The organism is Streptomyces sp. NPDC051576 (assembly GCF_040681835.1).
GTDB lineage: Bacteria > Actinomycetota > Actinomycetes > Streptomycetales > Streptomycetaceae > Streptomyces.
Window position 1 is genome coordinate 296728 of record NZ_JBFAZO010000013.1, and the last position, 57671, is coordinate 354398.

The window sequence follows — 57671 nt, forward strand, 5'->3', positions numbered from 1 at the left end:
ACAAGCTGGGCCTCGGCTTCGACAGTTGAGCCGCGCTTCCTCCTCGGTGTGACCTGGTTCACTCCTTCGGGGTGCCGGAACCCGCGTAATGCCGGCGGCCGACCTCCCTCTCTCCTGTGACGCGACCAGCGTCGACATGAGAAAGGGAGGTCTCCTCATGACTGGGGCGAAGACGGCCGTCGAGTGGCTGGCATCGGTAGCTCCGGATCCGGAGGCCTGTCGCTGGGAATGGGAGCGCAACCCCCTCGGGATCGCGCTGCTGCCCGCCGGCAAGGCCTGGGACGTACTCATCCTGCCGGGTGAGCTCGGCTATCCCACGCTCGATGTGCTCACCCGGGTCATCGATCAACTGGGCCCGGTACTCGTCGACTTCGGCGACGCACGGATGGGCTTCCTGGTACCGCCAGGCACCGCCGCCCGCTGGCTAGGCACCGGCATCCGCACGGCCGGACCCGGCACCTGGATCGTCGTGCCGTACCCCGGCCGGTCGACCGGCCAAGTCCGCTGGCTGGTACCGCCGGACGGCTCCGGCACCCTCACCGATCCCGCCCTCCTCGAACTGGCCATGCACGAGGCGGCGGCGGGGCTGGCCACGGAAACGGAGAGGGAGATGTAGAGAGAGGTGTAGCCGACAGATGTCTTGACAACGGCATTGGTCTGGACCAAATTGGGCGCGCTCCACCCCTCCAATTCCCCCATGCCCGGAGGCACTTGTGGACCGCACCAGACCCGTCCTCACCATGCTCACGGTCGCGGCCCTGGCCGTGTCCGGCGTCACCGCGCTCTCGTCGGCCGCCCGTGCGGCCGACGCGGACCTGGCGAAGAACGGAGGCTTCGAGTCCGGCCTGGATGGCTGGTCCTGTACCGCGAGCAGCGGTACGACGGTCAAGTCGCCCGTGCACGGCGGCAGTTCGGCGTTGCAGGCGACCCCGGCCGGCAACGACTACGCCCAGTGCGCGCAGACGGTGACCGTGAAACCGGACTCCGCCTACACCCTCGCCGGTTATGTCCGCGGCAGCTACGTCTACCTCGGCGCGAGCGGCACCGGCACCACGGATGTCTCCACCTGGACCCAAGCGGCCCCCGACTGGCAGCAGTTGACGACGAGTTTCCGCACCGGCCCGTCCACCACCAAGATCACGATCTACACCCACGGCTGGTACGGCACCGGCGCCTACTACGTCGACGACCTCTCCCTCACCGGCCCGGCAGCGGACGTAGGACAACCGCCCGCGACCCCGACCGGCCTCGCGGTGGGCACCGTTACGTCCTCCTCCGTCGCCCTGTCCTGGTCCGCCGTCACCGGCGCGACGAGCTACGCGGTCTACCGTGACGGGGTGAAAGTCCAGACGGCGAGCGGCACTTCGGCCACCGTGAGCGGGCTGTCGGCCGCGACGGCGTACAGCTTCCAGGTCACCGCGGCGAACGACGCGGGCGAGTCCGCGAAGTCGACGGCGGTCACCGCGACCACGTCCACCGGCTCGGGAAGCGGGAACACGGACCTCCCGACCCACGCGCTGGTCGGCTACCTCCACGCGAGTTTCGCCAACGGCTCCGGCTACACGCGCCTGGCCGACGTCCCCGACAGTTGGGACGTCATCGACCTGGCCTTCGGCGAACCCACCTCCGCCACCTCGGGCGACATCCGCTTCAACCGCTGCCCGGTGAGCGAATGCGCGAACGTCGAGAGCGATGCCGACTTCAAGGCGGCGATCAAGGCCAAACAGGCGGCGGGCAAGAAGGTGTTGATCTCCATCGGCGGCGCCAACGGCCAGGTCCAACTGACCACGACAACGGCCAGGGACACCTTCGTGTCGTCCGTCTCGAACATCATCGACACCTACGGCCTCGACGGCCTCGACATCGACTTCGAGGGCCACTCGCTGTCGCTGGACGCGAGCGACACGAACTTCAAGAGCCCCACAACTCCCGTGGTGGTCAACCTCATCTCGGCCCTGAAGACCCTGAAGGCGAAGTACGGCGCGAAGTTCGTGCTGAGCATGGCGCCCGAGACCTTCTTCGTGCAGATGGGCTACCAGTTCTACGGCACCGGCAAGTTCGGCGGCCAGGACCCGAGGTGCGGTGCCTATCTCCCCGTCATCTACGCCCTGCGCGACGACCTGACCCTGCTCCATGTCCAGGACTACAACTCGGGCCCGATCATGGGCCTCGACGGCCAGTACCACACCATGGGCGGCGCCGACTTCCACATCGCGATGACCGACATGCTGCTCACCGGATTCCCGGTCGCGGGCGACACGAACAACGTGTTTCCGGCCCTGCGCCCCGACCAGATCGCCATCGGCATGCCGGCGTCGGTCAACGCGGGCAACGGCTATGTCGCCCCGGCCGAGGTCACCAAGACCCTGGACTGCCTGACGAAGAAGGCGAGTTGCGGCTCGTACACGACCCACGGCACCTGGCCGGCCCTGCGCGGCCTGATGACCTGGTCGATCAACTGGGACCGTTACTCGAACTGGGAGTTCCAGAAGACGTTCGACGGCTACTTCGGCTGAGGAACAGCCACAGCGACCTCAGTAGCACCGTACCGAGGCACCAACTGGCCACCACGTCCAGTGGCCAGTGCCAGCCCCGTCTGACCAGGCCGAAGCTGACGGCGGCGACGAGGAGGACGCAGACGGCCACGGCCGAGCGCCGGGCGCGTGCCGTGCGGAGCCAGGGGAGGAGAAGCAGCGTCGAGGCGCCGTACGCGATCATCGCGGTGGCCGTGTGGCCGGAGGGGTAGTAGCCGGTGCCGGGCGGGACCACGGGGGTGCCGCCGCGGGCGATCAGTTCCTTGAGGGGGACGACCAGCGCCGGGACCAGGGCCATCAGCACGGCCGCCGCGAGGGGCGGCAGCCACCAGCGGTCCGTACCAGTGGCACGGCCGCGCCGGGCGACGTGGACGAGGGCGACGACCAGGGCGGGAACCGCGACCTCGACGTTGCCCAGGTCGGAGAGGAGTGCGGAGAAACGGTCCGGGCGGACGAGCGCATGGCTGACGCGGGAGTCCAGGCTCAGGAGCGGGCCGTTGGCGGCCACCTGCCAGGTGATGAACGCGAAAAGCAGCGCGGGAAGGGCCAGAAGCAGCCAGAAAAAGGAGGTCGGCCGGCCCGGAACAGGGGGGGTAGTTCCGAGCCGGCCGTCCGGATCGGCGGGTCGCGCGCCCCGGGGGGTTTGGGGCGGGCGACTGTCCGATCGGTGAGGAGATTCGGAGCCAGAGGCTCCTGTTGTGTGCGCGAGGGCACGACCAGGTCGAAGCTGGGGAGGCCCCGGCCTGAAGTCGCCCACAGTCCCCTGTGGGCGGGGTGTATCTCTCATCTGGGTAGAACCTACGGCAGGGGCTCCGGGTACGACAGGCGATATCGCGTCCCGTCATGCACCCCGCACACCTTCTTCACATGGCCTGACGCCTGTGGCTGATGGGCATCTGTGGGAGTGGCTCAGATACGCGCGAACGCCTGCTCGATGATGTCCAGCCCCTCGCTCAGCAGGTCGTCCCCGATGACTAGCGGGGGCAGGAAGCGGAGGACGTTGCCGTAGGTGCCACAGGTCAGGACCAGCAGCCCCTCCTGGTGGCACGCCTTGGCGAGCGCGGCGGTCGCCTCCGGGTTCGGCTCCTTGGTCGTACGGTCCTTGACCAGCTCGATGGCGATCATGGCGCCACGGCCACGGATGTCACCGATGATGTCGAACTTCTCCGCCATGGCGGAAAGCCGGGCCTTCATCACGGCCTCGATGTTCTTCGCCCTCGCGTTGAGGTCCAGCTCCTTCATGGTCTCGATGGCGCCGAGCGCACCGGCGCAGGCGACCGGGTTGCCGCCGTAGGTACCGCCCAGGCCACCGGCGTGCGCGGCGTCCATGATCTCGGCGCGACCGGTGACGGCGGCGAGCGGCAGACCGCCGGCGATGCCCTTCGCGGTGGTGATCAGGTCCGGGACGACGCCCTCGTCCTCGCATGCGAACCACTGACCCGTACGGCAGAACCCCGACTGGATCTCGTCGGCGACGAACACGATCCCGTTGTCCGCGGCGAACTTGCTCAGCGCCGGCAGGAAGCCCTTCGCCGGCTCGATGAAACCGCCCTCGCCGAGGACCGGCTCGATGATGATCGCGGCGACGTTGTCGGCACCGACCTGCTTGTTGATCATGTCGATGGCCTGTGCGGAGGCCTCGGCACCGGCGTTGTCGGGACCGGTCGGCCAGCGGTAGCCGTAGGCCACCGGCACGCGGTACACCTCGGGCGCGAACGGCCCGAAACCGTTCTTGTACGGCATGTTCTTCGCCGTCAGCGCCATCGTCAGGTTGGTCCGCCCGTGGTACCCGTGGTCGAACACGACCACGGCCTGCCGCTTGGTGTACGCCCGCGCGATCTTCACGGCGTTCTCGACGGCCTCGGCGCCGGAGTTGAACAGCGCCGACTTCTTGGCGTGGTCGCCCGGGGTCAGCTCGGCGAGCGCCTCCGCGACCTCCACGTACCCCTCGTACGGCGTGACCATGAAACAGGTGTGGGTGAAGTCGGCCAGCTGCGCGGAGGCCCGCCGGACGACGGCCTCGGCGGACGCGCCGACGCTGGTCACCGCGATACCGGAGCCGAAGTCGATGAACCGGTTCCCGTCGACGTCCTCCAGGATCCCGCCGCCCGCCCGCGCGGCGAACACGGGCAGCACGGAACCCACACCGGCCGCGACCGCGGCGGTACGGCGGGCCTGCAGCTCCTGGGACTTGGGGCCGGGGACGGCGGTGAGGATGCGGCGCTCCTGCGGAAGTGCGGTCATGAGGGGCTCCTGGGGGTGGTGCGGACGCTTTCGCGCATTCCTTTTCTTCTTTTCTCGCAGGCTAGGGCGGGGGGCGGGGGGTGGGCATGCTCCATGTGGGCGGTGTCGGCGGGGCGGGTTGTCCGTGGTGGACAGTGCCGGGTCCGTGGAGCTTGTCGCAGGCCCGGCCGTGTAAACGGTGAACTCCCTTGCGGGGCGCGTTAGATTGACTCGCTGACGGTGTACGGAACGGCTGGTCAGGGGGCAAGGGCGATGGACAGCGACGGGACGCAGGACGCGCGACACACACAGGCCAATCCTGTGCCGCGTCCGGCGCGGCCGCCGGAGGTACCGGCCATGCCGCCGCGGCCTGCGCGGACACCGGACATGACCCCCGCGCCCGAACAGCCTGCGCGGTTCGGCCCGTCCGTCGCGGACTGGCTGAACGAGCCCCGCCCGCACGCCGGACCCGGCATCTGGCGCTACGGATACCGGCCGCCCAAGGCCGATCGGGCCCCGGCGCGCCTCACCCCGGTCGCGGTCCTCGGTCTGCTGATCCCGCTGGTGGTGGCGCTGATCCTGTGGTCCTTCTGGCGCCACGGCGCCGTTCCGTACCAATGGGTCGTGCTCAAGCTGTTCACCCCGAGCGACTGGTGGTGGGCCGGCACCACCTCACCCAAGAACTTCAGGGGCGCCGAGGCCATCAGTGTCTACGACGGTGTCTTCTTCGCCCTGCTCGTCTACGCCGTCGTCAGGCTGGGCGGCTGGCTCGACGTCGCCCGCCATGTCGTCGGCGGTCGTCCGCAGCCCGCTCGCGCCCTGCTGGCGGCCGTCGGCGGCCTGATCGCGCTGAGCTTCGTCTTCCCCGACGCGTTCGGCGTCGGCTGGAGCGCCCTGCCGGTCCAGGACCCGCTGTTCTCCCTCCTCGCCCTGATCACCGGTGGCTACGACATCTTCCGGTCGGTGTTTCTCACCGACACGCTGTACGGCCTCATCACCGCGCTGGTCCTGTGGCCGTTCGCCCGCCTCGGAGGCTGGTGGGCGCTGGCGAAGGAACGGCTCGCGGCGCGCGGCGACCGCGCGGAGGCGGACGGTGCCCAGCCGGCGCCCGCCGCTCTGCCGCCCGCCCAGTGGCCCGAGCTGCGGGCGGCGGGCCAGCACGAAGCGGCGGAGCTGCTCACCGCCGAGGTGCTCTCGGGCCGTATGAGCGACGTGGACTGCGCGCGGATCGAGTACGCGTGGGAGACCGCCCGCCGGGAGGCACGGCCGGCCGTCTTCACCGACACGGTGCTGCGCAAGGGGGCGGCGGCCTGGAGTCACCCGTCCGGAGCGCGGGACCTGCCCGGCCGCGCCGCACGGCACGACGTGCTCGAAGGGCAGGTGCGCGTCGGCCAGTGGTCGGCCGGGGAGCGTACGCCCCTGGCCTACCGCGGCGCGGGCACGGCCCTCGGCCCCGACGCGCTCGGCACCTCGCTCCTCGTCGTGGGACCGTCCGGCTCCGGCAAGACCAGGCATGTGGTCGCCCCGGTCGTCGAGTCCCTCGCCCTGCGGGCGCTCACCGGACAGTGCGCGGTCGTGGCGGTCTGCGCGGCAGGTACCCCGCTCGGCCCGGACTCGGCGTACGACGTCGTGGTGCGGATCGGGGACCCCGCCTCCGTCTACGACCTGGATCCCTACGCCGACACCACCGACCCCGACGCGGCCGCCGCGTTCCTCGCCGAGGCACTGGTCGGCGACCTCGACACCGTCGGCTCCCAGCGGGCCGCGACCGCGCTCGCCCAACTGCTCGGACCGTACCGGGCGGTGCACGGCGCCTTCCCGTCCCTGCCCGTGCTGCGGGAGCTCCTGGAGGGCGACCCGTCGGCGCTCGCCGACCTGCGCCAGGCACTGTCGGCGCCGGAGCAGGCCGGCCTGCTCCGCGATCTCGACGCCCGGCTCCGCCAGACCGGTGGCGCCGCCGACCCGGGCCCGGTGCTCGCCGACCGGCTCGCGCTGCTGGACCGGCCCGTGTTCGCCGAGTTCTTCGCCACCGGCGACGCGGCGGCCCGGCCGTTCTCGCTGCGTGCCGTCGCCCACCACCCCCTGCGCGTCCGCATCGACGTGCCGGCCCACGGGCACGAGGAGGCCTCCCGGCTGATCACCCGGCTGGTCCTGGCCCAGTTCGACCACGTCGTGCACGACAGCGGGCGCCGCCACTTCGCGTGTCTCGTCCTCGACGACGCCACCGGCACGGTGACCACCGAGTCGGTCCGGCACATGCAGCGTCTGCGCTCCCAGAACGCGGGCGTGCTCCTCGCCCTGCGCACGCTCGGCGATGTACCCGAGGCCCTGCACGGTCCCCTGCACGGGGCGGTCGGCTGCCGGATGGCCTTCTCCGGCGTCACCACCTGGGACGGCAGCCGCTTCGCGCACGCCTGGGGTACCGAGTGGGTGGAGACCACGGACGTCGCCAAGCACACCGTCTTCGCCGACCAGCCCATGACCCGCGCCATCCACGCCCTCCGCAAGCTGGTCACCGGCAAGGCCGTGACCACGGAGGCCGTGACCGTTCGTCAGGTCGAGCGGGAGCGCTGGTCCGCGTCCGAACTGGCGCACGGCGTTCCGGCCGGCCACGCGGTGCTGTCCCTGACCAGTGTGAAGGGGGAGCACGCGCCCCCGCTGCTGGTGGATCTGCGGGGGTAGGGGATCTGACACCGCACATACGGGTACATGGCGACCGGACAGTGAGGCACAATCACCCCAAGCCGTTCATACGCAACGGCCAAAAGATCACCGGGATCACTCGACCTCCCCGGAACCGCCCGCAGATCTGAAGGCACCATGCCCCCCACCCTCGCCTCCCTCGTCCACCACTCCGCGCTCAAGCTCACCGTGCGCGCAGGCGAGGACCACCTGGACGTGCCCGTCCGCTGGGCTCATGTGAGTGAGTTGGCCGACCCCGTGCCGTACATGGAGGGCGGGGAACTGCTGCTGATCACCGCGCTCAAGCTGGACGCGGACGATCCGAAGGCGATGCGGCGGTATGTGAAGCGGCTGGTGGGGGCGGGGGTCGTCGGGCTCGGGTTCGCGGTCGGGGTCAACTACGACGAGATTCCGAAGGCGCTGGTGGACACGGCCGCCGAGGAGGGGCTGCCGCTGCTCGAAGTGCCCCGGCGCACACCGTTCCTCGCGATCAGCAAGGCCGTCTCCGCCGCGATCGCCGCCGACCAGTACCGGGCCGTGACCGCGGGGTTCGCCGCGCAGCGGGAGCTGACCCGGCAGGCCCTCACCGACGGCCCGGAGGGACTGCTCGCCGCGCTCGCCGCGCAGGTCGACGGATGGGCCGCGCTCTACGACGCGTCCGGCGCCGTCGTCGCCACCGCCCCGGAGTGGGCGGGCCGCCGTGCCGCCCGGCTGACGGCGGACGTGGAACGGCTGCGGGACCGGCCCGCGCCCGCCTCGTCGGTGGTGGGCGGACCCGACAACGAGGACCGGGTCGAACTGCACACCCTGGGCACCGGCCGCCGCCCGCGCGCCGCGCTCGCGGTGGGCACGGCCGCCGCCCTGGGGACGGCCGAGCGGTACGCCGTGCACTCCGCGATCGCCCTCCTGACCCTCACCACGGAACGCTCGCGTTCGCTCCAGGCCGCCGAGCAGCGGATCGGGGCGGCGGTGCTGCGGATGCTGCTCGCCGGTCAGCCGGATCACGCGCGGGCGGTCGCCGGGGAGTTGTTCGGCGGCCTGCTCGACGCGCCGTTCCGGGTGATCGTCGCCGAGGCGGACAGTGACGGTGACTCCCTGGGCGGGCTCGCCGAGGTCGTGGAGTCGGCGGCCGCGCGGTCCGGGGAGGCCGTGCTCGTCGTACCGGAAGGGCCGCGACGGCTGGTCGCGCTGGCCGTGGACGGCGGCGCGGCGGTCGAGGCCTGCCGGGAGTACACGGCGGCGCTGGAAGGCGAGCGCGCCTCCGCCGACGTAGGGGAGCAGGGCGAGGACGACCAACCGGTCGTGGGGCTCTCGGCGCCGGCCGGCCCCATCGCCGCGGCGGCCGCCTACAAGCAGGCCGAGCAGGCGTTGTCCGTGGCCCGCAGGCGCGGGCGGGTGTTCGTCGAGCATGAGCAGTTGGCCGCCGGGTCCGTCCTGCCGCTGCTCGCCGACGACGCGGTACGGGCGTTCGCGGACGGTCTGCTACGACCGCTCTCCGAGCACGACGCGACCGGGCGGGGGGACCTGGTGGCCTCCTTGCGTGCCTGGTTGTCCCGGCACGGGCAGTGGGACGCGGCGGCCGCCGATCTCGGGGTGCACCGGCACACGCTCCGGTACCGGATGCGGCGGGTCGAGGAGATCCTCGGACGGTCGCTGGACGATCCGGACGTACGGATGGAGCTGTGGCTGGCGCTGAAGGCGACGGCCGCGGCCGAGTGACGGCATCTGCCGAACTGGAGCGTTCCCGTCGGATACCACTACGACTCGGCTAAGCGCACCGCGGTGCTCGCGCCCCTACGGTTGACGAGAAGACCCAAGAACATCCCCAACGCGGAAGGGCCGGGACATGACTTCCACCCACGCCTTCTGGCTGGCCGGCCGTCAGGCCACCGGCGAGGACACCTTCGACGTCACCTCCCCGTGGGACGGACGCCTCGTCGGCAAGGTCAGTGTGCCGACCGATGCCCAGGTCGAGGAGGCGGTGGCCGCCGCGTACGCCGTACGGGACGAGTTCGCCGCCACCCCCGCCCACGTCCGCGCCGCCGCCCTCGACCACGTCAGCCGGCGTCTGGTCGAGCGCACCGAGGAGATAGCACGGCTCATCTCCGCCGAGAACGGCAAGCCGATCAAGTGGGCGCGAGGAGAAGTCGGCCGCGCCGTCTCCGTCTTCCGGTTCGCGGCCGAGGAGGCCCGCCGGTTCAACGGCGGTGAGGCCCAGCGCCTCGACACCGACCTCGGCGGCCAGGGCCGCCTCGCGCTGACCCGGCGCTTCCCGAAGGGCGTCGTCCTCGGCATCGCGCCCTTCAACTTCCCGCTGAACCTGTGCGCCCACAAGATCGCCCCCGCCATCGCGGCCGGCACCCCGATCATCCTCAAGCCGGCCCCGGCCACCCCGCTCTCCGGGCTGATCATCGGCGACCTGCTCGCCGAGACCGAACTGCCGGCCGGCGCCTGGAGCGTTCTGCCGGTCGCCAACGACCACATGCCCGCCCTGGTCCAGGACGAGCGGCTGCCGGTGATCTCCTTCACCGGTTCGGAGAAGGTCGGCTACGCGATCATGGACTCGGTGCCGCGCAAGCACTGCACCCTGGAGCTGGGCGGCAACGGCGCGGCCGTCGTTCTCGCGGACTACGCCTCCGACGCCGACCTCGACTGGGCCGCGACCCGCATCGCCACCTTCTCCAACTACCAGGGCGGCCAGTCCTGCATCTCCGTGCAGCGGGTCATCGCGGACGCCTCCGTCTACGACCGGCTGCTGCCGCGCATCGTCGCCGCCGTCGAGGCCCAGGTCACCGGCGACCCGAGTGACGACAGGACGGACGTCGGCCCGCTGGTCAGCGAGGCCGCCGCGCAGCGCGTCGAGTCGTGGGTCCAGGAGGCCGTCGACGCCGGCGCCACCCTCCGCACCGGCGGCAAGCGCGACGGCGCCTCGTACGCGCCGACCGTGCTGACGGACGTACCGGCCGATGTGACGATCTCCTGCGAGGAGGTCTTCGGACCGGTGCTGACCGTGACGAAGGTGGACGGCGAGGCCGCCGCCTTCGCCGCCGCCAACGACTCCAAGTACGGCCTCCAGGCAGGGGTGTTCACCCACGACGTGCAGGCCGCCTTCCGCGCGCACCGCGCCCTGGAGGTCGGCGGTGTCGTGATCGGCGACGTCCCCTCCTACCGTGCCGACCAGATGCCCTACGGCGGCGCCAAGCAGTCCGGTGTCGGCCGCGAGGGCGTCAAGTTCGCGATGGACGACTACACCTACGAGCGGGTGCTGGTCCTCACGGGGCTTGCCCTCTGACCGTCTCCCCGAAGGGGCCCGGCACCGATGCCTTCCGGTGCCGGGCCCCTTCTTTGTCGCCGGTCCCCCCCGGACCGGCGTCGGCCTCCCCGGACCCTCAGCCGGAGAAGCCGACGTGCGCGAGCCGCAGCGGGCCGCGCAGCCCGATGTGCACGTCGTGCACGCCCTCGGCGACGATCCCGGCGCCGAGCGTGGTGTAGTCGTACGGCCCCGATGTGGGCGTGCCGAGGGCGAGTTCGGCGAGTGCCGGGCCGCCGTCCAGGGACAGTTCCACGATCCCCTGGCCCGCCACCTGCACGGTCACCTCCGTGACACCGGCGCCGAAGTCGCAGTGCCGGTACACCAGTTGGGCCGTGTCGCCGCGCGCCGGAGTCACCGCGTCGCCCGCCGCCTTCGTGCGGTCGACGATCTCGCCGCCCGAGTGTTCGTCGAAGTCGGCTGCGTCCAGGCCGTGTTGGAGGACGGCGCGCGGTGCGGCCGGCTCACCGGTGAGTGTCACCGTCGTCCGCAGCCGGATGTCCTCGCTGGAGGCGCCGACGAGGAGGTCGTACGGGCCCGGTTCGAGGCGGTGGCCGCCCCGGGCCACGTCCCAGAACTCGAAGGCGGACAGCGGGAGTTCGAAGGAGAGGTCCGCGGTCTCGCCCGGGGCGAGGGTCACGCGCCGGTGTGCGGCCAGCTCGCGGCGCGGGCGCGGCACCGACGGGTCGGCGGCGCGCGTGTACACCTGCGCGACCTCGTCGGCCGTCACGTCACCGGTGTTGGTGACCCTGAACGACACGTGCACCGCGCCGAGTTCGACCCGTGCCGCCAGGTCGCCATACGCGAAGGGCGCGTAGGACAGGCCGTGGCCGAACGGGAACAGCGGGGTGCCCTCGAAGTAGAGGTAGGTCTGGCGGCTGCCGATCACGTCGTAGTCGAGGAGATCGGGAAGGTCCGTGTCGGCCGCGTACCAGGTCTGGGGGAGACGGCCCGCCGGGGAGACGTCGCCGGCCAGGACACGGGCCAGGGCGGTGCCCGCCGCCTGACCGCCGTGGGCCGTCCACAGGATCGCGGGGAGGTCGGCGGGGTCGACCGCGTACGGGTAGGCGGAGACCAGCGCCAGGACCGTGTTCGGGTTCGCGGCGCGGGCCGTGCGCAGCAGGCGCTCCTGGTGGGCGGGGAGGCGCAGGGTCGTACGGTCCTCGGTCTCGCGGCCGTTGATGTGCGGGTCGTTGCCCGCGACCACGAGCACCACGTCCGCCGCCTCCGCGACCCGGGCCACCGCGTCCTCGCCGCGTTCGGCGACGATCAGCTCGAAGATCTCCGCGCCCGTTTCGGCAACCTTCACGCCGTCGGCGGCGACAGAGACGTGGCGACCCGTACCGATGTGCAGCAGGAGGTGACCGTTCTGATGGGGTTCCAGGCGGAATGTCTCCTGGACGACCCAGCCGCCGGGCTGGTCGGCGGAGGCGCGCAGATAGCCGTCCTCGGCGACCGAGAGGTAACGGCCGTCGGGGGCGCGGAGGGTGAGGACGTCCTCGCCCCAGTCGACGAGGGCGAGTTCGGTGCCGGTGGCGTCGGTGGTGAGGGGCGGGAGGTCGGTGCGGCCCGCGAGGAGCGCGGGGTCCAACGCGCCTTCCGCGCCGCGTACTTCGTCGGGCACGTCCGCCAACGGCACGTGCAGAAAGGCGCCTTGGGCCGTCTTCAGCCGGACCCGGTCGACACCCTCCGCGAACTCGACGCGCTCGGCGCCGAACCGCTCGTACAGGCCCTCCAGTGGGGTGGACCGGTGGATCAACGTGCCGCTGTACCAGTCGAGTTTGCACTCGTCGGCGAGGAGTCCGACGACGGCGAGGCGGGTGTCGTGGGCGAGCGGCAGCAGGTCGTCGTTCTTGAGGAGGACCACCGCCTGTTCGGCGGCCTCCTGGGCGAGGGCCTGGTGGGCCGGTGTGTCGAAGTCCTCGATGCCCGCGTGCGGGTCGTGCGCCGGGTCGAACTCGCCGAGCCGGAACCGGACCGAGAGCTGACGGCGGACCGCCGTGTCGATGTCCGCCTCGGTCAACAGACCCTGCTCCAGGGCGCCTTGGACCCGCGCCACGATCGTCGAGCCGTCCGTGCCGTGATCCGTGAAGCTGTCCACACCGGCGAGCAGCGAGGCCGCGGTGGCCTCCTCGTGGGTGTCGAAGTAGTGCTCGGAGTCGACCAGGTTGGAGGGCGCGCCCGCGTCCGAGCAGACGAGGAGATCCTCGTCGGTCCAGGTGCGCAGGTGCTCGCGCAGATACGGCGAGACGTGGTTGGGGCGGCCGTTGACCAGGTTGTACGCGGGCATCACCCCGGCCACCGCGCCCGCCTCGACCGTCTCGCGGAACGCGCGCAGGTCGTACTCGTGCAGCACCCGAGGCCGCACCGAGGACGAACCGACGTCCCGTCCCGTCTCGTTGTTGTGCGCCAGCCAGTGCTTGAGGACGGGCGCGGTGCGCCAGTACGTCGGGTGGTCGCCGCGCAGGCCGCGCGTGTACGCGGTGGCGATCGCCGAGGTCAGCTTCGGGTCCTCCGAGTAGCCCTCCTCGTTGCGGCCCCACAGTGGATGGCGCAGCAGGTTCACGGTGGGGGACCACACGTTGAGGCCGACGCGGTCGTCGCGGGCGTGCATCGCGCGGGCCTCCTTGGACACCGCGTCGCCGACCCGTCGTACGAGATCCTCGTTCCAGGTCGCGCCCAGGCCCACCGCCTGCGGGAAGACCGTCGCCGGGCCCATCCACGCCACGCCGTGCAGGGCCTCCTGGCCGGTGCGGAAGGCGGCGATGCCGAGGCGGTCCACGGCGGGCGCGTACTGGTGCAGGAATCCGGTCTTCTCGTCCGGGGTGAGCCGCGCCAGCAGATCGTCGATGCGCTTCGCGAACGGCAGTCGCGGATCGCGGAAAGGCGGGGTGGTCGGCGGCATTGCGGTCACGTGGGGTTCCCCTTGCGATGGAGCGGCGCGGCTCTTTCGAAGCGCTTCGATGCTCATTCGACGCAGGGGTGGGTGTCAAGAGACCTTCACCGTTATTTCAAGCAGCACATACGGACAGGTCATCCCCTACACCTCGGAGGAATCTTGGAAGCGACCCTTGTGCACCCTTGGGTGTTCACTTAACCTCGCAGCAACATCGAAGCGCTTCGACGAAGTTCGACCAAGTGCTCTGTTCCACATCGCAGCTCCACTCAAGACACCGCAGCCGACGGCTCCTCCGCCGGGTGTCCTGGTGCGCCATGAAGGGTTGACGCAATGACGCCGAACGCCTCCGCCGCCTCCGCTCCCAGCCGGAGAAGCTTCCTCGCCTCCACGGCGGTCGTCGCCGCAGCGGTGGCGGGAGGGGTACCGCTGCTCTCCGCCTGCGGCGCCTCGGACAGCGGTTCGGGCGGGGGCAGTTCGGAGGGCAAGGGGATCAAGAAGCTGCTGCCGGCCTACGTCGCCAGCAACGTGGTGGCCCCCGACATCCCCTCGAAGAACGGCTCCTCGATCGGTTTCACCAGCAAGCTCGACCTCGCGACCCTGAAGACCTCGGTGCCCAAGAAGCTCGGCAAGGGCGGCAAGGTCTCCGTCATGTCGCCGTTCTGGGGCTCCCCGCCCAAGAGCGACAACGCCTACTACAAGGCGATGAACGCCCTGATCGGCGTCGACGTGGCCTGGCAGAACCAGGACGGCAACACCTACGACCAGAAGCTCGGCGCGGTCCTAGCCTCCAGCGACATCCCGGACATGGTGGTCGTCCCGAGCTGGAACATGGGCGGCAAGATACCCAGCGCCATCATCGGCAAGTTCGCCGACCTCGGCCCCTACCTCTCCGGCGACAAGGTCAAGGACTACCCGAACCTCGCAGCCATCCCCACCGACGCCTGGCAGCGCTGCGTCTTCGGCGGCAAGCTGCGCGGCCTGCCCATGCCGTCCTCGTACGTCCCCAACATCGTGCCGCTCTACCGCAAGGACATCTTCGACAAGGAGGGGTACGAAGTCCCCACCTCCGCCGACGAGTTCATCGCGCTGTGCAAGGAGATCACCAACGCCAAGGCCAAGCGCTGGGCCTGCATGGACATGAAGTGGACCGCCTTCCAGTCCTTCGGCGTGCTCTCGGGCAGTGAGAAGGCGCTCGGCTGGAACCTGGTCGACGGCAAGCTGGTCAACCGCATCGAGACCCCCGAGTACCTCGAAGCGCTGGAGTGGACCCGCAAGCTGTTCGCCGCCGGATACGTGCACCCGGACGCCAAGTTGGGCAAGAGCGCGGCCGCCGACCCGGGCCCCAAGTTCGCCGCCGGCGAGTTCCTCATCTACGCCCAGGACATCTCGCAGTGGTGGAGCCGCACCGCCGAACAGGCCACCCAGAACCCGGAGTACAAGATCTGGGGCATGGACATCTTCGGCCACGACGGCGGAGACCCGGTCCTCTGGGCCGGCGAACCGGCCGGCATCTTCGCCTTCATCAGCAAGAAGGCCTCCGAGTCGGTCATCCATGACGCGCTGGCCGTCGCCAACGTCACCGCCGCACCGTACGGCACCAAGGAGTACATGCTCACCAACTACGGCGTCGAAGGCACCCATTACACCGTCAAGAACGGTGTCCCCACCAAGACCGACCAGGGCAACAACGAGGTCATCAACGCCTACGTCATGGTCGCGAGCCCCGCCTCCACCATCGCGCACCCCGACTTCCCCGAGGTCGCCAAGGCACAGGTCGAGTGGCAGCAGCGGATGGGCGCCTTCACAAAGAAGTCGAGCTTCTACGGCCAGCAGATCACCGAGCCGAGCCGCTACACCAACCTCTCCAACGACTTCGAGCAGTTGGAGGACGACATCACCCGCGGCCACAAGAAGATCAGCGACATGCAGCAGGCCGTCTCCGACTGGAAGAGCAAGGGCGGCGACCAACTCCGCGCCTGGTACCAGAAGTTGCTCGACGACAACGGCACCGCGGCGAGCTGACCGGTACCGAGGCAAGGAGAACGGCCGTGTCCCACAGCACGGTGCCTCGGAGCAGGACCGAGGCCGACACGACGGGAAAGACCCCGGTGGCGTCCGGCGGCGCCACCGGCACCCGGCCCAGACGCCGTAGCGGGAAGGTGAGTCTGCGGCTCAGGTTCAGACGCGACCGCGTCCTGCTCCTGATGACGCTGCCCGCCGTCCTGCTCATCCTGGTCTTCAACTACCTGCCGATCCTCGGCAACATCGTCGCCTTCGAGGACTACGACCCCTACGTCAGCGACAACGGCATCGTCTCGATGCTGCACAGCCCCTGGGTCGGCCTGGAGAACTTCCACCAGATCTTCCAGGACTCGGCGTTCTGGAGCGCCGTACAGAACACGCTCGTCCTCTTCTCCCTCCAACTGGTCCTGTTCTTCCCGATCCCGATCCTGCTCGCGCTGCTCATCAACAGCGTGGTCAGGCCCCGGGTCCGGGCGCTCTCCCAGGCCATCCTCTACCTCCCGCACTTCTTCTCCTGGGTGCTGGTCATCGCCGTCTTCCAGCAACTCCTGGGCGGGGCCGGCCTGTTCTCGCAGCTCCTGCGGCAACACGGCTTCGACGGCCTCGACGTCATGACCGACCCCAACACGTTCAAGTTCCTGATCACCGCGCAGAGCGTGTGGAAGGACGCCGGCTGGGGGATCATCGTCTTCCTCGCCGCGCTGTCCTCGGTCAGCCCCGACCTGTACGAGGCCGCCGCGATGGACGGCGCCGGCCGCTGGCGCCGCATGTGGCACGTCACGCTGCCCGCGCTGCGACCGGTGATCGCGCTGCTGCTCGTCCTGCGCGTCGGTGACGCCCTCACCGTCGGCTTCGAACAGATCCTGCTCCAACGCGACGCCGTGGGACCGGGAGCGGCGGAGGTCCTGGACACCTTCGTCTGGTGGAACGGCGTTCGCAACCAGGACTTCGGCTACGCGGCCGCCGCCGGACTCGTCAAGGGCGTGATCAGCCTCGGCCTGGTCCTCGCAGCCAACAAGGTGGCCCATCTCATGGGCGAGCAGGGGGTGTACAAGAAATGACCGCCGTCATCGACAAGCCCGTACGGCAACCCGGCAGGTGGGCCGCGCCGCCCCGCCCGACCTGGGAGGAGGAACCCAGCAAGGCCGGCCTCGCCGGCAAGGGGCTCGTCCTCACCCTCGCCTGCCTCGGCATCCTCTTCCCGCTGTGGATCGTCCTCGTCACCAGTCTCTCCTCGCGCAAGACCATCGACGAGGCCGGCGGCCTGGTCATGGTGCCCAAGGGCATCACCTTCATCGCCTACCGCGAACTCCTCAGCGGCGGCCAGGTCACCCGCGCCGCCGTCATCAGCGTCCTCATCACCGTCGTCGGCACGCTCTTCTCGATGACGGTGTCCGTCCTGTGCGCCTACGGCCTCTCGCGCATCGGATCGGTCGGGCACCGGTGGATCCTGATGCTGCTGCTCGCCACCATGTTCTTCAGCGCCGGGCTCATCCCGACGTATCTGCTGGTGCAGTCCCTCGGCCTCACCGACAGCTATCTCGCGCTGATCCTGCCCAGCGCGCTCAGTGTCTTCAACATCCTTGTGCTGCGCGGGTTCTTCATGGGCATCTCGCAGGAACTCATCGACAGCGCGCGGATCGACGGCGCCGGTGACTTCCGCATCCTGTGGCAGATCGTGATGCCGCTGTCCCGCGCGGTGCTGGCGGTCATCACGCTGTTCTACGCCGTCGGTTACTGGAGCGCCTGGTTCAACGCCTCGCTCTACCTCAACGACCAGGACATGATGCCGCTGCAGAACGTCATGATCCAGCTCGTGCAGAAGCAGGAGGCTCCGGTGGGGCTCGGTCAGGCGATCAAGACCGGGGAACTGTCGGGGCTGGCCGTGCAGATGGCGGTCATGGTGATGGCGTTGCTCCCGGTGGCCGTCCTTTCACCGTTCGTACAGCGGCATTTCAAGAAGGGCATGCTGACCGGCGCGGTCAAGGGCTGAGCCTTGGCCGCGGGTTCGTCGTGGCCGGCCACGCCCGCAGACAGGTGTCCCCGGTAGGTATCCCCACCCCCATCTCGTAGAGCGAGGTATGTGTCATGCGTGCGTCCAGACCGAGTCGGCGCGCTGTTCTTGCCGCGTCCGCAGCCGCCGCCGCGCTCACCACCGTGCCCGCCCTCACGACCAGGGCACAGGCAGCCGAGACCACCCCCGCCTACCGCTGGCGCAACGCGGTGATCGGCGGCACCGGATTCATCACCGGTGTCCTCTTCCACCCTTCCGTCCGAGGCCTCGCCTACGCCCGCACCGACATCGGCGGCGCCTACCGCTGGGACGACCGCGCCGCGCGCTGGATCCCCCTCACCGACCAACTCGGCTGGGACGACTGGAACCTCCTCGGCGTGGAGGCCCTCGCCGTCGACCCCGCACACCCGGACCGGCTCTACCTCGCCCTCGGCACCTACGCCCAGTCCTGGGCCGGCAACGGCGCGGTCCTGCGCTCCGAGGACCGCGGCGCCACCTGGACCCGCACCGACCTCGCCGTGAAGCTCGGCGGCAACGAGGACGGGCGCGGGGCGGGTGAGCGGCTGCTCGTCGATCCACGGGACAGCGACACCCTGTGGCTCGGCACCCGGCACGACGGCCTGCTCAAGTCGACCGACCGGGGCGCCACCTGGGCAGCCGCGACCGCCTTCCCGGCGACCGCGAGCGCCACCGGCCAGGGCGTCACCTTCCTCGTCGCCGTCGGGCGGGCCGTCTACGCCGGCTGGGGCGACGGCGACGGCACCTCGGCCGCCGTCAGCCTCTACCGCACCACGGACGGCACCACCTGGACGGCCGTCCCCGCACAGCCCACCGGCACCTCCGCCAAGGTCCCGGTCCGCGCCGCCTACGACCGGCACGCCCGCGAGCTGTATGTGACCTACGCCGACGCTCCCGGCCCCAACGGCCAGTCCACCGGCAGCGTCCACAAGTACGCCCCCGGCACCGGCCGTTGGACGGACGTCACCCCCGTCCTGCCCGGCCCCGGAGACACCTTCGGCTACGGCGGGGTCGCCGTCGACGCCCGTCGCGCCGGCACCGTCGTCGTCTCCACCAACAACCGCTGGACGGCCGGCGACACCCTTTACCGGACCACCGACGGCGGCCGCACCTGGACGTCCCTCAAAGAGACCGCTGTCCTCGACGTGTCCGAGACTCCTTTCCTCAAGTGGGGTGCGGACCAGCCGAAGTTCGGCTGGTGGATCCAGGCGCTCGCCGTGGACCCGTACGACTCGAAGCACGTGGTCTACGGCACCGGCGCCACCCTCTACGGCACCCGTGACCTCACCCACTGGGCACCGAGGATCCGCGGCCTGGAGGAGACGTCCGTGATCCAGCTGATCTCGCCCCCGGTCGGGGAGGCGCACCTGATCAGCGCCTCGCGGGACATCGGCGTGATGTACCACGAGCGGCTCACGGCGTCTCCGTCGCGCGGCATGGCGGCGAACCCCGTGTTCGGGTCGGCGACGGGGATCGCGCAGGCCGCGGACAGGCCGTCGTACGTCGTCCGCACGGGCTGGGGCGACAACGGCAACGGTGCGTACTCGGGGGACGGCGGCCGGACCTGGGCGCCCTTCGCTGCCCAGCCCTCCCTCGCCCACGACGCACCGGGGCCGATCGCCACCAACGCCGACGGCAGTACGCTGCTGTGGTCCTTCGTGCACTGGGACGGCACGAAGTACGCAGCCCACCGCTCGGCGGACAACGGCGCGACCTGGTCCGAGATCTCCTCCTTCCCGAAGGGCGCCACGCCGGTCGCCGACCCGGCCGACCCGACGCTCTTCTACGCATACGACACCGACACAGGAACGCTATACGCCAGCACTGACAGTGGCCTCTCGTTCACCGCGCGTGCGGATGGACTGCCCGCAGGAGACAGCCAGTTCCAGTTGGCCGCGGCGCCCGGCAGATCGGGTGACCTGTGGCTGAGCGTCAAGTGGAACGGCTTGTACCGGTCCGTCGACGGCGGCGCGAGCTTCTCGAAGGTCGACAGCTGCTGGGCGTCGTACACCCTCGGCTTCGGCAGGGCGGCCGACGGAGCCGCGTACCCCGCCGTCTATCAGGTCGGCTCGACCGAGACCATCACCGCCGTCTACCGCTCCGACGACGAGGCGAAGACCTGGGTGCGGATCAACGACGATCAGCACCAGTGGGGTTGGACGGGGCAGGCCATCACCGGTGACCCGCGCGTGTACGGCCGCGTGTACCTCGCGACCAACGGACGCGGCATCCAGTACGGGGATCAGGTCTGATGCCCCCGTCCCGCCCCCTGCCCCCACCCCGGCTCAGTGACGCCACCCGTGGCCGCGTCCTCTTCGGCGGCGACTACAACCCCGAGCAGTGGCCCGAGGAGATCTGGCACGAGGACGTCCGGCTGATGAGGGACGCCGGTGTCAACTCCGTCACGCTCGGCGTCTTCTCCTGGGCGAAACTCGAACCCGAGCCGGGGGCAAGGGAGTTCGGCTGGCTCGACCGGCTGATGGACCTGATGCACGACAACGGCATCGGCGTCGTCCTCGCCACCCCCACCTCCTCCCCACCCCCCTGGCTGGGCCGCCTCCACCCGGAGACACTGCCCCGCGACGCGGACGGCCGGGTCGAATGGTGGGGCGGACGCCAGCACTTCTCGCACTCCAGCGCCGTCTACCGACGCCACGCCGCCGCCATCACCGAGGACCTGGCCGCCCGTTACGGCGGCCACCCCGCCCTCACGATGTGGCACATCAACAACGAGTACTGCACCTTCGACTACGGCGACGAGGCCGCCGTCGCCTTCCGCCGCTGGCTGCGTACGCGCTACGGCACCCTCGACGCCCTCAACTCGGCCTGGGGAACGGCCTTCTGGAGCCAGGGCTACGACACCTGGGACGGCGTCCTGCCCCCGCGTCACGCCCACTACCTCAACAACCCCACCCAGGTACTGGACTTCCGGCGCTTCACATCCGACATGCTCCTGGAGTGCTGCATCGCGGAGCGCGACATCGTCCGCCGGCACACCCCGCACCTCCCGGTCACCTCCAACTTCATGCCGTTGTGGGTGGGGCAGGACACCTGGCGCTGGGCCGAGGAGGAGGACGTCGTCTCGGTCGACCTCTATCCCGACCCGCGCGATCCGCTCGGCGCCCAAAGTGCGGCCCTCGTGCAGGATTTGACCCGTTCGCAGGCGCGCGGCCCGTGGATACTCATGGAGCAGGCGGCCGGATCGGTCAACTGGCGCGGAGTGAATCACCCGAAGCCCCGCGGCCTCAACCGCCTCTGGTCCCTCCAGGCCGTGGCCCGCGGAGCCGACGCCGTCTGCTACTTCCAGTGGCGCCAATCCCGGCAGGGCGCGGAGAAGTTCCACTCCGGGATGCTCAGCCACGCGGGGGAGCGGGGCCGCACGTTCCAGGAGGTCAAGGAACTCGGCGCCGAACTGGCCCGTATCGGCGGCGAGGTGACGGGCACTCACCTCACCTCCGACATCGCGATCCTGCACGACTGGCACGCGTGGTGGGCTGGCGCCCAGGACGGCCGTCCCTCCACCGAGGTCGACTACCCCGACGTCCTCCGCGCCTGGCACCGCGCCCTCTGGGAATCCCACCTCACCACCGACTTCGCCCACCCCGAACACGACCTGTCCGCCTACAAGTTGGTGGTCGTCCCGCAGCTCTACCTGCTCACGGACACCGCGATCGACAACCTTCTCGCGTACGTCCGCGACGGCGGCACCCTCGTCTGCGGCTTCCTCACCGGCATCGCCGACGAGGACGACCGGGTCCGCCCCGGCGGCATGGACCCCCGCCTCCGCGACCTCTTCGGCATCCGCACCCTGCACGAGTGGTGGCCGCTGGACGCGGGGGAGACCGTCGAGTGCGAGGGCTTCCGCGGGACGCTCTGGTCCGAGGAGATCGAGCCTGAGGACGGCGCAGTCGACGAGGTAATCCCGTACAAGGGCGGCGAGTTGGACGCCTACCCGGCCATCCTCCGCAAGGGCCGCGCCTGGTACGTCTCCACCCTCCCCGAGCCCCAGGCCCTCAGCGCCCTGCTCACCCGCATCGCCGCCGACACGGGCGCCCGTCCGGTGGTCGACGGGCTCCCCGGGTGCGTCGAGGCCGTGCGACGCGGAGCCCTCCTGTTCCTGCTCAATCACGGACGCGAGCCGGTCACCGTCGAAGTCCCGGGCACCTACGGTGACTTGCTCACCGGCACGACAGTCGAGGGCCACATCACCCTCGGCCGCTACGGCGTGGCGGTGCTGCGGCCATGACCGAGGGTCCCGTCCACGCCACCTGGGAGTCCCACCCCGCGAGCCGCTGGGAGGACGCCTTCCTCAGCGGCAACGGCCGGCACGGTGCTCTCGTGTTCGGTGACCCGAGCGACGACCGAGTCATCGTCACCCACCACACCCTCGTCCGCCCGAACGGCGGCGAGCACGCCCGGTCCCCGGAACTCGCCGCCGAACTCCCCGCGCTCCAGGACAGGTTGCTGGCCGGTGACCTCACTGCCGCCGAGAGCTTCACGGACGGTCGTCCGCTCCAGTGGGTGCAGCCCTTCCATCCGGCCTTCCAGATACGGCTGCGTGGGCAACCGGGCGCCGGAGCGGAAGGTGACTGTCGCAGGTCCGTCGACTTCAGCACCGGTGAGGCAACCGCTCACCGCGCGGACTGGCGCAGCCGTGTCTTCGTGTCCCGGGCCGACGACGTGATCGTCCAGCACGTCACCGCCCCCGACCTCACCCTCGACCTCGCCCAGGAACACGAACTCCCCGGAGCCCCGGCGGGGTTGAGCGTCGGCCACGGCAAGCTTCTCACTCCCGACGGTGCCCTGCTCAGCCTCCGTGTCCGCTATCCCGACAGCGGCCGCGCGTACACCGGGGTGACCTTGGCCGTGGTCACCGGGGGCACAACTCGACTCGCCCCGCACGGGGTTCGCGTCACCGGGGCCACCGAGGTCCTCCTCCTCACCCGCGTCCGGCGCCACCGCGGCGAACTGGACGTCGTGGCGGAGACGGACGCCCTGCGAGACCTGATCGACCGGACGCAGCCCTACGGGGCCCTTCTCGACCGGCACCTCGCTCTCCACCGCACCGCCTACGGCCGCGTCACCCTCGATCTCCATGCCGACCCCGCCGAACGCGCCCTCCCCGGCACCGAGTTGCTCAAGCGCCCCCGCAGCCCCGCTCTCCTGGAGCGCCTCTTCGCCGCCGGCCGCTACCACCTCCTCTCCTCCAGCGGCCTGCTCCCACCCCGCCTCACCGGCCTGTGGACCGGCGACTGGAACACGGCCTGGTCCGGGGCGTTCACCAACGACGCCAACCTCAACCTCCAGACCGCCTCCGCCACGAGCGCCGCCCTCCCCGAAGTCACGGACGCCCTGGCCTCCCTGATCCACCGTCAGCTCAACGACTGGCGCGAGAACGCCCGTGCCGTCTTCGGCGCCCGAGGCGTCGTCGCCCCCGCGCACACCGACGGCGAGTCAGGGCTGTCGTATCACTTCAGCCGCGAATACCCGCTGCACCTGTGGACCGCCGGCGCGGACTGGCTCCTCAAACCACTCGTCGACCACGACGAGACACGCGGCACACACGACCCACGCACCGCCGCCGCACTCGCCGAAGTCGCCCTGTTCTACGAGGACTTCCTCACCACCACCGACTCGGAGGGCCACCTGGTCCTCGTCCCCTCCTACTCGCCCGAGAACCGCCCCGCCAACGCCAGTTGGGGCGCGATCAACGCGGCCATGGATCTCTCCGCCGCCCGCCACGCCCTCCGCACCGCCGCCGCCTACCACCCGGACACCCCGCAGGCCCTCCGCTGGCGCGCCCTCGCCGACCGGCTCCCACCGCACCGCGTCAACGCCGACGGCGCCCTCGCCGAATGGGCCTGGCCAGGTCTGGACGACAGCTACGACCACCGCCACCTCAGCCACCTCTACGGCGTCTGGCCCCTCGACGAGATCAACCCCTACGACACCCCGCGGCTCGCGTCCGCCGCGCACCGCGCCCTCCAACTCCGGGGCGCCGAGAACGACTCCGCGCACGGACACCTCCACCACGCGCTCGTCGCCGCCCGCCTCCGGGACGGTGAACGCGTGGCGCACGCCCTGGGGCAGGTGCTCGACGGCGACTTCTTCCACGCCTCGCTGATGAGCGCGCACTATCCGAACCGCGACGTCTACAACGCGGACGCGGCGCACACCCTGCCCGGCGTGCTCGTCGAGACGCTGGTGCAGTCGACCCCGGACCGGCTGGTCCTGCTGCCCGCGCTCCCGGCGGCGTATCCGCACGGTCAACTCGCCGGCGTACGCACGAGGTTCGGGGCGGAGGTCGACCTGAGCTGGGACCCCCACGGTGCCACCGCCGTCGTCCGCCCGTCCCGTACCCACCGCGTCGAACTCCGGACTTCCGCCGGCGCGCAGCCGCTCGAACTCGTCGCCGGAGAAGACCGCGTCCTCACCCTGGGGGCGCGGTAGCCACTCGCAATCTCCCCCCACCCATGGAAGGGACACCATGGCAACACGCAAGCTGGGCCGTGTCATCACGGCCGTTCTCGCTCCCGCCCTCGCGCTCGGCGCCACCATCGGCCTCGCCTCGGCCCCCGCCTCCGCCGCCGTCTGGAGCTCCTGCGACCAGTGGGGCAGCACGACCCTGAACGGCTACACGCTCTACAACGACATCTGGGGCTCGGGCGCCGGCACCCAGTGCATCTGGGCCAACTCCGGTACCAACTGGGGCGTCACCGCCAACCACCCCAACACCGGCGGCATCAAGGCCTACCCCAACGCCAAGAAGGTGATCGGCAAGTCGATCACCTCGCTGGGCTCGCTCACGAGCAGTTACAACGTCACGGTGCCGTCGTCCGGCGCGTACAACACCTCGTACGACATCTGGGACACCAACTACGCCTACGAGATCATGCTCTGGGTCAACAAGACCGGTGCGGTCGGTCCGCTCGGTACGTCGCAGGGCACGCTGACGCTGGGCAGCAACACCTGGACCGTCTACAAGGGCAACAACGGGAGCAACGACGTCTTCTCGTTCGTCCGCAGCTCCAACTCCTCGTCGGGCACGATCGACATCCTGCCGATCCTCAAGTGGATCAAGGACACCAAGGGCTGGTTCGGCAACGTGACCATCGGGGACCTGCAGTTCGGCTTCGAGATCACGTCCTCGTCCGGCGGCCTCGCCTTCACCACCAACAGCGAGAGCGTCACCAGTAGTTGAGCAAGTCCGGTGGACGGCCGGGCCGGCACCCGCGCGGGGCCGGCCCGTGCCGTCAGGCCGATTCGACCTCGGCGCGCAGGGCGTCGTAGTCCGCGAAGGCCGACGCGACATCGGCGCGGGTGAGGCCGTAGCGAGCCAGGTCGTACTGGTGAGGACGGGTGCCCTTGGGGCGGGCGGCGACCTGGGGGAGCCGGGCCGCGTCGGCGTCGGTCCAGCGGGCGCCGACGGCCGCGTAGAGCTTCGGGGCACCCGCGGCCGGGTCGGAGCCGAGCCAGGAGTAGGGCACGTCCACCAGGGCGTCCCGGGGGACGGCGGCGCGGGCCGCGAGGCCGCGGGACGCGGAGCGGCTGAGCAGTTCCAGCCAGGTGGCGCCGATGCCGTGCAGGTCGAGGGGGTGGGTGCTCACGGTCATGCCGTGCTCGACCAGGCTGCAGAACGAGGCCACGACGGTGGCCGGGTCGCGGTGCGTCCACACGATCGTGGCGTCGGGGAAGACCGTGTGCAGGGCCCCCAGGTTCTCCAGGTGCAGCGGCGACTTGAGGACCCAGCGGCGGCGGGGGCGGCCGTACTGGAGCACCTGGTAGACCTGCTTGAGATGGCGGTAGTCGGGTTCGAAGTCCCGCGCGTCGTGCCAGGGCAGGTACTCGGGTATGCGGGCCTGGGACAGGGGCATCACGGTGTGCGGGAGGGCGAACGTGCACTCCTCCGGGCCCTCGGGCCGCAGGCCGTGGATGTCGCGGAAGCGTGGGGTGAGCAGATCGATGCCGCCGACCAGTCGACGTGCGGCCGTGATCGCCGACTCCCGCTGTTCCGGGCCGAGTTCGAGGTCCGGTGTGAGCAACTCCCACAGCAGCGGGCAGCGGTGCTCCTCGGAGAGGGACAGCACACCGTGGGTGAGCGTGGTGGCGGTGCGCGGCAGGCCCACCACGAACACCGGTCTGTCGACGGGCTCTTCGGCTATCTCCGGGTGCTCGGCGATCAGCCGCCGGATCCGGGCCCGGTTGGTGAGATGCCGGCCGACGTGTCCGCGCGCCGACAGCCAGCCGACCGGAGTGAGGTTCTCGGCGCCGGCCCAACATCGCAGTAAGAACCGGAACTCGTCGACGAACGGCTCATCGCCCTTCGTCTGCCCGGCGTCGGCGAGCAGACGGTCGAAGACCACGTCGGGCGTACGGCGGGACCGAAAGCCCGGCCGGAGCAGCAGATTGGCCACGGTGCGGGCCGGGGGACCGGAGAACACGACAGCGGTTCCTCTCGCAGGGGACGGAGAAAGGGCTTACGTACCCTCGTCGACCGCGTTGTCATGCTCATGTGGTGAGAGATTTACCGGTAAGTAACGCCCGTCAGCCGAGCCGGGGACCAGGCGGTTCCGCCACGACGAGCGCGGCGACCCGGCAGCCGAGCGCGGCCAGCGCGAGGCCGCCCACCGCCGGATTGACGTAGCCGGGAACCGTGTCGGCGACATAGCTCCCGCCGTCCGCCGTCTCGCAGACGAACCGGAGCGGGACGTAGTCCACCGAATAGTCCGTGACGCTCAGGACCTTCTTGTCGTACTGCCGGCCGGCCGTGCGGCAAGGGCGCAGCGGCGCCGAGTCGGTGCCGCCGTCCTCCGCCTCCAGCAGCGCGCCCACGAGGTGGAGCAGGCCCCAGAGGTAGAGGGCGAACGCGGCCAGGCCCGCTGCGCCGGCGAGCTTGCGGAGCACCATCGCACGACTCCAGCAGAACAAGATCGGGGCGGCTATGACGGAGCCCACAGTTCCGCGCAACGGAAGCGTCAAGGCTCGGGCCAACGGCCGTATTCCGCAGGGTAGTTACTCCGCCACCGGCAGCTTCGCCCCGTCCCGCAGGAACAGCGGGATGCGGTCCAGCGGCGCGTCGACCGTCACCGCCGTACCGCCCTCGTACGTCTCGCCCGTCCACGCGTCCGTCCACCAGGCACCCGCCGGGAGATACGCCGTACGGGCCGTGGCACCCGCCGTCAGCACCGGGGCGACCAGCAGGTCCGGGCCGAAGAGATACGCGTCGTCGACCGACCAGGACGCCTGGTCCCCGGGGAACTCCAGGAACAGCGGCCGCATCACCGGCAGCCCCTCCTCGTGCGCGGCGCGCATCACCTCCAGGACGTACGGCCGCAGGCGCTCGCGCAGCCGCAGGTACTTCTCCAGGATCGGCAGGGCCTGATCGCCGTACGACCAGACCTCGTTGGGGCCGCCGGTCATCTCGGGGCCCAGCGGCATGCCCGGGTCGCGGAAGCCGTGCAGGCGCATCAGCGGCGACAGCGCCCCGAACTGGAACCAGCGGACCATGACTTCGCGGTACGCCGGGTCGTCCGGGTCGCCGCCGTGGAAGCCGCCGATGTCCGTGTTCCACCAAGGGATGCCCGACAGCGCGGTGTTGAGGCCGGCCGCGATCTGGCGGCGCAGGGTCGGGAAGTCGGTGCCGATATCACCCGACCACAGGGCGGCGCCGTGGCGCTGACTGCCCGCCCACGCCGAGCGGTTGAGGGTGATGACCTCCGACTCCCCCTCGGCCAGCAGCCCTTCGTGGAAGGTGCGGGAGTTCTCGGACGGGTAGAGGTTGCCGACCTCAAGACCCGGGCCCGCCCAGTAGCGCAGGTTCTCCTGGAAGCCCGGCTTCAGCTCGGGCTCGCAGGCGTCCAGCCAGAAGGCCGTGATGCCGTACGGCACAAGGTAGTTGTCCCGGATCTTCGACCACACGAACTCGCGGGCCCCGGGGTTGGTCGCGTCGTAGAAGGCGACCTGGACCGTCGACGCGACCCCCTTGTCCGGCCAGTCGGCGTGGGCCATCGGGCCGTACTGGGTGCCGATCAGATGGCCGCGCTGCTCCAGCACCGAGTGGTTCTCGCTGAGGGGCGACACCGACGGCCAGACGCTTACCACCAACTTCACGCCCAGCTCGTCCAGTTCGCGGACCATGGCCGCCGGGTCGGGCCACTCGGCCGGGTCGAACTTCCAGTCGCCCAGGTGCGTCCAGTGGAAGAAGTCGCAGACGATCGCCGAGAGGGGCAGGCCCCGGCGCTTGTACTCCCTTGCCACCGCGAGGAGTTCGTCCTGGGTGCGGTAGCGCAGCTTGCACTGCCAGAAGCCGGCCGCCCACTTGGGGAGCATCGGCGTACGGCCCGTCACCGCGCTGTAGCGGCGCTGGCCCTCGGCCGGGTCGCCCGCGGTGATCCAGTAGTCGAGCTGCCGGGCCGAATCGGCCACCCAGCGGGTGCCGTTGCCGGCCAGCTCCACGCGGCCGATCGCCGGGTTGTTCCACAGCAGGGTGTAGCCGCGGCTGGAGACGAGCACCGGGATGCCCACCTCGGCGTTGCGCTGGACCAGGTCGACGACCAGGCCCTTCTGGTCCAACTTCCCGTGCTGGTGCTGCCCGAGGCCGTACAGCTTCTCGTCCTCGTACGCGGCGAAGCGCTGCTCCAGCCGGTGGTGGCCGTTGCCGACCGCCGTGTAGAGCCGCGAGCCCGGCCACCAGAAGTGGGCGCGCTCCTCGGCGAGCAGTTCGGCCGAGTCGGCGGTGCGCAGGAAGCGGATCAGGCCCTCGGCGTCGACGTGGACGGTCAACGCGCCCACGGTCAGGGTCCCTTGGCCCTCCTCGATCTTGACGCTCGCCTCGGTGGGCGGCGCCTCCTCCAGCAGCGCGCCCGGCAGCCCGTCGAGCAGCGGACCGCCGAGCCGGGCCCGCACCCGGACCGCGTCCGGACCCCAGGGTTCGACCCGGAGGGTCTCCTGACGGCCGGTCCACTCCAGCGCGCCGTCCCGCTCACGGAAGGTGCCGACGGTGGGTGAGGACTGCGCGAGGCTGACCGCGCCCCGGCTGATCTGGTTCTCGGCAGGCTGATTCACGAAGGGTGCTCCCCAAAGGACATGAGGTGCCCGCAGGGCACGGATGCATACGGAGGGAGAAGCGGGGTCAGGAAGTGCCGGCGGGCACCGGTCCGGTGCTCGCCCGTACCGTCAACTCGGGTGCGATCAGCACGACTTCGTCGCTGCCGCGCCCGTCCAGCTTGGCCACCAGATGCTCGACGGCGTAACGCCCCATCTCCTGCGCGGGGATGGCGACGGACGTCAGCCGCACCGAGGCCTGGGTGGCGACCTGGTCGGGGCAGACCGCGACCACCGACACGTCCTCCGGCACGGCCCGGCCCTGCTGGCGCAGCAGCGCGAGCAGCGGTTCGACCGCCGACTCGTTCTGCACGACGAAGCCCGTGGTGCCGGGGCGCTCGTCGAAGATCCGGGCCAGTGTCACCGACATCGCGTCGTACCCGCCCTCGCACGGCCGATGCAGCACCCGCAGGCCCAACTCCCGTGCCCGGGACCGGAGTCCGTCGAGGGTGCGCTCGGCGAAGCCGGTGTGCCGCTCGTAGACCGCGGGTGCCTCGCCGATGACAGCGATGTCGTGGTGACCGAGCTTCGCGAGATGCTCGACGCAGAGCGCGCCGGTCGCCCCGAAGTCGAGGTCCACACAGGTCAGTCCGGTGGTGTCGGCCGGGAGCCCGATCAGCACGGACGGCTGGTCGGTGCCGCGCAGCAACGGCAGCCGCTCGTCGTCGAGTTCGACGTCCATCAGGATCATCGCGTCGGCGAGCCCGCTGCCGGTGACCCGGCGCACCGCGTCGGGACCCTCCTCGCCGGTGAGCAGCAGAACGTCGTAGCCGTGCAGGCGGGCGGTGGTCGCCACGGCGATGGCGATCTCCATCATCACCGGCACATACATGTCCGTCCGCAGCGGCACCATCAGCGCGATGATGTTCGACCGGCTGCTGGCCAGGGCGCGGGCGCCCGCGTTCGGGTGGTAGCCCAGCTCGCGGATGCTCTGCTCGACCCGCTGCCGGGTGGCTCCGGAGATGGACCGCTTGCCGCTGAGGACATAGCTCACCGTGCTCGCCGAGACTCCGGCGTGCTGGGCGACCTCGGCGAGGGTGACCATCCAGCTCTCCAAGCTTTGTGAAGCGCTTCGACAGTGCGCATTGCTGACAAGGGCGACTGAGGGTGGTTCGACATTAGCTTCAGGCGGTGTGGGGTGTCCATAGGTTGTCGAAGCGCTTCGACACTTTCTCTCGAAGCCTTGATCGGCGATTTCCGAGGCAACCTCCGGGCGGGTCGGCGGCCACTGAGAGGTCGTAGACGAACCGTCCCCCGGAAGGACCCCCGATGCAACACCGCAGACCCCGCCTCTCGAAGAAGGCGAAGGTGCTGGCCGCCGCCGCGGTCGCCCTCACGGCTGTCGCCGGCGTCACCGTCGCCCAGGCGGGCGAGTCGAGCAAGAAGTGCGGGGCCTACGACACCGTCACGCTCGGCAAGTACTACGTGAACAACAACCTCTGGGGCCAGGACAAGGCCACCGGCAGCCAGTGCGTCTGGGACAACTCCCAGTCGGGGTCCACCATTTCGTGGGGCACGTCGTTCAGCTGGGCCAACAACGCCAAGGGCACGGATGCCGACGTGAAGTCGTACGCCAGTACCGTCCTCGGCTGGCACTGGGGCTGGAAGGTCGACAAGGCGACCACCGGGCTGCCGATCCGGGTCGGCGACCGCAAGCCGGTGAGAACGAGCTGGGACTTCTCGCTCAGCAGCAACCCCGGCACGCTCGATGTCGCGTACGACCTGTGGCTGCACTCCAAGAACACCGCGGACTGGCAGGACCAGCCCACCGACGAGATCATGATCTGGCTCAACCGGCAGGGCGGTGCGGGCCCCCTCGGCACCAAGTACGGCAGCGTCAGCCTCGACGGCGCCATGTGGGACATCTACCAGGGCGACATCGGCTGGAACGTGTACTCCTTCGTCCGCCGGGCCAACACCACCAAGGCGACCCTGAACATCGACGACTTCACCCAGGCCCTGGTCCGCCGCAAGCTGCTGAGCAATGACAAGTACCTCTCCGGCATCGAGTCCGGCACCGAGGTCTTCAAGGGCTCGGGCCGTCTTGACACGAAGGCGTACTCCGTCGACATCGGCTGAACGGACGCGCGAAGGGTGGCCGCTTCGCGGCGGATCGGGTAGATACGAACGGGTAGCACCCATCGGTAACCGCCGAGGGGCCAGGGCCCGATTCGCGGCGAGGTGAGCCTCATGTCCGCTCCATCCAGCAAACCCACCGTCACCGAGCGAGAAGCCCGGCAGGTGGCGGAGGCCGCCCGGGAACAGGACTGGCGCAAGCCCAGCTTCGCCAAGGAACTGTTCCTCGGCCGCTTCCGGCTCGACCTCATCCACCCGCACCCGATGCCGCCGGACGAGGACGCGCGTCGCGGCGAGGAGTTCCTCGCCAAGCTGCGCGTCTTCTGCGAGACGGAGATCGACGCCGCCCGCATCGAACGCGAGGCACGCATCCCCGACGAGGTCATCCGCGGCCTCAAAGAGATCGGCGCCCTCGGCATGAAGATCGACACCAAGTACGGCGGCCTCGGCCTCACCCAGGTGTACTACAACAAGGCGCTGGCCCTCGCGGGCTCGGCCTCCCCGGCGGTCGGTGTGCTGCTCTCCGCCCACCAGTCGATCGGCGTACCGCAGCCGCTGAAGCTGTTCGGCACGGACGAGCAGAAGGCGGAGTTCCTGCCCCGCTGCGCCCGCACCGACATCAGCGCCTTCCTGCTCACCGAGCCGGACGTCGGGTCCGACCCGGCGCGGCTGGCGACCAGCGCGGTGCGGGACGGGGACGCGTACGTCCTCGACGGGGTGAAACTCTGGACCACGAACGGCGTGATCGCCGACCTGCTGGTCGTGATGGCCCGGGTGCCGAAGAGCGAGCACGGCAAGGGCGGCATCACCGCGTTCGTCGTGGAGACCGACTCGCCCGGCATCACCGTCGAGAACCGCAACGCCTTCATGGGCCTGCGCGGCATCGAGAACGGCGTCACCCGCTTCCACCAGGTCAGGGTGCCCGCCGCCAACCGCATCGGCCCCGAGGGTGCGGGCCTGAAGATCGCGCTCACGACCCTCAACACGGGTCGCCTCTCGCTGCCCGCGTCCTGTGTCGCGGCCGGCAAGTGGTGTCTGAAGATCGCCCGTGAGTGGTCGGCGGCCCGTGAGCAGTGGGGCAGGCCGATCGCCGACCACGAGGCGGTGGGGGCGAAGATCTCCTTCATCGCGGCGACCACCTTCGCCCTGGAGGCCGTACTCGACCTCTCCTCCCAGATGGCCGACGAGGACCGCAACGACATCCGGATCGAGGGCGCGCTGGCCAAGCTCTTCGCCTCCGAGATGGGCTGGCTGATGGCCGACGAGCTGGTCCAGATCCGCGGCGGACGAGGCTTCGAGACGGCGGAGTCCTTGGCCGCTCGCGGCGAGAAGGCGGTACCCGCCGAACAGGTCCTGCGCGACCTCCGTATCAACCGCATCTTCGAGGGCTCGACGGAGATCATGCATCTCCTCATCGCCCGCGAGGCCGTCGACGCCCACCTCACGGTCGCCGGCGACCTCATCGACCCCGACAAGTCCCTCCAGGACAAGGCGAAGGCGGGCGCCAACGCGGGTGTCTTCTACGCCAAGTGGCTCCCGAAGCTGGTCGCGGGCAGCGGCCAACTCCCGGGCACCTACGGCGAGTTCCGCCAAGGCATCGACCTCTCCAAGCATCTCCGCTACGTCGAGCGCAACTCCCGCAAGCTGGCCCGCTCCACCTTCTACGCGATGTCCCGCTGGCAGGGCCGCATGGAGACCAAGCAGGGCTTCCTGGGCCGGATCGTCGACATCGGCGCCGAACTGTTCGCGATGAGCGCGGTCTGCGTACGGGCCGAACTCCTGCGCTCCCAGGGCGATCACGGCCGCGAGGCCTACCAACTCGCCGACGTCTTCTGCCACCAGTCCCGCATCCGCGTCGAGGAACTCTTCGGCCGCCTGTGGACCAACACCGACGACCTCGACCGCAAGGTGGTCAAGGGGGTCATGGGCGGTGCCTACCAGTGGCTGGAAGAGGGCATCGTCGACCCGTCGGGCGAGGGCCCGTGGATCGCCGACGCGACCCCCGGACCCAGCAAGGTGGAGAACGTCCACCGACCCGTCGACTGACCCCGGATCAGCAGTACTTGTCGCTCGGATCCCGCGTCGTCCAGGAGCAGGTGTCGACCTTGCTGCCGGTCGACCTGGTCAGCGTCGCCGTGTCGCTGGTGTTGTTCCAGACGTAGGCGGCGCGGCCCTGGTACGTGTTCGACGCGGTGTCCGAGCCCTTGCCCGTGTGCACCTTGATGTACTTGCCCGCACCGATCTTGATGTTCTTGAAGACGTACCGGTGGTTGGAGACGTCCTTGAGGACCCACCCCTTGAGCGAGATCGCCGACCGGCTGGTGTTCTTGATCTGCACCCACTCGCCGTTGAGGCTCGTGTTGGACCGGTTGTCCGAACCCGGGCTGTCGAACCAGACGTGGTAGATCGTGACCCCGCCGGCGGCCTCGGCCGGGGTGCTCAGCAAGGTGCCGGTGAATATCACGGCGCCCGCGAGCGCGGGCAGGGCAGCGCGTATCCGCATGGAGAATCCCCCCAGGATCTCGTCACCGCACCGGTCGTCCACCGGCGCAGGACTGAAGTGTTATCACATGAACTTCACGCCACATTCACAAACGGTGATTTCGCTTCAATAACCGACGAGAGCTGATAAGCCACCCGCTCGAGGGAACCGCTGTCCACCACGGCATCCGTTGCGGCAACAATGGAGAGATGAGCGACAGTCCAGCACCCCTCGCCGACCCACATCTCGTCTACGACCCCGTCGTGGGCGACGGTCCCAAGGCCCTGGTGATCCTCGGGTCCACCGGGTCCATCGGCACCCAGGCCATCGACCTGGTGCTGCGCAACCCGGACCGGTTCCGGGTCACCGCCCTCGCCGCCAGCGGGGGCCGGGTCGGGCTCCTCGCCGAGCAGGCGCACCGGCTCCGGGTGCGGACCGTCGCGGTCGCCCGCGAGGACGTCGTACCGGCACTGCGCGAAGCGCTCACCGCGCGGTACGGCACCGGGGAGCCACTCCCCGAGATCCTCGCCGGACCGGACGCGGCCACCCAGGTCGCCGCCTCGGACTGCCACACCGTACTGAACGGCATCACCGGGTCCATCGGCCTCGCGCCCACCCTCGCCGCCCTGGAGGCGGGCCGCGTCCTCGCGCTCGCCAACAAGGAGTCGCTCATCGTCGGCGGCCCGCTGGTGAAGGCGCTCGCCAAGCCCGGCCAGATCATCCCGGTCGACTCCGAGCACGCGGCGCTCTTCCAGGCCCTCGCCGCCGGCACCCGCGCCGACGTCCGCAAGCTGGTCGTCACCGCGTCCGGCGGCCCCTTCCGCGGCCGTACGAAGGCGGAGCTGGCGAACGTGACCGTCGCGGAAGCCCTCGCGCACCCCACCTGGGCCATGGGCCCGGTGATCACGATCAACTCCGCGACCCTGGTGAACAAGGGGCTCGAAGTGATCGAGGCGCACCTGCTGTACGACATTCCCTTCGATCGCATTGAGGTGGTCGTGCACCCGCAGTCGTATGTCCACTCGATGGTGGAATTCACGGACGGCTCGACAATCGCCCAGGCGACGCCCCCCGACATGCGCGGGCCGATCGCCATCGGGCTCGGCTGGCCCGAGCGGGTCCCGGACGCGGCGCCCGCGTTCGACTGGAGCAAGGCGTCGACCTGGGAGTTCTTCCCGCTCGACACCGACGCGTTCCCCTCGGTCGGCCTCGCCCGGCATGTGGGACAGCTCGCGGGCACGGCCCCGGCGGTGTTCAATGCGGCGAACGAGGAGTGCGTGGAGGCGTTCCGTACGGGCGCGCTGCCGTTCAACGGCATCATGGAGACGGTGACACGAGTGGTCGACGAACACGGGACACCGGCCGGGGGAACCTCGCTGACCGTGCCGGACGTCCTCGAAGCGGAGACCTGGGCGCGTGCCCGGGCCCGCGAACTGACAGCGCAGACGACCACGGCGAACGCGGAGGCGCGTGCATGACAGCCCTGATGATGATCCTCGGCATAGTCGTCTTCGCGGTCGGCCTGCTGGTCTCGATCGCCTGGCACGAGCTGGGGCATCTGTCCACGGCGAAGCTCTTCGGCATCCGGGTGCCCCAGTACATGGTCGGCTTCGGCCCGACCATCTGGTCCCGGAAGAAGGGCGACACCGAGTACGGGTTCAAGGCCATCCCGTTCGGCGGCTACATCCGCATGATCGGCATGTTCCCGCCCGGCGACGACGGCCGGATCACCGCCCGCTCCACCTCGCCCTGGCGCGGCATGATCGAGGACGCCCGCTCGGCGGCCTTCGAGGAACTCCAGCCCGGCGACGAGACCCGCCTGTTCTACACCCGCAAGCCCTGGAAACGGGTCATCGTGATGTTCGCGGGCCCCTTCATGAACCTGATCCTGGCGGTGGCGCTCTTCCTCACCGTCCTGATGGGCTTCGGCATCTCGCAGCAGACCAACACGGTGAGTTCGGTCTCCCAGTGCGTCATCGCCCAGAGCCAGAACCGCGACACCTGCAAGTCCACCGACCCGGCCTCCCCGGCCGCCGCCGCCGGCCTCAAGGCCGGCGACAAGATCCTCAGCTTCAACGGCGTGAAGACGACCGACTGGAACAAGCTGTCCGACCTGATCCGCGCGGCCCCCGGCAAGACGGTCCCGATCGTCATCGAGCGCAAGGGCCAGGACGTCACCCTGCACGCGAAGATCGCGAGCAACCAGGTCGCCAAGAAGGACTCCAGCGGCCAGATCGTCCAGGGGCAGTACGTCACCGCCGGCTTCCTCGGCTTCAGCGCCGCCACCGGCATCGTCCGCCAGGACTTCGGCGACTCGGTCACCTGGATGGGAGACCGCCTCGGCGAGGCCGTCGACTCCATCGCCGACCTCCCCGGCAAGATCCCGGCCCTGTGGAACGCGGCCTTCGACGGCGCCCCCCGCCAGGCCGACTCCCCGATGGGCGTGGTCGGCGCGGCCCGCGTCGGCGGCGAGATCTTCACCCTGGACATCCCGCCCACCCAGCAGTTGGCCATGGCCCTGATGCTGGTCGCCGGCTTCAACCTCTCCCTGTTCCTCTTCAACATGCTCCCGCTGCTCCCGCTCGACGGCGGGCATGTCGCGGGCGCCCTGTGGGAGGCGCTGCGGCGGAACCTGGCGAAGGTGCTCAAGCGCCCGGACCCGGGCCCGTTCGACGTGGCGAAGCTGATGCCGGTCGCCTATGTGGTGGCGGGGATCTTCGTCTGCTTCACCCTGCTCGTCCTCGTCGCGGACGTGGTTAACCCGGTGAAAATCTCCTAGTCACCCCTGGTTCGTGGCGGCCTCGCATTGTTCGTGCGGGGCCGCTCCCCATTGAGTGGGTTTACCTCCGGGATGTGCTCCGGCCCGCACGCTTGACGTAATCTCGAAGCCTGGAGCCCGCTGTTCCGGGACCGGGGCCTTGATCCACGACTTGGGGTTGCACAGCAGATGACTGCGATTTCTCTCGGCATTCCGTCCGTTCCGACCAGGCTCGCCGAGCGCCGCAAGAGCCGGCAGATCCAGGTCGGATCCGTGGCGGTCGGCGGCGACGCGCCGGTGTCCGTGCAGTCCATGACGACCACCCGTACGTCGGACATCGGAGCCACCCTCCAGCAGATCGCCGAACTCACCGCGTCCGGCTGCCAGATCGTCCGCGTGGCCTGCCCCACGCAGGACGACGCCGACGCGCTGGCCACCATCGCCCGCAAGTCGCAGATCCCGGTGATCGCGGACATCCACTTCCAGCCGAAGTACGTCTTCGCGGCGATCGAGGCCGGCTGCGCGGCGGTCCGGGTGAACCCCGGCAACATCAAGCAGTTCGACGACAAGGTCAAGGAGATCGCGCGGGCCGCGAAGGACCACGGCACCCCGATCCGCATCGGTGTGAACGCGGGCTCGCTGGACAGCCGACTGCTGAAGAAGTACGGCAAGGCGACCCCCGAGGCGCTGGCCGAGTCCGCCCTCTGGGAGGCGTCCCTCTTCGAGGAGCACGGCTTCCAGGACATCAAGATCTCGGTGAAGCACAACGACCCGGTCGTCATGGTCGAGGCGTACCGTCAGCTCGCCGCCCAGTGCGACTACCCCCTCCACCTCGGCGTCACCGAGGCGGGCCCGGCCTTCCAGGGCACGATCAAGTCGGCGGTGGCCTTCGGCGCGCTCCTCTCGCAGGGCATCGGCGACACGATCCGCGTCTCGCTCTCCGCGCCTCCGGTGGAGGAGGTCAAGGTCGGCAACCAGATCCTGGAGTCCCTGAACCTCAAGCCCCGCCGCCTGGAGATCGTCTCCTGCCCGTCCTGCGGCCGTGCCCAGGTCGACGTCTACAAGCTGGCCGAGGAGGTCACGGCGGGCCTGGAGGGCATGGAGGTCCCGCTGCGCGTCGCGGTCATGGGCTGTGTCGTGAACGGTCCGGGCGAGGCCCGCGAGGCCGACCTCGGGGTCGCCTCCGGCAACGGCAAGGGCCAGATCTTCGTCAAGGGCGAGGTCATCAAGACCGTCCCCGAGTCGAAGATCGTGGAGACCCTCATCGAGGAAGCGATGAAGATCGCCGAGCAGATGGAGGCGGACGGCGTCGCCTCCGGCGAGCCTTCGGTGGCGGTCGCGGGCTGAGTGCCTTCTTCCACGTCCGTGCCCCGGCGCCCCCTCAGGGCGGGTGCCGGGGCACACCTGTACGCGGGCCCGGAACGGTCGCGGCGCGGGGCGGCGCCGCAAAGCTCTGCCGGGTAAAGTGCTGAGATCCGCAGACCCCAGGGTGAGGCTCCCGACCGTGTTGACGCAGACCACCTCCCGGGTCCTCGAACCGAGCGACCTGGACGCCGCGCTCGCCGTACTGGACCGCGAGCCGGTCACGAACGCCTTCGTGACCTCGCGGGTGCAGGTCGCGGGGCTCGACCCGTGGCGGCTCGGCGGCGAGATGTGGGGCTGGTACGAGGACGGGATGCTGACGTCCCTCTGCTACGCGGGCGCCAACCTCGTGCCGATCTGCGCGACCCCCCGGGCCGTCCGCGCCTTCGCCGACCGCGCCCGCCGGGCCGGCCGCCGCTGCTCCTCCATCGTCGGCCCGGCCGACGCCACCGCCCAGCTCTGGCGGCTCCTCGAACCCAGTTGGGGCCCGGCCCGCGAGGTCCGCTCCCACCAGCCCCTCATGGTCGCCGACCGGCTGCCCACCGACATCGCTCCCGACCCCTACGTCCGCCGCATCCGCAAGGACGAGATGGACACGATCATGCCGGCCTGCGTCGCCATGTTCACCGAGGAGGTCGGCGTCTCCCCGCTCGCGGGGGACGGGGGACTGCTGTACCAGGCGCGCGTCGCCGAACTCGTCGGCTCCGGGCGGTCGTTCGCCCGCCTCGACGAGTACGGCAAGGTCGTCTTCAAGGCGGAGATCGGCGCCGCGACGACCCGGGCCTGCCAGATCCAGGGCGTGTGGGTGGCCCCCGAGTACCGGGGCAGGGGAGTGGCCGCACCCGCCATGGCATCCGTCCTGCGCTACGCCCTGGCGGACGTCGCCCCGGTCGTCAGCCTCTATGTGAACGACTTCAACACCCCGGCCAGGCGGGCCTACCTGAGGGTCGGCTTCCAGGAGGTCGGCGCGTTCATGAGCGTTCTGTTCTGACCGGAACCCCGCGCGCAGTTCTGAGCCCCAAGCACTGCCTGTAGTCTCCCCGGCATGCTGCGATTCCCAGGTCACGGCCACCGCCACCCCGAAGACGTCGTGATCGGTCCCCTGGACCTGTCCGCCCACGTGGACGAAGCCCTCGCAGTCCAGGCCCTGGCCTTCGGCCTGGGGGCGGACGAGGTGGCCGTACGCCGTCAGATCGTCCTGCGCCACATGACCTACCCGGGCGCCCGAGCCCTCGGCGCCACCGCGGAAGGCCGCCTCGTCGGATTCGTCTACGGCATGCCCAACGACCGCGCCCACTGGTGGTCCACCGTCGTCGAGCCGTACCTCCGCGCCCGCGACCACGACGCATGGCTCGACAACTCCTTCGTGATCACCGAGCTGCACGTCCACCCGCAGTACCAGAACCGCGGTGTCGGCCGCTCCCTGATCACCACCGTCACGGACAGCGTCGCCGAACCCCGCTCGATCCTCTCCGCGATCGACACCGACAGCCCGGCCCGCGGCCTCTACCACTCCCTCGGCTACGAGGACCTCGCCCGCCAGGTCCTGTTCCCCAGCGCCCCGAAGCCGTACGCCGTCATGGGCGCCCCACTTCCGCTGCGTCGCCGCGGTTAACCGATTTCCACCGGCACAGCGCGCCCGGCTAACCTCCTAGCCATCACCCTTTCCCGGCAGGAGTACGAGAACCATGGCGAACGCACCGGTCCAGCGCATGTCCCAGTTGATGGCGAAGACGCTGCGCGACGACCCGGCGGACGCCGAGGTCCTCAGCCACAAGCTCCTGGTCCGGGCCGGCTACGTCCGCCGCACGGCCGCCGGTATCTGGAGCTGGCTACCCCTCGGCATGCGGGTTCTGCGCAACGTGGAGCGGGTTGTCCGTGAGGAGATGGACGCGATCGGCGCCCAGGAGGTGCTGCTCCCCGCCATCCTGCCGCGCGAGCCCTACGAGGCGACCGGCCGCTGGGAGGAGTACGGCCCCGAGCTGTTCCGCCTCCAGGACCGCAAGGGCGGCGACTACCTCCTCGGCCCGACCCACGAGGAGATCTTCACCCTGCTGGTGAAGGACCAGGCGTCCTCCTACAAGGACCTGCCGGTCATCCTCTACCAGATCCAGAACAAGTACCGGGACGAGGCCCGCCCGCGGGCCGGCGTTCTGCGCGGCCGCGAGTTCCTGATGAAGGACTCGTACTCCTTCGACACCGAGGACGAGGGCCTCGCCCACTCCTACGCCCTGCACCGCCAGGCGTACCAGAAGGTCTTCGAGCGCCTGGGCCTCGACTACCGCATCTGCGCCGCCACCGCGGGCGCGATGGGCGGCTCCAAGTCGGAGGAGTTCCTCGCCCCGGCCGAGGCCGGCGAGGACACCTTCGCCGACTGCCCGAACTGCGACTTCGCCGCCAACACCGAAGCGATCACGTACGAGTTGAAGCCCGTGGACGCCACCGGCGTGCCCGCGCTCGAAGAGATCCCCACCCCCGACACCCCCACCATCGAGACCCTCGCCGCCCACCTCGGCGTCCCCGCCTCCGCCACCCTCAAGAACCTCCTCGTCAAGGTCGACGGCGAGATCGTGGCCGTGGGCGTCCCCGGTGACCGCGAGGTCGACCTCGGCAAGGTCGAGGCCCATTTCGCCCCCGCCCCCGTGGAGTTGGTGACGGCGGAGGACTTCACCGGCCGCCCCGACCTGGTCCGCGGCTACGTCGGCCCGCAGGGCCTGGGCGACAAGGTCACCTACATCGCCGACCCGCGCGTGGCCCCCGGCACCTCCTGGATCACCGGCGCCAACAAGGACGCCACCCACGCCAGGAACGTCGTCGCGGGCCGTGACTTCGAGGTCGGCGAGTACGTCGACGTCGTGGTCGTCAACGAGGGCGACCCCTGCCCCAAGTGCGGCACCGGCCTCAAGCTGGACCGCGCCATCGAGATCGGCCACATCTTCCAGCTCGGCCGCAAGTACGCCGACGCCCTCAAGCTCGACGTCCTCGGCCAGCACGGCAAGCCGGTCCGCGTCACCATGGGCTCCTACGGCATCGGCGTCTCCCGCGCGGTCGCCGCCCTCGCCGAGCAGTCCGCCGACGACAAGGGCCTGTGCTGGCCCGCCGAGGTCGCCCCGGCCGACGTGCACGTCGTAGCCGCCGGCAAGGCCCTCCAGACCGAACTCGCCCTGGACGTCTCGGAGAAGCTGCGCGCGGCCGGCCTGCGCGTCCTGGTCGACGACCGGGCCGGGGTCTCCCCGGGCGTCAAGTTCACCGACTCCGAGCTGATCGGCGTACCGAAGATCCTGGTCGCGGGCCGCCGATCGGCCGAAGGCGTCCTGGAGTTGAAGGACCGCAGGACCGGCGAGCGCGAGGAACTGACGGTCGACGAGGCGATCGCCCGCCTGGCTGTATGAGCTCGACCGCGTAAATAAAGCTCTCAGAGAGTTCTCGGGAGGCGTATGGGCGCCTCACAGACTTCTCTCAGGTCGTTCCCCGACCGTAGTGAGTGACAGAGAGTCACTGCGGAGGGGAACGACCATGACAGTCAAGGAGCGTGGGGCCGCTGCGGCGGTCCGCAGAGGCAGGCGGCGCATCGCGGCGGCCACGGCGGCGGTCACACTGGCGGCGGCCGCCGGGGTGTTCGCCCTGGTCGGCACGATGCAGACGTCGACCGACGCGGACACCACGGCGAGCAACACCAACACCGGTTCGTCGTCGGCCTCTTCGACTGCGACGCCCTCGCCGTCCGCCTCGTCCACGACGTCCAGCACGGACAGCTCGTCCTCGTCCTCATCTTCTTCATCCTCCTCGGACCTCCAGTCCTCCTCGTCCGGTGTGACGTCGTCCTCCGGCGGCTCCACCGACTCCACGTCGGGGGCGTCCTGATGACCACCGCCACCACCGCCCCGCGCACCACGGCCGCCGCCGACTGGCGCGCCCTCGGCACCAGCGTCCGGCTGGTCGTCACCGACCCGGCCCTGCTGGACTCCTGCAACCTGCTCCTCGCCCGGCACCTCGCCGAGGTCGACGCGGCCTGCAGCAGGTTCCGTACCGACTCCGAACTCGCCGCCCTCGACGCGGCTGCCGGCCGCCCGGTCACCGTGAGCCCGCTGCTCGCCGAGGCCCTCGCGGTCGCCCTGCGCGCCGCCGAGGCGACGGACGGCGCGGTCGACCCGACCGTCGGCTCCGCGATGAACGCCATCGGCTACGACCGCGACTTCACCCTCGTCCGCGAGGACGACCGCCCGATCCGGCTCACCGTCAAGCGGGCCCCGGGCTGGCGCACGATCGACCTCGACCGCACGACCGGTACGGTCACCGTCCCGGCCGGCGTCCGCCTCGACCTCGGCGCCACGGCGAAGGCCTGGGCCGCCGACAAGGCGGCGGCGATGCTCGCCGAGGTGGCCGGCTGCGGAGTCCTGGTGAGTCTGGGCGGCGACACGGCCGTGGCGGGGGAGCCCCCGGCCGGCGGCTGGAACATCCGCGTCCAGGACGTCACCGGCTCCGTCGACGAGACGCCCACGCACGGTACGTACGCCACGGTCGGCCTGCGCTCCGGCGGCCTCGCCACCTCGGGCACCGCCGCCCGCACCTGGCGCCGGAGCGGCCATGAGCTGCACCACATCGTCGACCCGCGCACCGGCCTTCCCGTCCGTAGCCCCTGGCGCACGGTCTCGGTCGCCGCCGCGACGAGCGCAGACGCCAACGCGGCGAGTACGGCATCCCTGGTCAAGGGCGCGGGCGCCGAGCGCTGGCTGACCCGCCTCGGCCTGCCCGCCCGCCTGGTCGCCCAGGACGGCACGGTCGTCACGACCCCGGGCTGGCCCACAACTCCCGTGACGAGTCAGGGAGTTGCGGGACGATGACCTCCGAAACCCTCTGGTACGCCAACCGCGCCACCGGAGCCGTCTGCCTCGTCCTGTTCACGGTCGTCGTCCTGCTCGGCATCGCGGTCCGCCTGCGCACCCGGCTCCCCGGCCTGCCCCGCTTCGGCACGGTCACCCTGCACCGCACCCTCTCCCTCTCCGCGACCGCCTTCCTGGCCCTGCACATCGCGGTGGCGGTGGTCGACGGATACGTCAGCATCGGCGTCGTCGACGCGTTCGTGCCGTTCGTCTCCGACTACCAGCCCCTCTGGCTCGGCCTCGGCACGGTCGCCCTCGACCTGATGCTCGCGGTCCTGGTCACCAGCCTCCTCAGGGAACGCATCGGCCACCGCACCTGGCGGGCGGTCCACTGGCTGGCCTACGCCTCCTGGCCGGTCGCCCTGATCCACGGCATCGGCATCGGCACGGACACCGGCACCGACTGGATGACCTGGCTGACCGTGTCCTGCGTGGCCGCCGTGGTCGCCGCCTTCGGCATCCGCCTGGCCCACTCCGCCCGCGCTTCCCGCCGCACCCCGGCAGCCCTGCTCCGCACCGCCGAAGGAGCCCACTCATGACCACCACGACCTTCACCGACGTCTACATGTCCCCCCGCCTCCTGGCCCCCGGCGGCACCGCGGCCGACCTCGCCACCCATGAACTGCGTTACGGCCCACTGTCGTACGGAGACCCCGACGGCCTGCTGAGAACCGTCGCCGAATCCGGCCTCACCGGACGCGGAGGCGCCGCGTTCCCGACCTACCGCAAACTGGTCGCGGTCACCGACGCGAGCCGCCGCACCGGCTGCGCCCCCGTCGTCGTCGCGAACGGCGCCGAGGGCGAACCGGCCAGCCGCAAGGACAAGACCCTCCTGCGCCTCTCACCTCATCTCGTCCTGGACGGGCTCCAGTTGGCGGCCCGGGCGGTCGGCGCGGGGGAGGCGCACCTGGCTGTGGAGGACGGCGCGTCCTACCTGGAATCGGCCCTCGCCCAGCGCAAGGACCCGCTGCCGGTACGCGTCGTACGGCTCCCCAAACGCTTCCTGTCCGGCCAGGCCTCGGCGCTCGCGCAGTACGTCTCCGGGAACGCCCCGCTGCCTCGCGACCAACGCCCGCCGGTCCGCGAACGCGGGGTGAACAAGGCCCCGACACTCGTCCAGAACGTGGAGACCCTGGCCCACCTCGCCCTGGTCGCCCGCTACGGCGCCGACTGGTTCCGCAGCGCGGGCACCCCGGCCCAGCCGGGCAGCACGCTCTGCACCCTGCATGTGCCGGGGCGCGAAGTCCGGGTCGTGGAAGCCCCGTTCGGCCTCCCGCTGCACCGTCTGCTGCCGCTCCAGGGCATGTCGGCGATCCTCGTCGGCGGCTACCACGGCACCTGGATACCGGCCGACCAGGCAGCCCAACGCACGCTCGACGCGGGCGACTTGGGAGCAGGCGTCCTCGCCGCACTCCCAGCCGACCGCTGCGGCCTGGCCGAAACCGCCCGTGTCCTGCGCTACTTGGCCCTCCAGTCGGCCGGCCAGTGCGGCCCCTGCCTCAACGGCCTCCCGCGCATCGCCTCCGCGTTCCGGACCCTGGCCACCCCGGGCCCCCAGGCCGACGCCCGCCAGGACGTGGCCCGTTGGTCGGGCCTGGTCGAGGGCCGGGGCGCCTGCCACCACCCCGACGGCACGGTCCGCCTGGTCCGCAGCGCCCTCACCACCTTCACGGCCGAACTCGACGCCCACGCAAGGGGCTTGTGCACCGCGACCGACCCCACGCCCCTGCTCCCGATCCCGAACGAGGCCCACTGACCATGGACCAGCACATAGACATCGACTGGACGTCCTGCCAGGCCCACGGCCTCTGCGCGGAGATCCTCCCCGACCACATCACCCTGGACGAGTGGGGCTACCCGCTGGTGGACGGCAGCCCCATCCCACCCCGAACGCGCAAGAGGGCCCGCAGAGCAGCGGCGGACTGCCCGGCCCTGGCCTTGAAACTAACGCTCAGGTGATCCCGCTTCATGGGCGCGGGGAACTGCGCGCCCAGCGACAACGAACCCGCACCTAAAAGCGCGCCTTAAAGCCACCCAGCAAATTCCAGCAACAACTCAGCATCCCGAGGCCGCCCAACTCGAAGCGCCCTCACTCCAGACTCAACCGCCCGGAACAACGTCCACCCCCGCAACCGCTCCTGATCCACATCCAACGACTCCGCAAGCCGCTTCACCCGTCGCCGAGTGGTAGACGCCCCCGACGGCGTGGCGATCAGATCCTCCACCCGGTCCCGCACCAACCGAGCCAGGTCAAACGCGCACTCACCCACCACCGGATCCGGCCCCACGGCAAGCCACGGCATCCGCTCAGCGGCCAGCACCTTGCTCTGCCGAAACGTCCCGTGCAGCAACCGCACCTCGGGCGGCGCCGCCAACAATTCCTCCCGGGCATCCAGCGCGGCCGAGACCAGCGAGGCCACCTCCTCCCCGCTGCCCCGCATCGCCTCGGCCTGCCGGCCCGTCCGCTCGGCCACGGTCTCGAACGCGTGATCCCCGGGCGGCTCCACCCACAGCCGCCGCAAGGTCCCCGCCGCCTCCAGCAACGCCTTCGCCTCCGGCAGCGACCGCACCGACACATCCGGATGCAGGCGCTCCAGCACCAGCACACCTTCGGCCGCGAACGGCTCGACGAGCTGGACGGCACCCAGGCCGCCCCAGCGCGCGAGCGCGGCCCGCTCGCTCTCCGGCCGGGCCCGGTGCGGGGCGAGCTTCAGCACCGCCGGGGTTCCGTCGGGCCTGCGCACCAGCACGACCAGGCTGCTGCGCCCACCGGGCGCCTGGACCCGCTCCACGGTCAACTCGCGTAGATCAACGGCCTGTTGGGCCACCTCGGGCAGCTTCTCCAACCAGTCGTCACCGCTCGGTGCCGTCTCACCGAGCGCCCTCACCAGACGCCGCGGCGGTTCGAAAGCCATGCGCGAGTTGTTCCCTTCCTGCGGTACTGCCGTCCTGCGTCCCCGTGCGGATCACGCCGTGGGTGTCGCCGAGGCCGTGGGGGTCGCGGCCCGCTCGGCGAGACCAGGGAAGGGTACGCTCCCGCCGCGCCAGCGCACCGCCCGGACCGCCGCTTCCCGCAGCGCCTCGGCGGCTGTACCGCGCAGCCCGCCCGTCGCGGCCCGCACCAGGTCGGAGTAGACCCCGGCCACCCGTTCCTCCAGGTCGGCGGCGAGCCGTACGGCGGTGGCCGAGTCCGGCACCGGGAACGGCAGCGCGTACGCGGCCGAGGCGGCCACCGGCTTGGCGCCCAGGTCCCGCACCTCGCGCACGAGCGCGTCCCGCCGGGCCCGGTGCGCGTCGTAGGCCGCCTTGGCCTCCGTGCGCCGGCCCTCCCGGATGCGCCCGCCGACCACGCCGTAGCCGTACACCGCCGCGTGCTCGGCGGCGAGCGCGGCCTGCAGCGCGGTCAGCGCCGCCTTCTTCTCCTCGTCGCTCACTTGGTGCCCTCCGTCAGCAGATACGCGTGCGCGGCCCCGGCCGCCGCCACCGAGGCCAGCAGTCGCGCCAGTTCACCGGGCAGGTCGAGCAGCGCCTTGGCCCGCCGGTCGGCGAGGGCCCGCTCGGCCGCGGCGAGCCCGGCGAGGGCGTCGCCCTCGGTCGCGGGCACGGCGGAGGCCGAAACGGACGGCGAGGCGGTGGCCGTGGCGGACGTCGTGGCCGTAGAGCCACTGCTTCCGCCCCCGAAGGCCGTCGCGTGCCGGACGACCTCCGTGCGCAGCGGGTCCAGTCGCGCCGCCAGCGTCGGGTGGGCGGCGAGCACCGCGTCGTAGTGCCCGAGCAGGGTCTCGCTGTCGGAGGCCGCACGCGCGCGTGCGCGCTCGGCGGCCGAGGGGCTGCCCGCGGTGTTCTCGGTGTCGTCGGCGCCGTTGGAGCAGCCCACCAGGAGGGCGGTTCCGGCGGCCGAGGCGAGCAGGCTCCTTCTGCGCGGCCCCGGGAGGGTGCGCGGAGGTGGGGGGAACGGCACGGCAGATCGTCCTCGGGGGGCTCGTACGAACGAAACGGCGGAAGGGCGGCGCGCCCGTGATCACGGTACCCGCGCACCCGCCCGACGGCAGTCACCGGCACCGGTCGGTCCGCAGGTGGGCGGCAACACACTCCGGGACCGGATACCCTTTGAGCTGACACGCGCCCTACCCACAACAGCACACGCGGCCGAGGAGTCACCCGGATGAGCACGACCCAGAGCGAGAGGCTGCGAGAACTGCTGGAACCCCTCGTCAGTTCCCAGGGACTCGATCTCGAAGAGGTCGAAGTGGACTCGGTCGGACGCAAGCGGGTGCTGCGCGTGGTCGTCGACTCCGACACGGGTGCCGATCTGGACCAGATCGCGGATGTGAGCCGTGCGCTCTCCGCGAAGCTCGACGAGACCGACGCGATGGGCGCGGGCGAGTACACCCTTGAGGTCGGGACCCCCGGCGCCGAGCGCGAGCTCACCGAACACCGGCACTACGTACGCGCCACCGACCGGCTGGTGAGGTTCCAGCTGGCCGAGAGCGGCGAGCTGGTCGCCCGCATCATCGAGGTGGACGACGACGGCATCGACGTGGAGGTGCCCGGCGTGAAGGGGCGCAAGCCGACCGCCAAGCGGCTCGCCCTCGCGGATGTCGTCAAGGCCCGCGTCCAGGTCGAGTTCAACCGTAAGAACAAGAACGAAGAGACCGCCGAGAACACAGAGGAGGCGTAGCCGTGGACATCGACATGAGCGCCCTGCGGGGTCTGGTGCGGGAGAAGGAGATCTCCTTCAGCCTGTTGGTCGAGGCGATCGAGTCGGCCCTCCTCATCGCCTACCACCGCACCGAGGGAAGCCGCCGCCACGCGCGCGTGGAGCTCAACCGGGAGACCGGCCACGTGACGGTGTGGGCGAAGGAGGACCCCGAGGACCTGGAGGAGGGGCAGGAGGCGCGCGAGTTCGACGACACCCCGTCCGACTTCGGGCGGATCGCCGCCACCACCGCCAAGCAGGTCATCCTGCAGCGGCTGCGCGACGCCGAGGACGACGCGACGCTCGGCGAGTACGCGGGCCGTGAGGGCGACATCGTCACCGGTGTGGTCCAGCAGGGCCGCGACCCGAAGAACGTGCTCGTCGACATCGGCAAGCTGGAGGCCATCCTGCCGGTGCAGGAGCAGGTCCCCGGGGAGACCTACCCGCACGGGATGCGCCTTCGGTCGTACGTCGTCCGGGTCGCGAAGGGTGTGCGCGGTCCGTCCGTGACGCTCTCCCGTACGCATCCCAATCTGGTGAAGAAGCTGTTCGCCATGGAGGTGCCGGAGATCGCCGACGGGTCGGTGGAGATCGCCGCCATCGCCCGCGAGGCCGGCCACCGTACGAAGATCGCCGTCCGGTCCACCCGCAGCGGCCTGAACGCCAAGGGCGCCTGCATCGGCCCGATGGGCGGCCGGGTGCGCGCGGTGATGGGCGAGCTGAACGGCGAGAAGATCGACATCGTCGACTGGTCGGACGACCCGGCCGACATGGTCGCCAACGCGCTGTCCCCGGCGCGGGTCTCCAGGGTCGAGGTGGTGGACCTCGCGGCCCGCTCCGCGCGGGTGACGGTGCCGGACTACCAGCTCTCGCTGGCGATCGGCAAGGAAGGGCAGAATGCCCGGCTTGCGGCCCGCCTGACCGGCTGGCGGATCGACATCCGTCCGGACACCGAACAGCCGTCCGACCAGCCAGGGGAATAGATCTCAGCCGCCCGTGGCTTAGATCACGACAACAACCGTTCGATTCTTCCCCCGCAGGGGTGAGGTCGGTGCGGGGAGGTAGACTTAGCAGTGTCTGGCCGGACGCGAGCCCGCGCATGCCCTGAACGCACCTGTGTGGGGTGCCGGGAGCGAGCGGCCAAGAAGGAACTGCTGCGGATCGTGGCGGTCGAGGGCGAATGCGTCCCCGATCATCGCGGTACGCTGCCCGGCCGGGGTGCATATCTGCATCCCGCCCTGGTCTGTCTCGACCTGGCGGTACGCCGCCGGGCGTTCCCGCGGGCGCTGCGTGCCCAGGGACCGCTCGACACAAAGGCGTTGCGTCTCCACGTCGAGCAGGCAACACAGTAAGAGCGAGTCGTACGGAACCTCCGTGCGGCCCGGTATTCCGCGAGTTGGAAGTAGGTCGAGATTGCGATGAGCACTCGATGAGCACGCGATGAGTACGCCCATGAAGTAGCGACGGTCCGGACGCACCCGGACCTAAAAGGAGCGAAGTGGCTAAGGTCCGGGTATACGAACTCGCCAAGGAGTTCGGGGTGGAGAGCAAGGTCGTCATGGCCAAGCTCCAAGAACTCGGTGAATTCGTCCGTTCGGCGTCCTCGACGATCGAGGCGCCCGTTGTACGCAAGCTGACAGACGCCCTCCAGCAGGGCAGCGGAGGCGGCAAGCCCGCCCCCGCACGCAAGGCTGCCCCGGCACGGCCGGCAGCCCCCTCTTCCGCGCAGGCCGCCCGTCCGGGTCCGGCCGCCCCGCGCCCGCCGGCCCCGAAGCCGGCCGTCGCCGAGAGCTCCGCCGCGGCTCCCGCCGCACCGGCCGCTCCGGCCTCCACCGGTGGTCCCCGTCCGGGCCCGAGGCCCGCGCCGCGGCCCGCCCCGGCCTCGCCGGCGCCGACCGCGCCCGAGTTCACCGCACCTCCGGCGGCCCCCGCCGCCCCTGCCTCCAACGGTTCCACCGGCGGCTCCGGCCCCCGTCCGGGCGCCCCGCGTCCGGCGAGCCAGGCTCCGCGTCCCGGTGCTCGTCCGGCCGGTCCCGGCCAGGGCGGCCAGGGTCGCGGCGACCGCCCCGAGCGTGGCGGCGAACGTCCCGGCGCACCCCGCCCGGGCGGCCAGGGCGCACGCCCCGGTGCCCGTCCGGCCGGTCCCCGTCCGGGCAACAACCCCTTCACCTCCGGCGGCTCCACCGGCATGGCGCGCCCCTCGGCGCCCCGTCCCGGCGGTGCCCCGCGTCCGGGCGGCGACCGCCCGGGTGGTGCCCCCGGCGGCGCTCCGCGTCCGCAGGGTGCCGGTCAGGGCGGTCCCCGTCCCCAGGGCGCTTCGGGCGGTGCCCGTCCCGGTGCTCCGGGCGGCGCGCGTCCCACCCCGGGCGGCATGCCCCGCCCGCAGGGCGGCGCTCCGCGTCCGGGCGGTGGCCCCGGTGGCAACCGTCCCAACCCCGGCATGATGCCGCAGCGTCCCGCTGCCGGTAGCCCCCGTCCCGGTGGCGGCCCCGGTGGCCGTGGTCCCGGTGGTGGCGGCGGTCGTCCCGGCGGTCCCGGTGGCGGCGGCGGTCGTCCCGGTGGCGGCGGCGGCTTCGCCGGTCGTCCCGGTGGCGGCGGTGGCGGTTTCGCCGGTCGTCCCGCGGGTCCCGGTGGCGGTGGCGGCGGTTTCGCCGGCCGTCCGGGTGCTCCCGCCGGTGGTGGCGGTGGCCGTCCCGGCTTCGGTGGTCGTCCCGGTGGTCCGGGTGGCCGTGGTGGCACACAGGGCGCCTTCGGTCGTCCCGGTGGTCCCGCGCGTCGCGGTCGCAAGTCGAAGCGGCAGAGGCGCCAGGAGTACGAGGCCATGCAGGCCCCGTCGGTCGGCGGTGTGATGCTGCCTCGTGGCAACGGACAGTCCGTCCGTCTGTCGCGCGGTGCCTCGCTCACCGACTTCGCCGAGAAGATCAACGCCAACCCGGCGTCGCTCGTCGGCGTGATGATGAACCTCGGCGAGATGGTCACTGCCACGCAGTCCGTCTCCGACGAGACGCTGAAGCTCCTCGCGGACGAGATGAACTTCGTCCTGGAGATCGTCAGCCCGGAGGAGGAGGACCGCGAGCTGCTCGAGTCCTTCGACATCGAGTTCGGCGAGGACGAGGGTGGCGAGGAGTTCCTCGTCGCGCGTCCGCCGGTCGTGACCGTCATGGGTCACGTCGACCACGGTAAGACCCGACTGCTGGACACCATCCGCAAGACGAACGTCGTCGCGGGCGAGGCCGGCGGTATCACGCAGCACATCGGTGCGTACCAGGTCGCGACCGAGGTCAACGGCGAAGAGCGTCGCATCACCTTCATCGACACCCCGGGTCACGAGGCGTTCACGGCCATGCGTGCCCGCGGTGCCAAGTCGACCGACATCGCGATCCTCGTGGTGGCGGCCAACGACGGTGTGATGCCCCAGACGATCGAGGCGTTGAACCACGCCAAGGCGGCCGACGTGCCGATCGTGGTCGCGGTCAACAAGATCGACGTCGAGGGCGCCGACCCGACCAAGGTGCGCGGTCAGCTCACCGAGTTCGGTCTGGTGGCCGAGGAGTACGGCGGCGACACGATGTTCGTCGACATCTCCGCCAAGCAGGGTCTGAACATCGACTCCCTGCTGGAGGCCGTGGTCCTGACCGCGGACGCCTCGCTCGACCTGCGGGCCAACCCGGAGCAGGACGCGCAGGGCATCGCGATCGAGTCCCACCTCGACCGCGGCCGCGGCGCCGTCGCGACCGTCCTGGTCCAGCGCGGCACCCTGCGGGTCGGCGACACCATGGTGGTCGGCGACGCCTACGGCCGTGTCCGCGCGATGCTCGACGACAAGGGCGACAACGTGGAGGAGGCGGGTCCCTCGACCCCGGTCCTCGTCCTCGGACTCACCAACGTCCCGGGCGCCGGCGACAACTTCCTCGTCGTCGACGAGGACCGCACGGCCCGTCAGATCGCCGAGAAGCGCGCGGCGCGCGAGCGCAACGCCAACTTCGCCCGGCGTGGAGTCCGGTTCTCCCTGGAGAACCTGGACGAGGCCCTCAAGGCCGGTCTGGTGCAGGAACTCAACCTCATCATCAAGGGCGACGCGTCCGGTTCGGTGGAGGCTCTCGAGTCCTCGCTGCTCCAGCTCGACGTCGGCGAAGAGGTCGACATCCGCGTCCTGCACCGCGGCGTGGGTGCGGTCACCGAGTCGGACATCGACCTGGCGACCGGCTCCGACGCGATCGTCATCGGCTTCAACGTCCGCGCAGCGGGCCGAGCGGCGCAGATGGCGGAGCGCGAGGGCGTCGACGTCCGGTACTACTCGGTGATCTACCAGGCCATCGAGGAGATCGAGGCGGCCCTCAAGGGCATGCTCAAGCCGGAGTACGAGGAGGTCGAGCTCGGCACGGCGGAGATCCGCGAGGTCTTCAAGTCGTCCAAGCTGGGCAACATCGCCGGTGTCCTGGTCCGCTCGGGCGAGGTCAAGCGCAACACCAAGGCGCGCCTCGTCCGCGACGGCAAGGTCATCGCGGAGAGCCTCAACATCTCCGGTCTGCGTCGCTTCAAGGACGACGTCACCGAGATCCGCGAAGGGTTCGAGGGCGGTATCAACCTCGGCAACTTCAACGACATCAAGGTCGACGACGTCATCGCGACGTACGAGATGCGCGAGAAGCCGCGCGGCTGATCGTCACAGCACGCGATCGGGGCCGGTCGGCGGAGAGGAATTTCCGTCGATCGGCCCCGGCCGTTGCGTGTACGGTTCCTGTATCGGCGTCCAAGACCGGCGCCCATACCCCGAACCGGCGGGACATCCGGACACACATGTATGTGGGGACTCTGTCCTTCGACCTGCTCCTCGGCGACGTCCACTCGCTGAAGGAGAAACGCTCTCTCGTCCGTCCGATCGTGGCCGAACTCCAGCGCAAGTACGCGGTGAGCGCGGCCGAGACGGGCAGTCAGGACCTCCATCGCAGGGCCGAGATCGGGCTCGCGGTGGTCTCCGGGGACACGGGACACCTCACCGACGTACTGGACCGCTGCGAGCGACTCGTCGCCGGGCGCCCCGAGGTGGAACTGCTCTCGGTTCGACGCAGACTCCACAGCGACGAAGACTGAAGCAAGCAGCACGAAGCAGTAGTTGAAGCAGTTATTAAGGAGACGGACCAGTGGCCGACAACGCGCGTGCCAAGAGGCTGGCGGACCTCATCCGAGAGGTGGTGGCCCAGAAGCTGCAGCGCGGGATCAAGGACCCGCGGCTCGGCACCCACGTCACCATCACGGACACCCGCGTCACGGGTGACCTGCGGGAGGCGACCGTCTTCTACACGGTCTACGGCGACGACGAGCAGCGGGCCGAGGCGGCCGCCGGTCTGGAGAGCGCCAAGGGCATCCTGCGCTCCGCGGTGGGCGCGGCGGCCGGCGTGAAGTTCACCCCGACCCTCACCTTCGTCGCGGACGCCCTGCCGGACACCGCCAAGACCATCGAGGACCTCCTCGACAAGGCACGGCAGTCCGACGAGAAGGTCCGTGAGGTCTCGGCGGGCGCCGCCTACGCGGGCGACGCGGACCCGTACAAGAAGCCCGGCGAGGACGAGGACGACACCGCCGAATGACCGAGAAAACCCGGACGCCCGACGGCCTTGTCATCGTCGACAAGCCGTCGGGCTTCACCTCGCACGACGTGGTCGCCAAGATGCGCGGCATCGCCCGCACCCGCCGCGTCGGGCACGCCGGCACCCTCGACCCGATGGCGACGGGCGTGCTCGTCCTCGGTGTCGAGAAGGCGACAAAGCTCCTGGGGCATCTCGCCCTCACGGAGAAGGAGTACCTGGGCACGATCCGCCTGGGCCAGAGCACCCTGACCGACGACGCCGAGGGCGAGATCACGGGGTCGTCAGACGCCTCGAAGGTCACCCGGGACGCCGTCGACGCCGGGATCGCCAAGCTCAGCGGCGAGATCATGCAGGTGCCGTCCAAGGTCAGCGCCATCAAGATCGACGGCGTGCGCTCCTACAAACGGGCCCGCGACGGCGAGGACTTCGAGATCCCGGCCCGCCCCGTCACCATCTCCGCCTTCGCCGTCCACGACATCCGGGACGCCGTCGCCGAGGACGGCACCCCCGTCCTGGACCTGGTGGTCTCGGTGGTCTGCTCGTCCGGCACCTACATCCGGGCGCTCGCCCGCGACCTGGGCGCCGACCTCGGCGTAGGGGGCCACCTCACCGCCCTGCGCCGCACCCGCGTCGGCCCGTACAAGCTGGACACCGCGAAGACCCTGGACCAGCTTCAGCAGGAGCTGACCGTGATGCCGATCGCCGAGGCCGCGGACGCCGCGTTCCCGCGCTGGTCCGTCGACGACCGGCGGGCGAGGCTGCTGCTCAACGGAGTCCGCCTGGACATCCCCGAGGAGTACACGGGCGTCGGCGCGGTCGGCGTCTTCGACCCGGAGGGCCGCTTCCTGGCCCTGGTGGAGGAGCAGAAGGGCAAGGCGAAGAGCCTCGCCGTCTTCGCGTGACATAACTCCTGGGGGGACCCAAGTCCCGCCCGTGGAGCGGCGGTCACGGGGTCTACGTTCCCGCCGCTCCACGGTCCCCCCTCGGTTCCCCCACCCCTAGGGTGTATCCAACCCTCCGCTTCTATTCACCCGCCTGGGCAGGCGCTCGGAGTGAACCGAGGGAGCGGAAGGGGGCGCGTTCATCACGCGATCTGTCCCGCCGATCACGCCACGCCTACCGTCGAACACAGGGCAGGTGTACGGCGTGGAGGTTCGACCATGGCGGGACGTGGCCCGCGGACGGGCGGTGGCCGTCGTACGCGGGAAGAGCGAGCGGCACAGGGCGCCGAGCCCGCTGCCGGTGACGCCTCACTGGTACACATCCGCGACCTGGCAGGCCGCCCACGCGGCACCGGATTCGTCGCCGACCACCACGGCACGGTGATCACCAGCCACGAAGCGGTCGACGGACTGCCCCGGCTCGTACTGCACGCCGCCGACGACCGCACCTGCCTCGTGACCGCCGACGCGGTGACCCCGCTGCCCGACCTCGACCTGGCCCTCGTCCGCACCGAGGGCCTGGGCGTCGACCCGCTGCCCGTCACCGTGCGGTCCCGCGTCGAGACCGGCACATACGTCCGCATCGCCGCGGGTTGCTGGCGCGAGGCCCGAGTCCTGGGCGCGACCCCCGTCACCTACACGGCCACCGACCGCTTCCATCTCCTCGACGACGCCGTGGAGTTGGCGATCGGCACGGCGGGCCGGGACGCGCTGCGGCTCGGCGGCGGAGCGGCCGGCGGTCCGGTCCTGGACGCCACGACCGGCGCGGTGGTCGGCGTCCTCGGCACCGCACTGCGATCCGGCCAGCGGGACACGGGATTCGCGGTCCCCCTGCGCTCGACCGAGGCCGACGGACCCCTGGCCGAACTCCTGGCCCGCAACGCGGCGACCGTGCCCGCGTACGGCGCCGACCTCAATCTGGCGGGTGTGCTGGAACTGACGGCCACGTCGGTGGGATCGGACGGGCCCCCGGGGGCACTCGCGGGCTGCTTCGGCCCCAGCCGCGACGGCTCATACGTGCCGACGCCCGTCGAACGGCCGTCGGTGGCAAGGGAGTTCGCCGCGTTCGAGGCGGGCCCGGCCGCCGTACTCGGCCTCGTCGGACCCCCGGGCAGCGGCCGTACGACGGAACTCGCCGCGCTCGCCGCCCGGCGCAACGGAGGCGCGGAACCGGCACCCACGCTGTGGCTGCGCGGCGCGGACCTGCGGGACGACGACCGCTCGGTGGCGGACGCGGCCCGCAGGACGCTGGACCGGGCGGCCCGCATCCTGGCCGCCTCCGCCGCCCTTCCGCACGGCCTCGGCGACATGAGCCCAGAACGGCTGGCCCGCGCCGCCCGCGCCGCCGGCCGGCCCTTGCTGCTACTGCTCGACGGTCCCGAGGAGATGCCACCGGTGCTGGCTCATCGGCGGGGTGAGTGGACTCGGGGGACGGGGGAGTGGTTGCGGGGGAGCGGGGCGCGGTTGGTGGTGGGGTGTCGGGCTGAGTACTGGGAAGGGGCGGGGTTTCCGCGGGAGTTGCTGTACGCCGGGTTTGCTTCGGGGGTGGTTGGGCGGGGTGGGGCTGGTCCGGGCCGCTCGGGCGTGGTTGGGGGTGATGCGGCTGGTTCGGTCCGCTCTGGGGTGCCTGGGGGTGATGCGGCTGGCCCGGGCCGCTCTGGAGGGGTTGGGGACGGCGGGTCTGGTTCGGTTCCCTTCGGGGTGGCTGCGGTTGACGGGGTTGGTCAGGCTTCCTTCGGGGCGTCCACAGGTGACGGGGCTGGGCCGGCCCGTTCCGGGGTGGCTCAGGGCGGCGGGGCTGGTCGGGTCGGCTCCGGGGCGCTTGCGGCGGATGAGGCTGGTCCGGGTCCTTCCGGGGCGCTTGCGGGTGACGGGACCAGTCCGGTCCAAGCCGGGGTGCTTGCGGCTGACGAGGCTGGTCCCGTTCCTTCTGGGGCGCGTGCGGTTGGCTGGTCTGGTCGGGTTGTCTCCGGGGCGGCTGCGGGGAACGAGGTTTGTCCGGGCCCTTGCGGGGTGCCGGTGGCCGGCAGGGCTGGTCCCGTTCCCTCCGGGGCGCCCGTGCCTGCCGACGCCGGTCCGCGTTTTTCAGCCCGTCCGGCGTTTGAGGACGAGGCCGTTCAGGCCGAAGGGGGGTCTGGGGGCGCAGCCCCCGGGGCGGTGCTTCCGGCCTGCGTTCACCTCGGTGACCTGGGCTCGGATGAAGCCCGCCTGGCCCGCGCCGCCTACCGCATCCCGGAGGGCGTCCTCGCCGAAGCCGACGCCCGTCACCCCCTCGCTCTCCGCCTCCTCTCCGAGGTGCTCGCCGCGCTGCCCGCGGCACCCGGTGCCCAACTCCACCGTGACGACGTGTTCTCGGCCTACCTCGACCTCATGTGCCTCCGCGTCGCCGTGCGCCTCGCCGCCGAGAACGGGCTGCGCGGCACCGCCGTACGACGGCTTGCCGCCAGGGTGGCCGGGCAGGTGCACGAGGCGGCGCGGCGTAGTCTCGGGCCGGGGCAGGGGGAGTTGGACCGGGAGTCGTTCGAGGCGGTGTTCCCGTGGGGGCCCGCGCCCGCGAGGCTCGGCGGTGGTACCGGGTGGGCGTCCGCCGTCCTCACCGAGGGCCTCCTCGTGCCGGCCGGCACCGGATACCGCTTTGCCCACGAGGAGTTGGCCGACTGGATCCAGGGCACGCACCTCGACCTCGACGAGGCCCTGCGCGCCCTGGTGCACCGGCCCAGCACCCGACAGGCCGGCCACCCCCTCCCCGTACCGCACCACCGCATCGGCCCCGTCGTACAGGCTCTGCTCCTCCTGGCCACCCCGCAACTCGCCCTCCGGCTGGCTGAGTTGGTGGACGCCCTGGACGCCGATCCGCACTCCTGGTGGGCCGCGCGGCTGCTCGCCGAGGTGCTGTCGCGGGTGCCCGACGCGACGCCGTACGGCGGAACGCTGCGGCTGCTGGCCGACCAGTTGGTGGCACGGAGGCGGCAACAGGACGCCGTACCAAGCGAGTTCGGGCCGGACTTCTGGGCCTCACTGCGTCTGCCGGAGGCCGAGCGCTTCGAGCTGCTGCGGCGGCTCGTTCTCGCCGACAGCCCCCCGCAGGACAGCACCGGACCTCGATTCCTGGACACCGCCGCCGAGTTGCTCGCCGCCGCCCCCGCCGCCGTACAGCCGCTGCTCACCCGGTGGTTCGACGACGAGCGGCCGTTGCCCGCCACCCCGCACGCGACCGTGGCGACGGCCGCGCAGGCGTTGCTGCACACGCATCGGCGGCGGGCGCTCGACGACTTGACGGAGGTGCTCGTCGGCTGTGCGCACGGGCGGGCCGACGAACTCCTCGCGGTACTGGCCGAGGAGGAGCCGTCGGCGGTGTGCCGGGCCGTGGACCGGTGGGCGCACGACGAGCGGCCGGCCCGGCGGGTGGCGGCGGTGGCGTACGGACTGCGGGCCGCCCCGCACGTGCGGACCGAGGCCGACCGTGAACTCCTGCGCTACGCGGCCCAGTTCCTCCTGTCCCGCCCCGCCGACCGCTCCCTGCACGGCGGCGCGCTCGCCCTCCTCGTCCGCGATCCGCGCACCCGCGCCCGCCATCTCCCGCAGGCGCTGAGCCACTTCGCGTCCGGCGACCCGCAGTTCCCGCCGAGCGCGCTGGCCGCCGCGCTGACCACCCACCCCGAGCCGGTCCTCGAAGCCTTTCGCGCCCGGCTGCACGGACCGTACGCGGGCGAGGCGGTCCGCACCCTCGCCGACGTCACCACCCCGGCACTGGCCCGCCGGGCCGCCGCTCTGGTGCGCGAGACCGTCGTACGGTGGCCGGAGACGGCCGCACACCTCGGTGTCTACGTCGACCGCCGCCTCGACCACGGCCCCACCGCCCGGTCCGTCCTCCTCCCTCTGGTCACCGGCTTCCTGGACGGCGGCCCGGAGCCGGTCAGGACCGCCCTCGCGGTCGTGCTCGCCACCCCCGGCACCCCGGCCTCCCGCCCCCTGCGCCGCGAACTCCTGGAGTTCCTGCTCGCGCACGAGCACGACCCCGCCGTACTCGACGCCCTGCTGCACGCGGCCGGCCGGCGGGACGACGACGAGATC

The 57671-nt window shown here is 71.0% G+C and carries 45 protein-coding genes (2 of these 45 only partly in view); 33 read left to right on the forward strand and 12 right to left on the reverse strand.

Features of this window, described 5'->3' with window-relative positions:
- From AB0M63_RS36775 to AB0M63_RS36785, 3 genes are all read left to right on the forward strand, one after another.
- Positions 1 to 29, forward strand: partial view of an FAD-dependent oxidoreductase gene (locus tag AB0M63_RS36775; protein ID WP_366022415.1) — the 3' end only. The gene continues 1390 nt to the left of window position 1, outside the view; only the last 29 of its 1419 coding nucleotides appear in the window; its start codon lies beyond the left edge, outside the window; the stop codon is at positions 27 to 29.
- Between the two features lie 128 nt (positions 30 to 157).
- On the forward strand, positions 158 to 616 hold the full coding sequence (locus AB0M63_RS36780) for a hypothetical protein (RefSeq protein WP_366022417.1): 459 nt from the start codon (positions 158 to 160) through the stop codon (positions 614 to 616).
- A 124-nt stretch (positions 617 to 740) separates the two neighbouring features.
- Positions 741 to 2516 carry a glycoside hydrolase family 18 protein gene (locus AB0M63_RS36785; protein WP_366022462.1) on the forward strand — a complete coding sequence of 592 codons (1776 nt, stop codon included), beginning with the start codon at positions 741 to 743 and terminating at the stop codon, positions 2514 to 2516.
- On the opposite strand, the gene AB0M63_RS36790 is transcribed toward AB0M63_RS36785, so the two are convergent.
- Entirely contained in the window at positions 2455 to 3291 is an 837-nt protein-coding gene (locus tag AB0M63_RS36790; RefSeq protein WP_366022463.1) for a phosphatase PAP2 family protein, read from the reverse strand. The genes AB0M63_RS36785 and AB0M63_RS36790 overlap by 62 nt on opposite strands.
- Before the next feature lie 152 nt (positions 3292 to 3443).
- Positions 3444 to 4778, reverse strand: coding sequence for a 4-aminobutyrate--2-oxoglutarate transaminase (gabT, locus tag AB0M63_RS36795; protein WP_366022418.1), 1335 nt, complete (start codon positions 4776 to 4778; stop codon positions 3444 to 3446).
- A gap of 252 nt (positions 4779 to 5030) precedes the next feature.
- On the opposite strand from gabT, the gene AB0M63_RS36800 reads away from it, so the two are divergent.
- From AB0M63_RS36800 to AB0M63_RS36810, 3 genes are all read left to right on the forward strand, one after another.
- Positions 5031 to 7439: an ATP/GTP-binding protein gene (locus AB0M63_RS36800; protein ID WP_366022420.1), complete on the forward strand. Its 2409-nt coding sequence runs from the start codon at positions 5031 to 5033 to the stop codon at positions 7437 to 7439.
- 138 nt (positions 7440 to 7577) lie between these two features.
- The gene (locus AB0M63_RS36805; protein WP_366022421.1) at positions 7578 to 9158 is read left to right on the forward strand and encodes a PucR family transcriptional regulator; all 1581 of its coding nucleotides are present in this window, start codon (positions 7578 to 7580) and stop codon (positions 9156 to 9158) included.
- 127 nt (positions 9159 to 9285) lie between these two features.
- On the forward strand, positions 9286 to 10731 hold the full coding sequence (locus AB0M63_RS36810; RefSeq protein WP_355919409.1) for an aldehyde dehydrogenase family protein: 1446 nt from the start codon (positions 9286 to 9288) through the stop codon (positions 10729 to 10731).
- A 97-nt stretch (positions 10732 to 10828) separates the two neighbouring features.
- Here the strand turns inward: AB0M63_RS36810 and AB0M63_RS36815 are convergent, their stop codons facing one another.
- Positions 10829 to 13663 carry a glycoside hydrolase family 3 C-terminal domain-containing protein gene (locus tag AB0M63_RS36815; RefSeq protein ID WP_366022423.1) on the reverse strand — a complete coding sequence of 945 codons (2835 nt, stop codon included), beginning with the start codon at positions 13661 to 13663 and terminating at the stop codon, positions 10829 to 10831.
- Positions 13664 to 13978: 315 nt separating this feature from the next.
- Between AB0M63_RS36815 and AB0M63_RS36820 the strand changes: the two genes are divergently transcribed.
- From AB0M63_RS36820 to AB0M63_RS36850, 7 genes are all read left to right on the forward strand, one after another.
- Positions 13979 to 15670 (forward strand): extracellular solute-binding protein, encoded by a 1692-nt coding sequence (locus tag AB0M63_RS36820; protein ID WP_366022424.1) that lies wholly within the window; start codon positions 13979 to 13981, stop codon positions 15668 to 15670.
- 26 nt (positions 15671 to 15696) lie between these two features.
- Positions 15697 to 16731, forward strand: coding sequence for an ABC transporter permease subunit (locus AB0M63_RS36825; protein ID WP_366022425.1), 1035 nt, complete (start codon positions 15697 to 15699; stop codon positions 16729 to 16731).
- The gene (locus AB0M63_RS36830) at positions 16728 to 17663 is read left to right on the forward strand and encodes a carbohydrate ABC transporter permease (protein WP_366022427.1); all 936 of its coding nucleotides are present in this window, start codon (positions 16728 to 16730) and stop codon (positions 17661 to 17663) included. The genes AB0M63_RS36825 and AB0M63_RS36830 overlap by 4 nt, the downstream gene beginning before the upstream one ends.
- A 95-nt stretch (positions 17664 to 17758) precedes the next feature.
- Positions 17759 to 19954, forward strand: a complete 2196-nt coding sequence (locus tag AB0M63_RS36835) for a 1,4-beta-glucanase (RefSeq protein WP_366022428.1) — start codon at positions 17759 to 17761, stop codon at positions 19952 to 19954.
- Positions 19954 to 21948 (forward strand): beta-galactosidase, encoded by a 1995-nt coding sequence (locus AB0M63_RS36840; RefSeq protein ID WP_366022429.1) that lies wholly within the window; start codon positions 19954 to 19956, stop codon positions 21946 to 21948. The genes AB0M63_RS36835 and AB0M63_RS36840 overlap by 1 nt, the downstream gene beginning before the upstream one ends.
- The gene (locus AB0M63_RS36845; RefSeq protein ID WP_366022431.1) at positions 21945 to 24152 is read left to right on the forward strand and encodes a glycoside hydrolase N-terminal domain-containing protein; all 2208 of its coding nucleotides are present in this window, start codon (positions 21945 to 21947) and stop codon (positions 24150 to 24152) included. Before AB0M63_RS36840 ends, AB0M63_RS36845 begins: the two co-directional genes overlap by 4 nt.
- 37 nt (positions 24153 to 24189) lie before the next feature.
- Positions 24190 to 24903 (forward strand): hypothetical protein, encoded by a 714-nt coding sequence (locus tag AB0M63_RS36850; RefSeq protein ID WP_355919432.1) that lies wholly within the window; start codon positions 24190 to 24192, stop codon positions 24901 to 24903.
- 52 nt (positions 24904 to 24955) lie between these two features.
- Here AB0M63_RS36850 and AB0M63_RS36855 read toward each other — a convergent pair whose 3' ends face one another.
- The 4 genes from AB0M63_RS36855 to AB0M63_RS36870 form a co-directional block, all read right to left on the reverse strand.
- Positions 24956 to 26143, reverse strand: coding sequence for a sulfotransferase (locus tag AB0M63_RS36855; protein WP_366022432.1), 1188 nt, complete (start codon positions 26141 to 26143; stop codon positions 24956 to 24958).
- A 103-nt stretch (positions 26144 to 26246) separates the two neighbouring features.
- Complete coding sequence (locus AB0M63_RS36860; protein ID WP_366022433.1) at positions 26247 to 26609, reverse strand: hypothetical protein; 363 nt, start codon at positions 26607 to 26609, stop codon at positions 26247 to 26249.
- A 105-nt stretch (positions 26610 to 26714) separates the two neighbouring features.
- Positions 26715 to 28766: a TIM-barrel domain-containing protein gene (locus AB0M63_RS36865; RefSeq protein ID WP_366022434.1), complete on the reverse strand. Its 2052-nt coding sequence runs from the start codon at positions 28764 to 28766 to the stop codon at positions 26715 to 26717.
- Positions 28767 to 28833: 67 nt separating this feature from the next.
- Positions 28834 to 29850 (reverse strand): LacI family DNA-binding transcriptional regulator, encoded by a 1017-nt coding sequence (locus AB0M63_RS36870; protein WP_355919444.1) that lies wholly within the window; start codon positions 29848 to 29850, stop codon positions 28834 to 28836.
- A 224-nt stretch (positions 29851 to 30074) separates the two neighbouring features.
- On the opposite strand from AB0M63_RS36870, the gene AB0M63_RS36875 reads away from it, so the two are divergent.
- Positions 30075 to 30884: an endo-1,4-beta-glucanase gene (locus tag AB0M63_RS36875; RefSeq protein ID WP_366022435.1), complete on the forward strand. Its 810-nt coding sequence runs from the start codon at positions 30075 to 30077 to the stop codon at positions 30882 to 30884.
- A gap of 111 nt (positions 30885 to 30995) precedes the next feature.
- The gene (locus AB0M63_RS36880) at positions 30996 to 32927 is read left to right on the forward strand and encodes an acyl-CoA dehydrogenase family protein (RefSeq protein ID WP_366022436.1); all 1932 of its coding nucleotides are present in this window, start codon (positions 30996 to 30998) and stop codon (positions 32925 to 32927) included.
- Between the two features lie 7 nt (positions 32928 to 32934).
- Here AB0M63_RS36880 and AB0M63_RS36885 read toward each other — a convergent pair whose 3' ends face one another.
- Positions 32935 to 33384, reverse strand: a complete 450-nt coding sequence (locus AB0M63_RS36885) for a lamin tail domain-containing protein (protein ID WP_355919453.1) — start codon at positions 33382 to 33384, stop codon at positions 32935 to 32937.
- 188 nt (positions 33385 to 33572) lie between these two features.
- Here AB0M63_RS36885 and dxr point away from each other — a divergent pair, with 188 nt between their 5' ends.
- The 6 genes from dxr (at position 33573) to AB0M63_RS36915 (ending at position 40875) form a co-directional block, all read left to right on the forward strand.
- Positions 33573 to 34841: a 1-deoxy-D-xylulose-5-phosphate reductoisomerase gene (gene dxr / locus AB0M63_RS36890; protein WP_355919455.1), complete on the forward strand. Its 1269-nt coding sequence runs from the start codon at positions 33573 to 33575 to the stop codon at positions 34839 to 34841.
- 8 nt (positions 34842 to 34849) lie between these two features.
- Positions 34850 to 36142 carry a site-2 protease family protein gene (locus AB0M63_RS36895; protein WP_366022464.1) on the forward strand — a complete coding sequence of 431 codons (1293 nt, stop codon included), beginning with the start codon at positions 34850 to 34852 and terminating at the stop codon, positions 36140 to 36142.
- 168 nt (positions 36143 to 36310) lie between these two features.
- Positions 36311 to 37468, forward strand: coding sequence for a flavodoxin-dependent (E)-4-hydroxy-3-methylbut-2-enyl-diphosphate synthase (gene ispG / locus AB0M63_RS36900; RefSeq protein WP_355919458.1), 1158 nt, complete (start codon positions 36311 to 36313; stop codon positions 37466 to 37468).
- Between the two features lie 157 nt (positions 37469 to 37625).
- Complete coding sequence (locus AB0M63_RS36905) at positions 37626 to 38474, forward strand: GNAT family N-acetyltransferase (protein ID WP_355919461.1); 849 nt, start codon at positions 37626 to 37628, stop codon at positions 38472 to 38474.
- Positions 38475 to 38528: 54 nt separating this feature from the next.
- Positions 38529 to 39098 carry a GNAT family N-acetyltransferase gene (locus AB0M63_RS36910; protein WP_366022437.1) on the forward strand — a complete coding sequence of 190 codons (570 nt, stop codon included), beginning with the start codon at positions 38529 to 38531 and terminating at the stop codon, positions 39096 to 39098.
- Between the two features lie 73 nt (positions 39099 to 39171).
- Complete coding sequence (locus tag AB0M63_RS36915) at positions 39172 to 40875, forward strand: proline--tRNA ligase (protein ID WP_366022438.1); 1704 nt, start codon at positions 39172 to 39174, stop codon at positions 40873 to 40875.
- Between the two features lie 54 nt (positions 40876 to 40929).
- On the opposite strand, the gene AB0M63_RS36920 is transcribed toward AB0M63_RS36915, so the two are convergent.
- Positions 40930 to 41331: a hypothetical protein gene (locus tag AB0M63_RS36920; protein ID WP_366022439.1), complete on the reverse strand. Its 402-nt coding sequence runs from the start codon at positions 41329 to 41331 to the stop codon at positions 40930 to 40932.
- A 15-nt stretch (positions 41332 to 41346) separates the two neighbouring features.
- Between AB0M63_RS36920 and AB0M63_RS36925 the strand changes: the two genes are divergently transcribed.
- The 4 genes from AB0M63_RS36925 to AB0M63_RS36940 are packed head-to-tail and all read left to right on the forward strand — an operon-like array spanning position 41347 to position 44325.
- Entirely contained in the window at positions 41347 to 42327 is a 981-nt protein-coding gene (locus AB0M63_RS36925; protein ID WP_366022440.1) for an FAD:protein FMN transferase, read from the forward strand.
- A complete protein-coding gene (locus tag AB0M63_RS36930) occupies positions 42324 to 42905 on the forward strand; it encodes a ferric reductase-like transmembrane domain-containing protein (RefSeq protein ID WP_366022441.1) in 582 nt (193 codons plus the stop codon). The genes AB0M63_RS36925 and AB0M63_RS36930 overlap by 4 nt, the downstream gene beginning before the upstream one ends.
- Positions 42902 to 44122: an NADH-ubiquinone oxidoreductase-F iron-sulfur binding region domain-containing protein gene (locus AB0M63_RS36935; protein ID WP_366022442.1), complete on the forward strand. Its 1221-nt coding sequence runs from the start codon at positions 42902 to 42904 to the stop codon at positions 44120 to 44122. The genes AB0M63_RS36930 and AB0M63_RS36935 overlap by 4 nt, the downstream gene beginning before the upstream one ends.
- A 2-nt stretch (positions 44123 to 44124) precedes the next feature.
- Positions 44125 to 44325 (forward strand): ferredoxin, encoded by a 201-nt coding sequence (locus AB0M63_RS36940; RefSeq protein ID WP_355919480.1) that lies wholly within the window; start codon positions 44125 to 44127, stop codon positions 44323 to 44325.
- 65 nt (positions 44326 to 44390) lie between these two features.
- Here AB0M63_RS36940 and AB0M63_RS36945 read toward each other — a convergent pair whose 3' ends face one another.
- Genes AB0M63_RS36945 through AB0M63_RS36955 form a run of 3 tightly spaced genes read right to left on the reverse strand, consistent with a single transcriptional unit; the run spans position 44391 to position 46327 of the window.
- Positions 44391 to 45281 (reverse strand): aminoglycoside phosphotransferase family protein, encoded by an 891-nt coding sequence (locus AB0M63_RS36945; RefSeq protein WP_355919483.1) that lies wholly within the window; start codon positions 45279 to 45281, stop codon positions 44391 to 44393.
- A 51-nt stretch (positions 45282 to 45332) separates the two neighbouring features.
- Complete coding sequence (locus AB0M63_RS36950; RefSeq protein ID WP_355919486.1) at positions 45333 to 45800, reverse strand: ferritin-like domain-containing protein; 468 nt, start codon at positions 45798 to 45800, stop codon at positions 45333 to 45335.
- A complete protein-coding gene (locus tag AB0M63_RS36955; protein WP_355919489.1) occupies positions 45797 to 46327 on the reverse strand; it encodes a hypothetical protein in 531 nt (176 codons plus the stop codon). The genes AB0M63_RS36950 and AB0M63_RS36955 overlap by 4 nt, the downstream gene beginning before the upstream one ends.
- A 204-nt stretch (positions 46328 to 46531) precedes the next feature.
- On the opposite strand from AB0M63_RS36955, the gene rimP reads away from it, so the two are divergent.
- The 8 genes from rimP to AB0M63_RS36995 form a co-directional block, all read left to right on the forward strand.
- Positions 46532 to 47047, forward strand: a complete 516-nt coding sequence (gene rimP / locus AB0M63_RS36960) for a ribosome maturation factor RimP (RefSeq protein ID WP_355919492.1) — start codon at positions 46532 to 46534, stop codon at positions 47045 to 47047.
- Positions 47048 to 47049: 2 nt separating this feature from the next.
- Positions 47050 to 48048 (forward strand): transcription termination factor NusA, encoded by a 999-nt coding sequence (gene nusA, locus AB0M63_RS36965; RefSeq protein ID WP_266773091.1) that lies wholly within the window; start codon positions 47050 to 47052, stop codon positions 48046 to 48048.
- A 90-nt stretch (positions 48049 to 48138) separates the two neighbouring features.
- Complete coding sequence (locus AB0M63_RS36970) at positions 48139 to 48417, forward strand: YlxR family protein (RefSeq protein ID WP_355919497.1); 279 nt, start codon at positions 48139 to 48141, stop codon at positions 48415 to 48417.
- Between the two features lie 146 nt (positions 48418 to 48563).
- Positions 48564 to 51728: a translation initiation factor IF-2 gene (gene infB / locus AB0M63_RS36975; RefSeq protein WP_366022443.1), complete on the forward strand. Its 3165-nt coding sequence runs from the start codon at positions 48564 to 48566 to the stop codon at positions 51726 to 51728.
- A 137-nt stretch (positions 51729 to 51865) separates the two neighbouring features.
- Positions 51866 to 52159 carry a DUF503 domain-containing protein gene (locus AB0M63_RS36980; protein ID WP_019074817.1) on the forward strand — a complete coding sequence of 98 codons (294 nt, stop codon included), beginning with the start codon at positions 51866 to 51868 and terminating at the stop codon, positions 52157 to 52159.
- 50 nt (positions 52160 to 52209) lie between these two features.
- Entirely contained in the window at positions 52210 to 52656 is a 447-nt protein-coding gene (rbfA, locus tag AB0M63_RS36985; RefSeq protein WP_355919503.1) for a 30S ribosome-binding factor RbfA, read from the forward strand.
- Positions 52653 to 53558 carry a tRNA pseudouridine(55) synthase TruB gene (gene truB, locus AB0M63_RS36990; protein ID WP_355919506.1) on the forward strand — a complete coding sequence of 302 codons (906 nt, stop codon included), beginning with the start codon at positions 52653 to 52655 and terminating at the stop codon, positions 53556 to 53558. The genes rbfA and truB overlap by 4 nt, the downstream gene beginning before the upstream one ends.
- Before the next feature lie 258 nt (positions 53559 to 53816).
- Positions 53817 to 57671, forward strand: the 5' portion of a protein-coding gene (locus AB0M63_RS36995) for a hypothetical protein (RefSeq protein ID WP_366022444.1). Its footprint extends 219 nt past the window's final position; only the first 3855 of its 4074 coding nucleotides appear in the window; the start codon lies at positions 53817 to 53819; its stop codon lies off the right edge, out of view.

What these genes read in the sequence shown, in the direction of transcription:
- AB0M63_RS36930 (WP_366022441.1), top strand. Translation starts at nt 42,324, where the DNA reads ATGACCTCCGAAACCCTCTGGTACGCCAACCGCGCCACCGGAGCCGTC.
- AB0M63_RS36860 (WP_366022433.1), bottom strand. Translation starts at nt 26,609, where the DNA reads ATGGTGCTCCGCAAGCTCGCCGGCGCAGCGGGCCTGGCCGCGTTCGCC.
- AB0M63_RS36820 (WP_366022424.1), top strand. Translation starts at nt 13,979, where the DNA reads ATGACGCCGAACGCCTCCGCCGCCTCCGCTCCCAGCCGGAGAAGCTTC.
- AB0M63_RS36910 (WP_366022437.1), top strand. Translation starts at nt 38,529, where the DNA reads ATGCTGCGATTCCCAGGTCACGGCCACCGCCACCCCGAAGACGTCGTG.
- AB0M63_RS36780 (WP_366022417.1), top strand. Translation starts at nt 158, where the DNA reads ATGACTGGGGCGAAGACGGCCGTCGAGTGGCTGGCATCGGTAGCTCCG.
- AB0M63_RS36850 (WP_355919432.1), top strand. Translation starts at nt 24,190, where the DNA reads ATGGCAACACGCAAGCTGGGCCGTGTCATCACGGCCGTTCTCGCTCCC.
- rimP (WP_355919492.1), top strand. Translation starts at nt 46,532, where the DNA reads ATGAGCACGACCCAGAGCGAGAGGCTGCGAGAACTGCTGGAACCCCTC.
- AB0M63_RS36835 (WP_366022428.1), top strand. Translation starts at nt 17,759, where the DNA reads ATGCGTGCGTCCAGACCGAGTCGGCGCGCTGTTCTTGCCGCGTCCGCA.
- AB0M63_RS36940 (WP_355919480.1), top strand. Translation starts at nt 44,125, where the DNA reads ATGGACCAGCACATAGACATCGACTGGACGTCCTGCCAGGCCCACGGC.
- gabT (WP_366022418.1), bottom strand. Translation starts at nt 4,778, where the DNA reads ATGACCGCACTTCCGCAGGAGCGCCGCATCCTCACCGCCGTCCCCGGC.
- AB0M63_RS36895 (WP_366022464.1), top strand. Translation starts at nt 34,850, where the DNA reads ATGATGATCCTCGGCATAGTCGTCTTCGCGGTCGGCCTGCTGGTCTCG.
- AB0M63_RS36915 (WP_366022438.1), top strand. Translation starts at nt 39,172, where the DNA reads ATGGCGAACGCACCGGTCCAGCGCATGTCCCAGTTGATGGCGAAGACG.
- AB0M63_RS36870 (WP_355919444.1), bottom strand. Translation starts at nt 29,850, where the DNA reads ATGGTCACCCTCGCCGAGGTCGCCCAGCACGCCGGAGTCTCGGCGAGC.
- dxr (WP_355919455.1), top strand. Translation starts at nt 33,573, where the DNA reads ATGAGCGACAGTCCAGCACCCCTCGCCGACCCACATCTCGTCTACGAC.
- AB0M63_RS36830 (WP_366022427.1), top strand. Translation starts at nt 16,728, where the DNA reads ATGACCGCCGTCATCGACAAGCCCGTACGGCAACCCGGCAGGTGGGCC.
- AB0M63_RS36810 (WP_355919409.1), top strand. Translation starts at nt 9,286, where the DNA reads ATGACTTCCACCCACGCCTTCTGGCTGGCCGGCCGTCAGGCCACCGGC.
- ispG (WP_355919458.1), top strand. Translation starts at nt 36,311, where the DNA reads ATGACTGCGATTTCTCTCGGCATTCCGTCCGTTCCGACCAGGCTCGCC.
- truB (WP_355919506.1), top strand. Translation starts at nt 52,653, where the DNA reads ATGACCGAGAAAACCCGGACGCCCGACGGCCTTGTCATCGTCGACAAG.
- AB0M63_RS36800 (WP_366022420.1), top strand. Translation starts at nt 5,031, where the DNA reads ATGGACAGCGACGGGACGCAGGACGCGCGACACACACAGGCCAATCCT.
- AB0M63_RS36785 (WP_366022462.1), top strand. Translation starts at nt 741, where the DNA reads ATGCTCACGGTCGCGGCCCTGGCCGTGTCCGGCGTCACCGCGCTCTCG.
- AB0M63_RS36880 (WP_366022436.1), top strand. Translation starts at nt 30,996, where the DNA reads ATGTCCGCTCCATCCAGCAAACCCACCGTCACCGAGCGAGAAGCCCGG.
- AB0M63_RS36935 (WP_366022442.1), top strand. Translation starts at nt 42,902, where the DNA reads ATGACCACCACGACCTTCACCGACGTCTACATGTCCCCCCGCCTCCTG.
- AB0M63_RS36945 (WP_355919483.1), bottom strand. Translation starts at nt 45,281, where the DNA reads ATGGCTTTCGAACCGCCGCGGCGTCTGGTGAGGGCGCTCGGTGAGACG.
- AB0M63_RS36980 (WP_019074817.1), top strand. Translation starts at nt 51,866, where the DNA reads ATGTATGTGGGGACTCTGTCCTTCGACCTGCTCCTCGGCGACGTCCAC.
- AB0M63_RS36885 (WP_355919453.1), bottom strand. Translation starts at nt 33,384, where the DNA reads ATGCGGATACGCGCTGCCCTGCCCGCGCTCGCGGGCGCCGTGATATTC.
- AB0M63_RS36875 (WP_366022435.1), top strand. Translation starts at nt 30,075, where the DNA reads ATGCAACACCGCAGACCCCGCCTCTCGAAGAAGGCGAAGGTGCTGGCC.
- AB0M63_RS36805 (WP_366022421.1), top strand. Translation starts at nt 7,578, where the DNA reads ATGCCCCCCACCCTCGCCTCCCTCGTCCACCACTCCGCGCTCAAGCTC.
- AB0M63_RS36925 (WP_366022440.1), top strand. Translation starts at nt 41,347, where the DNA reads ATGACCACCGCCACCACCGCCCCGCGCACCACGGCCGCCGCCGACTGG.
- AB0M63_RS36845 (WP_366022431.1), top strand. Translation starts at nt 21,945, where the DNA reads ATGACCGAGGGTCCCGTCCACGCCACCTGGGAGTCCCACCCCGCGAGC.
- AB0M63_RS36840 (WP_366022429.1), top strand. Translation starts at nt 19,954, where the DNA reads ATGCCCCCGTCCCGCCCCCTGCCCCCACCCCGGCTCAGTGACGCCACC.